The following is a 57,671-nucleotide window of genomic DNA, read 5'->3' on the forward strand; positions in this document are numbered from 1 at the left end:
GCACCTTTTTTCACTCACCGGGCGCCAATCGGCTACTCGATCAACCTGCGTTTGAGCTGCTGGATACCTCGATGAAAATCTTCCATCTGGGGTATCTGCTGTTGCTCGATAGTCTGGACATGCCGGACGATGAGTTCGGTACGCGAAGCGCACGACTATTGGCACAAATGCGTGAAAATGGCTTTGAAACGTCGCTGGATCTGGTTTCACGTAAAGGCGATCCGCGCTACCAGCCGCTGGTGATGCCAGCGCTGCGCCATCTCGACTATCTGGTGATCAATGAACTGGAGGCCGGGGAATTCAGCGGACTGGAAATCCGCCAGCCCAACGGCGAGTTGCATATTGCACACATCGCCACCGCCGCCCGTGAACTGCTGGACGCGGGTGTACGCCAGCGGGTGGTGATCCACTGTCCGGAAGGCGCATGGGGTGAAAGTCCGGATCAGGCTGGCGCCTGGATACCCTCACATTACCTGGCGCAGGAGGAGATCGTCGGCAGCGTCGGGGCTGGGGATGCGTTTTGCGCCGGATTTTTGTATGGCTGCCACGAGCGCTGGTCGCTGGCAGACAGTATCAGGCTGGCACACGCCTGCGCGCGGGCAAGCCTGCTGTGTGCCAATGCAATCGACGGCGCAAAAACGCTGGAGGAATTAAAAGCCGGAATGGCTGATGCCTGATGAACCACGCTTATCAGGCCTCGGGGTCGTTATCGCTTTTGTAGGCCGGATAAGGCGCTGACGCCGCATCCGGCAACTGCGCAGATCACGCCGCCTTATCGTGATGCTGCACGTCGGCGGCAAAAACATAACCCAGCCCGCGCAGGGTTTTAATTAACATCGGCTGATGCGGGTTAACCTCTATCTTTCGCCGCAGCCGCATGATTAACACATCAATGGTGCGGTCAAATACCTCAACGCTGTCGCTGCGCGTCAACTCCAGCAATTGTTCGCGGCTAAGCACCCGGCGGGCGTTCTGTGCCAGCGCCAGCAGCAAACTGTATTCACCCTGCGTCAGGTCCACTTTCAATTGCTGAGGATTACGTAACTGACAACCAGCGGTGTCGAGATGCCAGCCATTAAAGGATAACCCCGTAGTTTGTGGGCCGCTGCTTTCGGGTGTTAAAACACCGACACGCCTGAGCACGGCTTTTACCCGCGCCACCAGTACCCGCGCATTGAACGGTTTGCCGATATAATCGTCAGCCCCCATTTCCAGCCCCACAACCACATCCGATTCGCTACCTAACCCTGTCAGCATCACCACCGGTAATCCCGGCCTTATTTTTTGCACCTGCTGAAGCACCATCAGGCCATTAATATCGGGCAACATCATGTCCAACAATACCAGCGCGATATCCGGCTGAGTCTCAATGCAGCGCAGCGCATCCTGCCCGGTATGACAGGCGGTTACCGCAAAGGCGTGTTCACTCAGCACATCCTGAAGCAGTGTGCAGATTGCCTCGTCATCATCCACAACCAGTATGGCTGGCTTCATCGTTCCTCCCCATTTCTGGCCAACTTAAATGAGTGTGATTGATTCTGCACAGAGTGACAGCGATAAGGCACAAGGACGTGTGGGAAACATAACCTCGGTCACACTGCCGGGGCGTCACGTATTGAAGATTCGTCACGTCAAATATGACGACAGCCTGTTTTTCGTCAGGGTTTTGCGCAAAATTCGCCCGTAATATCGACTAATGCCCCTGATAAAAACATGGCATAAAAGATGCATAAGCAAAGCGACAAGCGCGTATGCGCGATTTGATTAACTGGAGCGAGACCGATGAAAAAAGTCGTCACGGTTTGCCCATATTGCGCATCAGGTTGCAAAATCAACCTGGTGGTCGATAACGGCAAAATCGTCCGGGCTGAAGCGGCGCAGGGGAAAACCAACCAGGGTACCCTGTGTCTGAAGGGCTACTATGGCTGGGATTTTATCAATGATACCCAGATCCTGACCCCTCGTCTGAAAACCCCCATGATCCGTCGCCAGCGTGGCGGCAAACTGGAATCCGTTTCCTGGGATGAAGCGCTTAATTACGTCGCCGATCGCCTGAGCGCCATCAAAGCGAAGTATGGCCCGGACGCCATTCAGACGACCGGTTCATCTCGCGGTACAGGTAACGAAACCAACTATGTAATGCAAAAATTCGCGCGCGCCGTTATTGGTACCAATAACGTTGACTGCTGCGCTCGCGTCTGACACGGCCCATCGGTTGCAGGTCTGCACCAATCGGTCGGTAACGGCGCAATGAGTAATGCCATCAATGAAATTGATGACACCGATTTAGTGTTCATCTTCGGGTATAACCCGGCGGATTCCCACCCTATCGTGGCGAATCACGTGATCAACGCTAAACGTAAAGGGGCGAAAATTATCGTCTGCGATCCGCGCAAAATTGAAACTGCGCGTATTGCTGACATGCACATCGCGTTGAGAAACGGCTCGAATATCGCGCTGCTTAACGCTATGGGTCATGTCATCATCGAAGAAAAACTGTACGACCAGGCGTTCGTCGCCTCGCGTACGGAAGGATTCGAAGAGTACAGCAAGATCGTCGAAGGCTACACGCCGGAGTCCGTCGAAGATATCACTGGCGTTAGCGCGCAGGATATCCGTCAGGCTGCGCGTATGTATGCCTCAGCGAAAAGCGCGGCAATCCTGTGGGGCATGGGTGTTACCCAGTTCTATCAGGGCGTGGAAACCGTGCGTTCACTGACCAGCCTCGCAATGCTGACCGGCAACCTCGGTAAGCCGAGCGTGGGCGTTAACCCGGTTCGTGGCCAGAACAACGTTCAGGGCGCATGTGACATGGGCGCGCTGCCGGATACTTATCCGGGCTATCAGTATGTGAAAGATCCGGCTAACCGCGAGAAGTTCGCTAAAGCCTGGGGCGTGGAAAGTCTGCCTGCTCATACCGGCTATCGCATCAGCGAACTGCCGCATCGTGCAGCGCATGGCGAAGTACGCGCGGCGTACATTATGGGTGAAGATCCATTACAGACCGATGCTGAGCTTTCCGCAGTGCGCAAAGGCTTCGAAGATCTGGAACTGGTTATCGTGCAGGATATCTTCATGACCAAAACCGCTGCTGCCGCAGACGTTATTTTACCGTCTACGTCATGGGGCGAACATGAAGGCGTATTCTCCGCGGCTGACCGTGGCTTCCAGCGCTTCTTTAAAGCCGTTGAGCCGAAGTGGGATCTGAAAACGGACTGGCAGATTATCAGTGAAATCGCCACCCGTATGGGTTACCCGATGCACTACAACAACACCCAGGAAATCTGGGACGAGTTGCGTCATCTGTGCCCGGATTTCTACGGTGCCACTTACGAGAAGATGGGCGAACTGGGTTATATCCAGTGGCCTTGCCGCGACACCTCAGATGCCGACCAGGGTACGTCTTACCTCTTCAAAGAGAAGTTTGACACCCCGAACGGCCTGGCGCAGTTCTTCACCTGCGACTGGGTAGCGCCAATCGACAAACTCACCCCAGAGTACCCAATGGTACTGTCAACGGTGCGTGAAGTCGGCCACTACTCTTGCCGTTCGATGACCGGTAACTGTGCGGCGCTGGCCGCGCTGGCGGATGAACCGGGCTATGCCCAGATCAACACCGCCGACGCAGAACGCCTGGGCATCCAGGATGAAGAGCTGGTGTGGGTGAACTCGCGTAAAGGCCGGGTCATTACCCGTGCGGCAGTCAGCGATCGTCCAAACAAAGGCGCGATTTACATGACCTACCAGTGGTGGATTGGCGCATGTAATGAACTTGTAACCGAGAACTTAAGCCCGATTACCAAAACGCCGGAGTACAAGTACTGTGCTGTGAACGTTGAACGCATTGCCGATCAGCGCGCTGCCGAGCAGTATGTCATTGATGAGTACACCAAGCTGAAAGCCAGCCTGCGCGAAAGCGCGATGGGTTAAGCTTCCCCTGACGGCCTCCATTCGGAGGCCGTTTTTTTATGCACATAATCTCTCTATACTGTTCATTCCCTACACTAAATCTAAATATAAGATGAAACGACTTTTCGCCTTGATGGTGTTAATGATATGCTTTGTCCATGCCGAAGAGCCCGGTAGTCAGTTTTTGAAAGCCGCCGAGTCCGGAGACCGACGCGCACAATATTTCCTCGCTGATACCTGGTTTAGCTCAGGCGATTTGGGTAAAGCGGAATATTGGGCGCAAAAAGCCGCCGACAATGGTGATGCCGATGCTTACGCATTGCTGGCACAGATTAAGATTACCAATCCGGTCAGTCTGGATTACCCCGAGGCCAAAACGCTGGCAGAAAAAGCGACCCAGGCAGGCAGTAAGACCGGGGAAATTACGCTGGCGCGTATTCTGGTCAACACTCAGGCTGGACACACCGATTACCCCAAAGCCATTACCTTGCTGCAAAACGCCTCCGAGGACCTGGAAAACGACTCCGCCGTCGACGCGCAAATGCTGCTTGGGCTGATTTACGCCAACGGCGTGGGTATTCCCGCAGACGATGAGAAAGCGACGTGGTATTTCAAACGTAGCTCAGCCATTTCCCGCACCGGTTATTCCGAATACTGGGCCGGGATGATGTTCTTAAACGGTGAGCAGGGTTTTATCGTGAAGAATAAACAGAAAGCACTGCACTGGCTGAATCTGAGTTGTACGGAAGGATTCGATACCGGCTGCGAAGAGTTTGATAAGTTAACCAACGGGTAATGGTTTGCATTGCCGGATGAACGTAGCGCCATCCGGCAATCGGTCATTGATTACTGCGCGGTCTTATCAAATTTACCCAATACTTCGCGCTCATAGGCCAGCGCTTTCTTACGGTCAAACTTGTGTTCCCACTTGGCGATTACCAGTACCGCCAGCGCGTTACCCACCACGTTTAGCGCGGTACGCGCCATATCGAGAATACGGTCAACACCGGCGATAAATGCCAGACCTTCCAGCGGGATCCCCACGCTGCCCAGCGTTGCCAGCAGCACCACGAATGATACGCCCGGCACGCCCGCAATCCCTTTTGAGGTCACCATCAGCGTCAGCACCAGCACGATTTCCTGCCACAATGACAGGTCGATACCGTACAGCTGCGCGATAAAGATAGCGGCGATACTCTGGTACAACGTCGAACCATCCAGGTTGAATGAATAGCCGGTCGGCACCACGAAACTGGTGATTGAAGCCGGTGCGCCATAGGCTTCCATCTTCTCGATAATACGCGGCAGTACGCTCTCGGAGCTGGCGGTCGAGTAAGCCAGAATCAGCTCGTCTTTCAAAATGCGGATCAGGATCCAGATGCTCAAACCACAGATACGCGCGACAATCCCCAGCACCACCAGCGCGAAGAACAGGATGGCAAAGTGCACCAACAGCACCAGCTTCGCCAGCGGCCACAGGGAGGCAAAACCGAAGTTCGCAACGGTAACGGCAATCAGCGCGAAAACACCGACTGGCGCATAGCGCATAACCATGTGGGTCACTTTAAACATGGTTTCGGAAATAGAGCGGAACACGGTAACCAGCGGCTCGCGGTGAGTGGCCGGCAAAGAAGACAAACCTAAACCGAACAACACCGAGAAGAAGATAATCGGCAGCATATCGCCTTTTGCCATCGAGGCGACGATATTGGTCGGCACCAGTGACAAAATCGTGCCCATCAGACCATGCGCGTGGCTCTGTACTTCTGCAGTCGTGCTTTGATATTTCGAAATATCCACTGTCGCCAGTTGCGACATATCAATCCCGGAACCCGGCTGGAACACATTCGCCAGTGTGATCCCAAGGATAATCGCCACGGTGGTGATCACTTCGAAATAGAGAATAGTTTTGGCGCCAATGCGGCCCAGCTGTTTTGCATCACCGACTCCGGCGATACCGACAACCAGCGTAGAGATGACAATGGGCACAACGATCATTTTGATCAGATGGATAAAGATATCGCCCGCCGGTGACAGCAGGTTTACAACCAGCCATTCACGGCTGTCACTATGGTAATGCAGGTAACTCCCTAGCAGAATACCCAGCACCATGGCGATTAGAATCTGCCATGCCAGGCTGACTTTCAAATTTTTCATAACAACGGACTTCCTCGATGGAGCGCTATTCCACATGCGGTGTGTGGGAATAGTACATACTGAAAGGGTATGATTTGTGTTGCGTTCGTTTATGGAGTTTTTTAACGCTTATTATCATTATCATCTGCATGGCATTCCGCGCAACCCTCTAAGAACAGGGCTTTTGGCTGAATTTATGCATAAAAATGCAATTTTGTCGCGCTAATGATGAATAACTTTTTGTTATAAAAGAATTTTAATATGTTCAAAAATGAAGAAGTCATGACGTGAGTTTTTTTGCCCACTTGTTCGTTTGCCTGTTTTTTAAACAGGCAAAATGATACAAATCACAAAAAAAACAAATTTATTTTTGCCGATTCTGCAACAACTTCGCCATATTAATAGAGTCAATGAGCTGTGCCCGGTTCACTCTCGGCGAGTTTAAATCCATAACCTTTTGCCACACTGAAATCGCCTGCGCGTAATCAGCCTGCATAAACGCATCTGAGGCTAACAGCATCAGCGCGGTGACTTCTGCCGGGTCCAGCGCCAGAGCCTTATCAATCATCTCGCGAGTGGGCGGCGTCATATGTTGCCCGGCCTGGTAATACAATACCGTTGCCATCGCTGAATAGATCTCAGCATTTTCACCGCCGACACGCAGCGCCTGCTCGTAGGCCAGCAGCGCATTATGATACGCGTTTTGCCAAAGATAGTACTCCCCGAGTTGCGCCCATTTCACGCTGTCCTGTGGATTGGCGCGAATCTGCGATTGCAGCAAAAGCAACTGTTTTTCCTGAATATTTTCATCGGAGAAAGCATGTAAAGGGTCCGCCAGTCGCGTCTGCTCCTGACGAACCGCCTGCCATTTTGGCGTCAACAGGTAGCCTCCAATGCAGGCCACAACCATCAGCACCGCCGCAGCGGTCAGTCGCCTCACAGGCATTGGGCGTAACGGCGGTTCGCACTGGCTCATTGTTCACCTTCCTCCGTATGCTGACGTCTTCTCACTCGCCAGACCACCACACCTACCAGCAATAACAACAGGCACGGCAACGCCCACAGCAGCAGCGTTTGCTCATTCAACGGCGGGTTGTAGCGCACGAAATCACCATAACGCTCGGTCATCCAGGCGGTGATTTCCGCTTCGCTTTTGCCTTCAGCCACCATGCTATAAACCTGATGGCGCATACTGACCGCTACCGGCGCATTGGATTCCAGCAAGTTTTGGTTTTGACACTGTGGACAGCGCAGTTGGCTGGCAATAGACAGCGCTTGTTCCTGCTGTTGCGGGTTGGCAAACGTCCATGTGTCCACAACCTGGGCATGTGTAGCGAAAGTGATGAAAAACAGGACGAGCGTTAAGAGTAAAAACTTTTTGCCGGATGGCGCTGCGCTTATCCGGCCTACGGTTCGCGCTACCTGTAGGCCGGATAAGGCGTTTACGCCGCCATCCGGCAACGTTGTAATTAATTTACGCATCGCGCTTTCTCCCTCGCCATCCGCTCAGCAGCGCGCCAAAGACCATTAACAGTCCCCCACCCCAAATCCAGCGCACACCGGTCTGCACGTACAAGCGCATGGCATAACGGTCTGGTCCGGTTTTTTCGCCTATTACCGCGTACCAGTCATGCAGCAGGTTCCAGCGGATACCCGGTTCCATCATCTGTTGACGACGCGCGGCATAGAAGCGCCTTTCAGGTTGCAGGCTGCCAATACGTTTCTCATTGTGCCACAGCGTGATCTGCGCTTTTTCACTGGTGTAATTACCTTTGGCTTCCAGGTCGAGACGCTCAAAACGGAAAATGTAACCCGCCAGTTCAACCTGCTGCCCAGGGCTCAGGTTCAGGCTTATCTCCTGACGGCTACCGCTGGAAAAGACGATCCCCGCCGCAAACACCAGCACCCCGGCATGCGCCAACAGTGCCGGAAGCTGGATGCGGAAAGACACTTTACGGCTTCTGACCGTTGCCAGCACGATAACCAGCAGCATCAGCAGGCCAAAAGGCAGCGTAGCGCGGTTAAAGTACGGTGCGCCCACGGAGAGCCGTCCCCAGCCGAACAGCCCGTAAATCATTGGGTAGAGCGTGCCAATCAACACAATCAGCAGCACCGCACTAAAGAGCAGCAGCGCAACCAGAATCAGCATCTCGCGTGACCAACCGCCAAAACGCGCATTCTGCCGGACTTGCTGGCCCCGCCAGGCGTATAGCCCGAGCGACGCCAGACTCAACACGGTAAACAGCGCAAACAGCGGCGCGGCGCGGACATTATCCAGCGCGAAAGCGTGCACCGAAACGAGAATGCCGGAACGCACAATCAGCGTCCCCAGCAGCGATAAAATCAGCGTGACGATCGCCAGCAGCAGCGACCAGTGGCGGAAGATTCCGCGCTGGCGCGTGATATACAGGCTATGCAGCAACGCGCTGGCGGAAAGCCAGGGTAATAAGGAGGCATTTTCAACCGGGTCCCAGAACCACCAGCCGCCCCAGCCCAGCTCGCAATAGGCCCACCAGGAGCCGAGGATAATCCCCAGCGTCAGCGCGCACCAGCCGGGCAACGCCCAGCGCCAGCACACCCAGGCACCTTGCGCATTAAAGTCACCGCGCAGCAGCGAGGCCAGCGCCACGCCTGCCGCCACCATCAAACCACCGTAACCCAGATACAGTAGCGGTGGATGGAGGATTAACCCGAGATGTTGCAGCATCGGGTTAAGGTCGCGCCCTTCAATGGCTGGCGGGAAGATACGCACGAATGGATCGGACCATACCACCACAAACAGCAGCAGCAGGGCCGTTATCATTGAAAGGACGCTGAGCGTCAGCGGAAACAGCGCGTCGGTATCACGCCGATAGCGAAGAGCAAACAGCGCGCTCCAGCCAGAAAGAAACAGCACCCACAGCAGCAATGAACCTTCATGACCGCCCCATACCGCCGCCAGTTTTAATCCCCACGGCAGCAGGCTGTAGCTGTGCTGAGCAACGTAGACCACCGAAAAATCGCTGGTCAAAAAGCAGAATACCAGAATGGCAAAAGCCAGCAGCAGCAGGGTAAATTGCGCCCACGTACCCACGCAGGCCAGCTGCATCACACCCTGCCAGCGCCGGCGGAGCCCCACCAGCGCGGCAAGCGGGGTCAACACGTTGACCCCGAAACTTAACACCAGAGCCAGAAAACCGGCTTCAGGAAGGAAGACGTCCAGATATCACCTTACGCAACGGTTAGCTGTCCTGCATAGAGTATAAAAAAGCGCAGCAGCAGTACGCCGGTCAGGCTGGCGCCGCAGACTGCCAGCACGCCATGAAACGTCGAACTGCGGTTGGCCCAGGGTTTTAGCAGCATCGGTAGTATCAGCCCAAGCCCTGCCACACCCAGCCAGAACCACCAGGTCCAGAACCCACCGCCCAGCGCCGCCGCCAGCGCGCGCATTTTGCCGTCATCACCCAGCGCCAGCCCGACAAAGAAAGCCGCCAGCAGGAAGATTTCCAGCCACACCACCGGCGTTTCCATACGGTGGACAAAGTGCGCTTCGGTGCTGTGTGGGTTACTACGATGGCGTAATGCCATGGCGATTAACGCCACTGCAGCGCCGGAGGAGATCCCCGAGAACAGGAACAGCACCGGCAGGATCGGGTTATTCAGGAACGGGTAGGATTTCAACGCCGACAGCAAGAACCCGGTGTACGCCCCGAGCAGTACAGCCAGCACCAGCATCACCGTTTCAAGCATCCGGTGGAACGGTGCGATCAACGCCAGCAGTTTCGGCACGATGCTCAGGCGTGGAATGAAGCGCTGTTGTAAGGCAATCACCTCTTTTTCAAAGATTTTTGCCAGCCACAGCACCAGCACCACCATGTACAATTGAAACAGCATGACCCCCATCGACATCACTGACGTGAAGCTGTAGTGGAACATCAGCTTCCAGAAAGTCCATGGACGCGTCAGGTGGAATACCAGGATCAGCAGACCAAGAATAATGGCTCCCGGACCCAGTACCAGCGTGGTACGCAGTAACGTGCTGTCGGCACCGCCCGCTTCCGGGTGCAGCCGTCGTAACAATACCGACAGTGTCACCAGCCCGGCAGATATGCCTATCAGAAACAGATAGATGGCAATGGGCCAGTCCCACACCAGTGATTCAAAATGAAATGCAGAAGCGGGTGTCATTGGCTCACCTCCCCATATTTAAAGGGAACGCGGTAGACCTTCGGTTTCGTGCCCAGCGCCAGCTTGTAACGGTAGGTATTTTTCTGCTGCAACAACCGCGAGATTTCGCTGTTGGGGTCGTCCAGATTACCAAACGTCAGCGCTTTCGTCGGACATGACTCCACGCAGGCGGGCTGCTTGCCCGCTTTCAGGTTGGTTTTGCGGCAAAAATCGCATTTATCCGCCGTCTTGCTGACCGGATGAATAAAGCGCACGCGATAAGGACAGGCGGCGATGCAATACTGGCAACCGACGCACAGATCCGGGTTCACATCCACAATGCCGCTGGCGGCATCGCGGTACGATGCCCCCGTCGGGCAGACGTCAACGCAGGGCGCGTGATCGCAGTGCTGGCACGAGTGACGGAAGAATCGATACTTCACATCAGGAAACGTTCCTTGCGGCTCACTGCGAATAATGGTCAGACGCGATACGCCTTCCGGCACGTTGTTGACTTCGCGACAAGCATCCATGCAGGCCGTGCAGCCGATGCATAATGACTCATCATGTACCATACCGTAACGCACGCCGTTGATGTTCAGCGTCTTCGCCACAACGCGCCCCGCCGTCCCGCTCACTGCCACCAGCGCGCCGACGCCGGTGATAAACTGGCGACGAGAGCAACTCATGGATGCTCCTTAAGCAACGGTACCGACGCCGGGTTAAAGTTCGGATTGTTACGCTGATCGCTGTGGCAATCGACGCAAATCTTGATCCGTCCTTTATCGCTCAGCGTCTGCATCGTGTCTTGCTTCGGATGCAGTGAGTGACAGCTGGCACACGCCACTTTGGTTACGTGGACATCGTGCGGCCAGAACGCCTTTTGCAGCTGCTCAGGCAGGTGACAGGACATACAGACGCTGTTCTGCTGCTCCACGTTGTACATCGGCTCATTAAAGCGCATCACATCTTTCACCCCTTCACGGTGGTTCGGTGACGGCTGGCCGTGACAGTTGGTGCAGGTGACCGGCAGTTTGTTATTCGGGTTGATGACTTCCGCATGCTTACCATGCATGCCTTCGGTATCTGGCTTGTGACAGTCCAGACAGGCGGCATCCGGATTACGCTGTTGGGTAACCGTCCAGCGTTGATCCGACTCCTGCGGCGTTGGCGTGGCAGTGATTCCGCTCAGGCTCCATAACAAGCCTGACGCCAGCACCCCAGCAGTTAATAACGAACGTAATACGCTCATATTCACTCCGTTGAGTTATCCGCCCCTTGCGGGGCGAAATGGGGTTATTGGCTTAACAGACCGTTTTTACGCGCCTGATCTTCCCACTGTGGAATCACCGTTTTGATGAAGTCCTGCTTCTCAGCGTTGATTTGCTGCATGTTCAGACCAATCGCCTGCTGGGCTTTCTCTTTGGTAGAGATATCCGGCAGCGGGATTTCATGCGTGATGCCTTTGGTCGCCAGCAGACGGACCAGTTTGGTACGCGCATCAGCGGCTTTATCCATCGCGCTACCCAGCATCCGCAGGCCTTCTTCCGGCGCGTGCATATGGATACCGTGAGAAGCAATCGACAGATCCCAGCGCCATTGTGCGTGGCGAATGTCTTCCAGAATCGGCTTCATTTCCGCTTCCGTCGCACCCGCATCCCACGCAGCCTTCGCTTCGAAGTGCGCATGTACCAGCTGATCTTCAACTTTGATTCTCAGGTCATGAATCGCTTGTTTACGCTCAGCAACCACTTTTTGCAGAGACGCTTTGTCCTGGGTGTGGCAGTTGGCGCAAGTCTGTGGGAAGTTGTCGAACGGGTTACCAATCTTATGGTCGGTGTAGATCTTGCCTTCTGCGTTCTGCACTTTCGGCATGTGGCAGTCGATACAGGTCACGTTGTTTTTGCCGTGAATACCTGCGCTCCAGGTTTCATACTCCGGGTGCTGCGCTTTCAGCATTGGGGTTTTAGACAGAGAGTTGGTCCAGTCAGAGAACGCTATGTTGTCGTAGTATTTCTCCATGTTCTCGACTTTCATACCGTCATCCCATGGGAACTTAACGGCTTTGTTCTTACCGTCGAAGTAGTACTCCACGTGGCACTGACCGCAGACCATGGATTGCTGATCAAAGCGGCTGGCTTTTTCAAACGGTTTGCCGATGGTTTCCATCGCACGCTCGGCATAAGGACGCGACAGCGTCAGTTCCGGTTTCCCTTTCGCGAAATCTGCTGATGCCGTGTTATGGCAGTCAGCACAGCCGAGGTTGTTCACAATTTCCGGGCCGCCACGCGCCCATTTACCGTGGAAGTATCCATCTTCACCGTCTTTCTGGATCAGACGCGCCACATCCGGGCTTTTACAGCTCCAGCAGGCCATCGGCAACGGACCATCTTCAGCCGTTTTTGGCGCACCGGTACGTAACGTTTCACGCACATCGGTAACCGCATACGCGTGTCCACGCGGTTTGTTGTAATCGCGCGAGAATGGGTATCCCGCCCACAGGATCACCAGACGAGGGTCTTCTGCCAGCGCATCTTCACGGGCTGACTGCTCAGACGTGGCTTTCCAGGAGAGGTATTGATCGGGATGCTGAGGGGCGAAGGTTTCATTCTTCGCTTCAACGGTGACGGTCTTTGCGGGTACAGAGGTTTGCTCAGCGTGAACGGCAGTAATAAATAAAAACGGTAATATCAGGCTGAAGAAACGGCGTACGCGTGATTTTGTCCTTGCCATAGGGGTCTCATCCAGATGACGCCATTATCTGCAATGGCGGTTCTTTTATTGTTTTCCATAACAGCAACCACACAATACTGTCATGACATTGCTCCACCCTATTTGTAACAAGAAACCCCACAAGAAATGTTGTTTTTAATCAATTGTAAGTGTATGTAAAATACCACTTTAGAGTTATAACGCCCGTCTAATCTCTCACTCTTTGGTCTAATTCAGAGACAGATCACCTTTTCAACAATCCTTTAGATAACTGCATGTTATCGCGAGATTTAATCAATTTTTGCTAGTTCCCTTCAAAATTCAGTTTGTCGCTAATTTGCACAATTCGTTTATTGCGTGATCTGCCGCGCAAATACTAAACAAAACTCGCAAAGCCCCTACATTTAACGTTTATGAGACATATTATTAACATCCTACAAGGAGAACAAAAGCCATGAGCCAAATACATAAACACGCTATTCCCGCAAACATTGCGGATCGTTGCCTGATAAATCCGGAGCAGTACGCAGAGAAATACCAGCAATCCGTTAACGAACCCGACACATTTTGGGGCGAGCAGGGAAAGATTCTTGATTGGATCACGCCGTACAGCCAGGTGAAGAACACCTCCTTCGCACCAGGCAACGTGTCTATTAAATGGTACGAAGACGGCACCCTGAACCTGGCCGCAAACTGCCTCGACCGTCACCTGCAGGCAAATGGCGATCGTACCGCCATCATCTGGGAAGGCGATGACGCTACCCAAAGCAAAAACATTACCTATCGCGAGTTGCATCGCGATGTCTGCCGTTTCGCCAATACGCTACTGGATTTAGGCATTAAAAAAGGTGACGTAGTGGCCATTTATATGCCGATGGTGCCAGAGGCTGCGGTTGCCATGCTGGCCTGTGCCCGCATTGGGGCAGTGCATTCTGTCATCTTCGGTGGTTTCTCACCGGAAGCCGTCGCCGGACGTATTATCGACTCCAATTCACGTCTGGTGATCACCGCCGACGAAGGCGTACGCGCCGGGCGCGCTATCCCACTGAAAAAGAACGTGGATGATGCGCTGAAAAATCCAAACGTGAAAACCGTTGAACATGTGGTCGTCCTCAAACGTACCGGAGGTAAAACGGAGTGGCAGGAAGGCCGTGACCTGTGGTGGTCCGATCTTATCGAGAAGGCCAGCCCGGAACATCAGCCGGCAGAAATGAATGCGGAAGATCCGCTGTTTATCCTGTATACCTCTGGTTCAACCGGTAAGCCAAAAGGCGTGCTGCATACTACCGGCGGGTATCTGGTCTACGCGGCAACGACCTTTAAGTATGTGTTTGATTACCATCAGGGCGATATCTATTGGTGTACCGCTGACGTGGGTTGGGTAACCGGACACAGCTACCTGCTGTACGGTCCGCTGGCCTGCGGCGCAACCACGCTGATGTTCGAAGGCGTGCCAAACTGGCCTACCCCGGCGCGTATGTCGCAGGTTGTGGACAAGCACCAGGTCAATATTCTGTATACCGCACCGACCGCCATTCGCGCACTGATGGCAGAAGGCGACAAAGCGATTGAAGGTACTGACCGTTCGTCGCTGCGTATCCTGGGTTCCGTTGGCGAGCCGATCAACCCGGAAGCGTGGGAGTGGTACTGGAAGAAGATCGGCAACGAAAAATGCCCGGTCGTCGATACCTGGTGGCAGACCGAAACCGGGGGATTCATGATCACCCCACTGCCGGGCGCTACCGAGCTGAAAGCCGGTTCTGCAACCCGTCCGTTCTTTGGCGTACAACCTGCGATTGTCGATAACGAAGGTAATCCGCTGGAAGGCGCGACCGAAGGCAACCTGGTGATCACCGACTCCTGGCCGGGTCAGGCGAGAACACTGTTTGGCGATCACGAACGCTTTGAGCAAACCTACTTCTCTACCTTCAAGAATATGTACTTCAGCGGCGATGGCGCACGCCGTGACGAAGATGGCTACTACTGGATCACCGGTCGTGTGGACGATGTGCTGAACGTCTCCGGCCACCGTCTGGGAACGGCTGAAATCGAATCAGCGCTGGTATCGCATCCGAAGATTGCTGAAGCCGCAGTGGTCGGTATCCCGCATAACATTAAAGGTCAGGCGATCTACGCCTACGTCACGCTGAATCACGGCGAAGAACCGTCACCTGAGCTGTACGCCGAGGTTCGCAACTGGGTGCGTAAAGAAATTGGCCCGCTGGCAACGCCAGACGTGCTGCACTGGACCGACTCACTGCCGAAAACCCGCTCCGGCAAAATCATGCGCCGCATTCTGCGTAAAATCGCGGCGGGCGATACCAGCAATCTGGGCGATACCTCGACCCTCGCCGATCCTGGCGTCGTAGAGAAACTGCTCGAAGAGAAGCAGGCCATCGCGATGCCATCATAACAAAGTCCTGAAAATGCCGGATGGCGACGCGAAAGCGTCTTATCCGGCCTACAAATCTGACCCTACCCTCTCTTCACAGGGAGGGAAATATAAAAAAACCTCCCCCAAAGGATTTCGCGTTGCAGGACTGCGACAGCAGCCAGGTCATGCCTGCTGCGCGAAAGACGAAGGGGACCTCTGGAGAGCTCTGTGATGAATGACAATATTTATCAGCGGATAGAAGACAGTGCGCGTTTCAGGGAGTTAGTTGAAAAACGGCAACGGTTTGCCACCATTCTTTCCATCATCATGCTGGCAGTTTATATCAGCTTTATTTTATTGATTGCCTTTGCGCCGGGCTGGCTGGGTACTCCGCTACACGCGGGAACCAGCGTCACCCGCGGTATTCCGATTGGGGTCGGTGTGATCCTCATCTCCTTCATCCTGACCGGGATCTACATCTGGCGGGCAAACGGTGAATTCGATCGCCTGAACAATGCGGTTCTGCACGAGGTTAAAGCATCATGAAGAGAGTCCTGACGGCGCTTGCCGCCACGCTGCCCTTCGCCGCAAATGCGGCGGATGCTATTAGCGGTGCAGTCCAGCGCCAGCCAACCAACTGGCAGGCGATTATCATGTTCCTGATTTTCGTCATCTTTACGCTCGGTATTACCTACTGGGCGTCTAAACGTGTGCGTTCGCGTAATGACTATTACACCGCAGGCGGCAACATTACCGGCTTCCAGAACGGGTTAGCGATTGCGGGCGACTATATGTCAGCGGCCTCGTTCCTCGGGATTTCCGCGCTGGTGTTTACCTCGGGTTATGACGGGCTGATCTATTCACTCGGCTTCCTGGTTGGCTGGCCAATTATCCTGTTCCTGATTGCTGAGCGTCTGCGTAACCTGGGTCGTTACACCTTTGCAGACGTTGCGTCTTATCGTCTGAAGCAAGGGCCAATCCGTATTCTGTCGGCCTGTGGTTCACTGGTGGTGGTCGCACTGTATCTGATCGCCCAGATGGTCGGCGCAGGCAAGCTGATTGAACTGCTGTTTGGTCTGAACTATCACATTGCCGTGGTGCTGGTTGGCGTACTGATGATGATGTACGTGCTGTTCGGCGGCATGTTGGCGACCACCTGGGTGCAAATCATCAAAGCGGTTCTGCTGCTGTTCGGCGCCAGCTTTATGGCCTTTATGGTGATGAAGCACGTCGGCTTCAGCTTCAACAATCTGTTCACTGAAGCAATGGCGGTACACCCGAAAGGCTCCGCCATTATGAGCCCGGGCGGGCTGGTTAAAGATCCGATCTCCGCGCTGTCGTTAGGCCTCGGTCTGATGTTCGGTACGGCAGGCTTGCCGCACATCCTGATGCGCTTCTTCACGGTCAGCGATGCCCGCGAAGCGCGTAAGAGCGTGTTCTATGCGACCGGTTTTATGGGTTATTTCTATATCCTGACCTTTATCATCGGCTTTGGTGCCATCATGCTGGTAGGGGCTAATCCGGCGTACAAAGACGCTGCAGGTGCGTTGATCGGTGGTAACAACATGGCGGCGGTGCACCTGGCAAATGCAGTGGGCGGTAACCTGTTCCTCGGCTTTATCTCCGCCGTGGCATTTGCCACCATTCTGGCGGTGGTTGCCGGCCTGACGCTGGCGGGTGCATCGGCGGTTTCTCACGACCTGTATGCCAACGTGTTCCGTAAAGGCGCAACTGAACGTGAAGAGCTGCGAGTCTCGAAGATCACCGTACTGGTGTTAGGTGTGATCGCTATTCTGCTCGGCGTGCTGTTTGAGAACCAGAACATCGCCTTCATGGTGGGTCTGGCGTTTGCTATCGCGGCCAGCTGTAACTTCCCCATCATTCTGCTCTCCATGTACTGGTCACGGCTGACCACGCGCGGCGCGATGCTGGGTGGTTGGTTAGGCCTGCTGACGGCAGTGGTGCTGATGGTTCTTGGCCCAACGATTTGGGTCCAGATCCTCGGTCACGAAAAAGCCATTTTCCCGTATGAGTATCCGGCGCTGTTCTCGATAAGCGTAGCATTCCTCGGGATCTGGTTCTTCTCTGCAACCGACAACTCAGAAGAAGGCAACCGCGAGCGTGAGCAGTTCCGTGCGCAGTTCATCCGTTCCCAGACCGGGTACGGCGTAGAACAAGGTCGCGCGCACTAATCTCACTTATCCTCCGGCTTTCGGGCCGGAGGATATCGCCGAACCTCAGAACATCACTCTCGCCACCAGCGGTGCAACCAGCACCATCACCACACCGGACAGCATCATCACCAGGCTAGCCACTACGCCTTCCTGCTGACCAAGCTCATACGAGCGAGCCGTACCTGCACCGTGCGATGCTGCGCCAAACCCTGCCCCTTTGGCCATACCTTCACGGATGGAAAGCCGTAAAAACAACACATCGCCGACCGCCATACCGAATACACCGGTCACCACCACAAACAACGCCACCAGATCTGGCTGCCCACCCAAGGGTTCTGCCGCTGCCAGCGCAAACGGCGTGGTGACGGAACGTACCGCCAGGCTACGTTGGATCTCATCAGGCAGCATAAACAGACGCGCCAGCCACACGGAACTGGTGACAGCCACCAGCGTCGCCGTGATCACCCCCGCCGTCAACGACATCCAGTGACGCTTAATCACCGCGAGGTTATCGTAAACCGGAACAGCGAAGGCAATGGTCGCGGGACCTAATAGCCACAGCAGCCAGTGCGATTCACCGATATAGTTTTGCCAGGAGATATGGCCGAAGACCAGCATCAGCACCAGCAGAGCCGGGGTGAGCACTAACGGCATCAGGGGTAATTTACGAAAACGGCGATACAGACGCTTGTTGGCAAAATAGATGCCCAGCGTAATCACCAGACACAGCACGCTTAGCTGGAAATTACTCACGGTTTAGCCTGCTCATTTCATAGCGATACACTTTATCCACCACCCACGCGGTTGCGCCGAGAACCATCAGCGTGCTTATCGCAATGACGGCAAAAATACGCCAGCCATCGACCAACAGCAGTTGCGTATAGTTGACGACGGCCACCACCGCTGGAACAAAAAACAGCAGCATTTCAGCCAGTAACCAGCGGGCACCGGCGCGTATCCAGCTCAGCGGGATAATCCGACAGACAATCAGCGCCAACATCAGCACCATCCCAACCAGATTGGCGGGAAGCGGTAAATGCAGCCAGGAGACAAGATATTGAGCAAATACAAATAAACCTGCGTACAACAGTACCTGGACAGGTATCTGGAGTCGGTGAATGACAGCAGGCGTCACGCGGCTTATCGCCACAGCCATGAGGGTATGTCCTTAAAAAATAGAGAGCGCCAGTATAGAGAGCCCCCGTCGAGGACTGAAATGAATTAAACTCATTGCAGGCATAGTCTTAAGGAATAATCATGGATATCAGAACGCTGCGATATTTTGTTGAGGTGGTGCGTCAGCAGAGCTTTACCCGCGCAGCGGAGAAGCTTTTCGTCACCCAGCCCACCATCAGCAAAATGTTGAAGAACCTTGAAGACGAGCTGAACTGCACGCTGTTAATCCGCGACGGACGACGGCTGTTGCTGACCGATACCGGACAGGTTGTTTTTGAGCGCGGTCTGGCGATTTTGGCCGAGTTTCGCCAGCTTGAAGCCGAACTTAGCGACATTAACCATCTGAACAAAGGGTTATTGCGCCTTGGTATCCCGCCAATGGTCGGTATGTTGATGGCAGGTCCCATCAGCCTGTTTCGCCAGCGTTATCCCGGCGTTGAGCTTAAAATATCGGAGTTTGGTGGCTTAACCGTCCAGCAGGCAGTCATGAGCGGTGATTTGGATGTCGCCATGACGGCCCTTCCGGTCGAGGAAGAGAGTGGACTGGCAACTTTGCCGCTTTTCAGCCATCCGCTCTGCGTGCTGGTCCCGCGCTCGGGCCAGTGGACAACCTGCGAATCCATTTCCCCCGAGGCGCTGGCGGAACACCCATTACTTATCTACAACGAAGATTTCGCCTTGAGCCGTCAGTTACTGGAACTGTTTAACCAGCACGATGTAAAACCCCGCATCGCGGTACGTAGCGGGCAGTGGGATTTTCTGGCGGCCATGGTGCAAGCCGGGGTCGGTATCGCCATTTTACCGGAGCCAATTTGCCAACGGCTGGACAAACAGACGCTGCGCTGGATCCCGCTGGAGAGCGATTTACGCTGGCAACTGGGCATGATTTGGCGCGAAGGTGTGTATCTGTCGCACAGTGCTCAGGCGTGGCTGACATGCTGCGAAGGGTTTTGGCTAACGCAAGAATCGTAAGTGCCGGATGCGGCTTAACGCCTTATCCGGCGTACATCGGTAGGCCGGTCTTGTAGGCCTGATAAGCGTAGCGCATCAGGCACAACCGTTTATTGATTTTCGATCAGCAACGCTTCCAGCAAGTCCAGATCGTGCAGCAGTTTTTGCAGCGTTTCATTACTGATTTCGCGCGTGGCGCGCAGGTGATAAAGCTCTGCTCGTTCTGAACGCAATGCCGCAAGGCGGAAACGTCGCTCGAGGTTCTCTTCCTGTAATGAGCTTTCCACATCGTTACGTCCATCAACGCGACGACGCAGGTTACCGATTACACGAGAGCTCACTTCGGTCAGCAGTTGATTATCAATATTCTCTTCGCTGTCCGCCGCCAGACGCTCTTCCATTTTCTGGATAGCGACAATCGCAACTTCCGCCGTCGCAGCGCGGGCTATCCGCTCTTCTTTCAGTTGCTGCGAGTGATCCGCCACTTCCAGGTGTTGCAGCAGAATCGGTAGCATCACCACACCGACAAACAGCGAGAACAGGATCACGCCCGCGGCAAGGAATACTAACTCGTAGCGCGCCGGGAAGCCGCTACCATCCGGCAACAGCAGCGGGATGGAGAGCACACCGGCAAGCGTAATCGCCCCGCGAACCCCCGCAAAGGAGGCGATCAGGATTTCACGCGTTGTCCAGGAGCCAAACTCCATCGGCTTTTTCTTCAGGAAGCGCAGACTGAATTTTTTCATCGTCCACAGCCAGCCAAAACGCACCAGCATCAGCGCCACATAAATCAGCACGATATCGGTAAACAGCATCCAGGTTTCAACGTTCGGATCGGCTTCTGCCGCCACCAGAGAAGACTCCAGAATCCCCGGTAATTGCAGCCCTAACAGCAGGAAGACCATGCCGTTAAAGACGAACTCCAGCATTGCCCAGGTGCTGTTAGCACGTAAGCGCATTGCCAATGGCGCACGACGCATTACGCCTGAACGGGTGATCGTCATCCCGGCGGCGACCGCCGCGAGTATCCCGGAAACACCGATGTGTTCGGCAATCAGATAAGAAGCAAACGGCAGCAGGAACAGCAGAACGATTTGCGTTGCCGGCTCATCACCGCCCCAGCGGCTAAGAAAGCGCAGGGAGCGTCCATACAACCAGCTGACGACAAAACCCGCCAGGATGCCGCCAATCGCGACCTTGAAGAACTCAACCGTCGCACCGCCGACGGTAAACACCATCGTCCCCATTGCCACGGCCACAGCAAATTTCAGCGAGACCAGGCCAGACGCATCGTTCATCAACGCTTCGCCCTGCAGGATACCCATGATTTTCTTCGGTATACGCCCCTCACCGACAATGCCAGAAAGGGCAACGGCATCGGTAGGCGACAGCACTGCCGCCAGCGCAAAAGCGGGGATCAGCGGAATCCCCGGGACCAGCCAATAAATCATAAAACCAATGCCGACCACCGTAACCAGTACGAGCGCCAGTGCCAGACCGAAGATCTCTCGTCCATGCTCCAGAAACTCCCGCGTTGGCGTCTTCCAGCCATCGGCAAACAGCAACGGCGGGATGAACAGAACCAAAAACAGTTCAGGGTCAAATTCCACATGCAAACCAAACGTCGGCCACGCCAGCAACGCGCCGATGGCGATCTGCATAAGGGGTAAAGGGAGTTGGAAGGGCAATACGCGAGTAAATACCCCCGACAACGAGACCACAAGGGTCATGATGAGTATGGTAAAAAAGATTTCCATGCGTTCCCTGTTTGCGATGTTTCTTATGATTAGTGATGAGAGGCGTCGTGCCTCAATTCTATCTACTCGAGAGTAACGCAAAAGACAACGAGTGTGTTCTGAAAATAAAAACGGGCGGCAAAAGCCACCCGTTTTCAGGATCAAGAGCATATCGGGATTAAATAGCCCAACCGCCTGCATAGAATGCAACCAGCGCCACGGCAATCACCACCGTTCCGATATTCAGTTTGCGCCATTCGCCGGACACAATACGGCCAATAACCAGAGTGGCAAAACCGATCATAATACCGGTAACGATATTACAGGTCAGCACGATAAAGACGGCGGTAATCAGGCCCGCCATCGCGTCGACGAAGTCGGTAAAATCGATTTTCGCCACATTGCTCAGCATCAGCAGACCAACATACATCAGCGCCGGCGCCGTTGCGTAAGCAGGAACAAGGTAAGAGAGCGGAGAAAGGAACAGGATCAGCAGGAACAGGACACCTACGGTGATCGCCGTCAGACCGGTTTTCCCCCCTGCCGCGGTACCCGCTGCAGATTCAATGTAAACCGCCGCCGGAGCTGCCCCTACCAGACCAGAGAACACGCTGCTCAGGGAGTCCGTCGTTAACGCTTTGCCGCCATCGATAATCTGACCGTCTTTATCCAGCAGATTCGCCTGACCCGCAACTGCGCGGATGGTTCCGGTCGCATCAAAGACCGCAGTCATAACCAGCGCCAGCACGCTCGGCAGAACGACTGGGTTCAGCGCCCCCATAATGTCCAGGCTGCCAATCAGAGAGTTACCTTCAGCATCACTCAGAGAAGGCATGGCGAAGATACCGGAAAAATGCACTGCGGGATCGAAAATCAGGCCAACGACGGAAATACCAATAATGGTCAGCAGGATGCCGCCCGGTACTTTCAGTTTTTCGAGGCCAATAATCACCGCCAGACCAATCAGCGACATAATGACCGGGAAGGTATCGAAATCACCCAGCGCAACCGGCAGGCCGTCCAGCGGGTTCTTAATGACCAGACCAACACCGTTTGCCGCAATCAGCAGCAGGAACAGGCCGATACCAATACCGGTACCATGCGCAACGCCCTGTGGCAGATTGCGCAGGATCCAGCTACGAATACCTGTCGCGGAAATGATGGTAAACAGAACACCCATCAGGAACACCGCGCCCAGCGCAACAGGCACGCTAATATGCTGCCCCAGCACCAGGCTGAATGCGGTAAACGCCGTCAACGAAATGGCGCAACCAATCGCCAGCGGCAGGTTTGCCCACAGGCCCATCACAATAGAGCCGACACCGGCTACCAGGCAGGTTGCCACAAATACAGCGGCTGGCGGGAAACCGGCTTTACCCAGCATGCCAGGAACCACGATAACAGAGTAGACCATCGCCAGAAACGTCGTTAATCCGGCAACGACTTCCTGTCGAACGGTACTGCCACGGTGCGAAATTTTAAACCAGGCGTCGAGTGAACCGCCGGTACGCGCTGAAGGCGTAGACATAGAAAACATCCCCTGAGAGTTTATTTTTCGTCATTATGCGTGCTGGACAATCCACTGCCTGCTTAACGTTTTCTCCCTGTGCCAGGTTTGCGTCAGTAGGGGTGTCGCAAAAAAGCAAACGTTTAGCTCCGCGCATAAAAAACGGGTGGTAAAAAAAAGCAAACGATTATCTAGCGATCATGTACCGGTTTTCAACTGAACTTTGCCGCTTTTTACTCATTTCTTCTTATAACGCACAAGAAATAGCCAGTCGATGCGCAAACGTTATCGTCAATGCGCAATCTGGCAACAAATTTCGCGCAGTTATTACAACCCCGGCGGTAATCTTTCACGTTCACTCGCGCAAAAAAATGGATGAAGATGCGGAAAATTTTTCGGCTAAAAAACCGTCAATTGACTGGCAAATAGACCGGGGTGGCATACACTTACCTTATCAACACAAGCCGGAACCTCCCCTAATGTGCTCGACTGAGGGGTGTTGATGTCGGGGGAAACCCTCCCGTGAACCAGCGGGATAGAGTGAAAGACAAAGACCGGAACCAAACTAAAGCGCCCTCTGTGGCGCTTTAGTTTTATACCCGTCACATATTTCAAACCCATCAATCATCTTCCAGCAGGCGCGCCCCGGTCCCCTGCTCGCCAAGCTGGTCGCCTGGGTTACGCAACGGGCAATCACTACGCGACAAACAGCCGCAGCCAATGCATCCATCCAGTTCATCACGCAACGCCACCAGGGTATGAATACGCCGGTCCAGTTCTTCACGCCATTGCGACGAGAGCTGTTTCCACTCTTTGGCGCTGAGCGAATGTCCTTCGGGTAATACCCCTAGCGCGTCGCCAATCGTCGCCAACGGTATACCGATACGCTGGGCAATCTTGATAATCGCGACATAACGCAACACATCACGTTTATATCGACGCTGATTGCCGCTGTTGCGCATGCTGCTGATTAACCCTTTGCTTTCATAGAAGTGCAGAGTTGATACCGCGACACCGCTACGTTTTGCGACTTCACCTGGCGTGAGCAGCGCTTTTATCCGGGGTAATTTCTTTTCCATAAATCGCTTTACCTCAAGTTAACTTGAGGAATTATACTCGCCCACAGACAAAACGACGAATCGAATACTGAGAAAGAGGCAGCCCTATGTCCCATCAGCAGATAATTCAGACCCTTATTGAATGGATTGATGAACATATCGATCAACCGCTGAACATTGAGGCGGTGGCGAAAAAATCAGGTTACTCGAAGTGGTATTTGCAGAGGATGTTCCGCACGGTGATGCGTCAGACGTTGGGTGACTATATCCGCCAGCGCCGACTTTTGTTAGCCGCCGTGGAACTACGGACGACCGAACGACCTATTTTCGATATCGCAATGGATCTCGGCTATGTGTCGCAACAAACGTTCTCACGCGTGTTCCGCCGCGAGTTTGATCGTACTCCCAGCGACTACCGTCATCGCCTGTAAGATTATTGCCCGCTCTGCGTCAGTATGGCGGGCGAGCGCTGTAGCCAGTGCATAAACTCCTGCGGCGGTAACGCTTTCGCAAAATACCATCCCTGACAATACTGAACGCCACGTTCGAGCAGCCATTCAATTTGATCTGCCGTTTCCACCCCTTCAGCAATTGTCTTCAGATGTAAGCTTTGCGCCATCTCGATGATATGTTCGGCAATCAGGTGGCTGGTACTGTTGGTCGCCAGCGTACTAATAAAAGATTTATCAATCTTCAGGATATCCACGTTCAGCGCCGCCAGATTGTGCAGATTGGAATATCCCGTCCCAAAATCATCAAATGCCACTTCATAACCTGCCTGACGGAATGCCTGGATTACCGGAGTCATTTTATGCACATCAATAAATCCACGCTCCGTCACTTCGACTTTAATTTGCTGGGCAGCCACTGAGTAATCACGCGCTTTCTCGGCGAGCAGGGCAATCAGTCGGGATGAATGGAAATCAGAAGCTGAGAGGTTAATTGAGATATAAATCTGGGGATGCGCAGAAAGAAAATACCCTAAATCATTGAACACTTCTTCGACCACATAATCCGTGATCCTTTCAATCATGCCTTCTTTTTCAGCCAGCGGAATAAATTCCGTCGGGCTCATGACCTCACCTTTGCAACCAGGCCAACGCATCAGCGCCTCGGCCCCCACACATTGACCATTCTTGATATCGATGATCGGCTGGTAATGCAGGCGTAGCTGGCGTTTTTCCAGAGCACGTCTTAACAAGCGACGAGGGGAATGGTACTGCTGGCGCGTGCGCCACCACATCAACAGCATCAGAATGCTGCAGATCACCCCAAAGGGGATCGTGAGTGCGGCTTCGTGATAAAAATTTTGATGGACGCGATCGTGGGTAGTCGAAACAATAATCGCGATTGGCCGCTTCTCAGAACGAACGATGGTATAGAACCGATCGTCCAGTTGGAAGGTAGAGGTTTTACCGCGCACCAGCGGCAGAAATTGCTTAACATGCGCCTGATTGCTGGCAGAGAAGAAAGTATCCGTTATCGTGTCATAGACGCCCCACAATAGGCCAGGATCATCTGACATGACTTCGCTGTAAGATAATGGGTTAATGACAGCGACGTAGTTTCCTCTTTGCATATACGTCATGTTGTAGCCAGAGAAGAAAGGCGTATCGCGATAGTAATAGATCGAAACGTCCGGCGTACGTTTATAGTCAGCGGTTGGCATAATATAGGGAACTGACGGCGCCATCGACGTGGAGCACAAAAAATGATCAGCTTGTGCATAAATTAGCTCGCTGATATATAAACGCCCGCGAATAATATTCAGCATGCTTTTCTGATGGGCAGGGGTACACATCTTGCCCTGATACAGTTGAGCCATATCACGCGCTAAATCGGCTTGCTGGATCACCAGTTCCGTTTTATTTAACACCAGTTGAGCAAAAGAGCGGAGTTGAGTGCGGGTTTCGGACATCGCCCGGATATGAGCAAACCATAGCGCCAGCACCACGGGGAGCAATACCACCGTGAGCGTGCCGAGGAGCTTCAGCATCTTGCTATGCGCACTGAGATTCATGTCAGCCCTATTTCCCTGTTTCGTATATGCCAGTACCCATCAAGGCAGGATGCTATAAACACCAGCTGGTTAAGTTGCATGAATCTATCAACATTATCAACAGACGTCTCTATGTAAAAGTCTGATAATAGTGGATGATGATATTATTTTCCCGTAAGGCAAACTTAAAGTTACGCTTATTTTGCAACATCATTATCAAGAAGGAGTAATGTTTTACACGCGTTATACTGACGGCACGTATAAAATACATTAACTTTTTTAACGATTAATTTCGGATAAAGAAAACAAGCAACATGAATGCATCTTACATAACGCATAATTAATTATTCGTTTATGAATCAAGATAACCATACAATTGCCATGGATAAAGGCCGGCAAAAATAACGTCAGATACTGGTGAACAAACGAGCAATTGTGATATAGTTCACAGAAACAATGTAACAGAAACATTGTTTCATTCATGTTATTGCCCGTCGATAGCCAGAGTACCACACCCTCTGTGAACCACCCCGCGCTGTCCTGGGCATCAAGACTTTCTGAGGACGTTTTTCATGGCAACAATAACAACTGGCGTGGTTCTTCTGCGGTGGCAATTGCTCAGCGCAGTACTGATGTTTTTAGCCAGTACGCTCAATATTCGTTTTCGTAAATCGGATTATGTTGGACTGGCCGTTATCAGTAGTGGTTTAGGGCTTGTTTTTGCCTGTTGGTTTGCAACCGGATTACTCGGTATCACCCTGGTAGATGTATCCACTATCTGGAATAACATCGAATCCGTGATGCTCGACGTGATGAGCCATACTCCGCCAGACTGGCCGATGGTGTTGAACTGATAGCAGAAAGGAATGGGGTTACCCCGACACTGGGGCAACCCTGGTTAACGAAATAAAGCAGAGGGATTAGAACGGAATATCGTCGTCGAAGTCCATCGGCGGTTCGTTAGACGGTGCTGCCGGAGCGGATTGCTGCGGGCGAGACTGTGCGCCACCGCTAAACTGGTTGCCGCCCTGTGGCTGCTGAGGCTGACCCCAACCACCCTGCTGCTGACCACCACCTGCCGGCGCGCCGCCGCCCTGACGACCACCCAGCATTTGCATGGTGCCGCCAACGTTAACCACGACTTCAGTGGTGTATTTTTCTACGCCGGATTGATCGGTCCATTTGCGAGTACGCAGCTGGCCTTCAATATAGACCTGAGAACCTTTACGCAGATATTCGCTGGCCACTTCCGCCAGTTTGCCGAACAGCACAACACGGTGCCACTCAGTCTGCTCTTTCATTTCGCCGGTCGCTTTATCACGCCAGGATTCGGAAGTAGCCAGCGTAATGTTGGCAACTGCGCCACCATTCGGCATATAGCGTACTTCCGGGTCCTGGCCCAGATTACCGACGAGAATCACCTTGTTTACGCCTCTGCTGGCCATGATCGTGTCTCCTGAAAAACGTTACTGAATAAGTGTAAGCGCGGGATTGTAGCATTTCCAATAGCGCTTTTACTACGTTGCGAAGTTGATTCCAGTAAACAACCTCAGCCAGACATTGTTGCACAGGCGCCTGTGTTTTGCATTCCAATACTGTATATCCATTCAGGTTAGGTTGTGTCATAATTAACCGTTTGTGATCGCCGGTAGCACCATGCAGCCAGGCAAAAAAGCGTTTAATCCGGGAAAGATGAATGGATAAGATCGAAGTTCGGGGCGCCCGCACCCATAATCTCAAAAACATCAACCTCGTCATCCCGCGCGACAAGCTGATTGTCGTCACCGGGCTTTCGGGCTCAGGCAAATCTTCGCTCGCTTTCGACACCTTGTATGCCGAAGGGCAGCGTCGTTACGTTGAATCCCTTTCCGCGTACGCACGTCAGTTTCTGTCGCTGATGGAAAAACCGGACGTCGACCACATTGAGGGGCTTTCTCCCGCCATCTCAATCGAGCAAAAATCGACGTCGCATAACCCGCGATCCACGGTTGGGACCATTACCGAAATTCACGATTATCTGCGCCTGCTGTATGCCCGCGTTGGCGAGCCACGCTGCCCGGATCACGACGTGCCACTGGCGGCGCAAACGGTCAGCCAGATGGTAGATAACGTCCTGTCACAACCGGAAGGCAAGCGCCTGATGCTGTTGGCGCCGGTCATTAAAGAACGTAAAGGTGAGCACACCAAAACGCTGGAAAACCTGGCAGGCCAGGGCTATATCCGCGCGCGTATTGATGGTGAAGTGTGCGACCTTTCCGATCCGCCTAAGCTTGAGCTGCAAAAGAAACACACTATCGAAGTGGTGATTGACCGCTTCAAGGTACGTGACGATCTCACCCAGCGACTGGCCGAATCGTTTGAGACCGCGCTGGAGCTTTCCGGTGGCACGGCGGTGGTCGCTGATATGGATGACCCGAAAGCGGAAGAGCTGCTGTTCTCCGCCAACTTCGCCTGCCCTATTTGTGGCTATAGCATGCGTGAGCTGGAGCCACGGTTGTTCTCGTTCAACAACCCGGCTGGCGCGTGTCCAACCTGCGATGGTCTTGGCGTGCAGCAATATTTCGACCCTGACCGCGTGATCCAAAACCCGGAACTGTCGCTGGCAGGCGGTGCGATTCGCGGCTGGGATCGCCGTAACTTCTATTACTTCCAGATGCTTAAGTCTCTGGCTGAGCACTATCAATTCGATGTAGAAGCCCCGTGGGCCAGCCTGAATCCTGCGGTTCACAAAGTGGTGCTATACGGTTCCGGCAAAGAGAATATCGAATTCAAATACATGAACGATCGCGGCGATACGTCCGTACGTCGCCACCCGTTTGAAGGTGTATTGCACAATATGGAACGTCGCTATAAAGAGACGGAATCCAGTGCAGTCCGCGAAGAGTTAGCCAAGTTTATCAGCAACAGACCGTGCGCCAGCTGTGATGGAACCCGTCTACGCCGGGAAGCGCGTCACGTGTTTGTCGAGAATACGCCATTGCCTGCGATTTCCGACATGAGCATCGGCCATGCAATGGACTTCTTCAACAACCTGAAACTTGCCGGTCAACGGGCGAAGATTGCTGAGAAAATCCTCAAAGAGATCGGCGACCGCCTTAAGTTCCTGGTCAACGTCGGCCTGAACTACCTGACGCTGTCCCGTTCAGCAGAAACGCTCTCCGGTGGCGAAGCACAACGTATTCGTCTGGCAAGCCAGATTGGCGCCGGTCTGGTCGGCGTGATGTACGTGCTGGATGAACCGTCAATCGGTTTGCATCAACGCGATAACGAACGTCTGCTCGGGACGCTTATCCATCTGCGCAATCTGGGTAACACCGTGATTGTGGTTGAGCACGATGAGGATGCCATTCGCGCCGCCGACCACGTTATCGACATTGGCCCAGGTGCAGGTGTTCACGGTGGCCAGGTTGTGGCCGAAGGGACGCTGGAAGACATCATGGCCGTACCGGAATCGTTAACCGGCCAGTACATGAGCGGTAAGCGTAAGATTGAAGTGCCAAAACAACGTGTTGCGGCTGACCCGGAAAAAGTGCTGAAGCTGACCGGCGCACGCGGCAACAACCTGAAAGATGTCACTCTGACGCTGCCGGTAGGTCTGTTTACCTGTATTACCGGCGTGTCCGGTTCGGGTAAATCGACGCTGATTAACGACACCTTGTTCCCGATTGCCCAAACCCAGCTTAACGGCGCCACGCTGGCAGAGCCCGCGCCATACCGGGATATCCAGGGGCTGGAACATTTCGACAAAGTGATCGACATTGACCAAAGCCCGATTGGCCGTACACCGCGCTCTAACCCGGCAACCTACACCGGCGTGTTTACGCCAGTGCGCGAACTGTTTGCCGGCGTACCGGAGTCACGTGCACGCGGTTACACGCCGGGGCGTTTCAGCTTTAACGTCCGCGGCGGACGCTGTGAAGCCTGTCAGGGCGACGGCGTGATCAAAGTCGAAATGCACTTCCTGCCGGATATCTACGTGCCGTGCGATCAGTGCAAAGGCAAGCGCTATAACCGCGAAACGCTGGAAATTAAGTACAAAGGCAAGACCATCCACGAAGTGCTGGATATGACGATTGAAGAAGCACGCGAGTTCTTCGATGCCGTTCCGGCGCTGGCGCGTAAGCTGCAAACGCTGATGGACGTTGGCTTGACGTACATTCGACTGGGCCAGTCTGCGACCACGCTTTCTGGCGGTGAAGCCCAGCGCGTGAAGCTGGCGCGTGAGCTGTCAAAACGCGGCACCGGACAAACGCTGTATATTCTTGATGAGCCCACAACCGGGCTACATTTTGCCGATATTCAGCAACTGCTTGACGTGCTGCATCAGCTCCGGGATCAGGGCAACACCATCGTGGTGATTGAGCACAATCTGGACGTGATTAAAACAGCCGACTGGATTGTCGACCTCGGTCCGGAAGGCGGCAGCGGCGGCGGGGAAATTCTCGTCTCCGGCACACCAGAAACGGTTGCTGAGTGTGAAGCCTCACACACGGCCCGCTTCCTCAAACCGCTGCTGTAATAGCGCCGCACTTATCAGGCCTACAGTATAGGAATCAAGCTTGTAGGCCGGATAAGGCGCTTGCGCCGCATCCGGCGAAGCGGATCAGGGCTGCGCCAGTATCCGGCGTTTATCTTCCGGCAGCGTGTTCACCGCCTGCTGATAAGAGGCATCGACCAGATAATAAATTTGCGAATCCGGCAACGAGCCGTCCAGATACACCGTACTCCAGTGGGCTTTGTTCAGATGCCGGCTTGGCCGGACATCACTATGCTGCTGACGTAACAACTCCGCCAGTTCGGGGCTGGTTTTCAGAGAGACCGCCGGGCGCTCTTCCACCTCTTTTACCATGGCAAAGAGCACATCTTCGACTTTGATTTGTGTGGCTTTCCAGTCACTGTGCACGCTCTGCTCCGCGCCTGTTTTCGCCATGCAGTATTGCAGCAACTCCGAATTCGTCATTTTTATTCCCCTTACCAGCAAATCGCCTAATGAGAACATCATTTATTCAGTGTGCAGCAAGTCCGCAAAAGGTAAAAGCCGGCAACGTAAATTTGTTTAAAAAATCATCAATCCGCATTCAGTGACCTCAGTACTCTGAGTTTACGATCACCTCTTCGCCAAACCCTCCGGCCTGTGGCAGCGGCTTATAGGTAGAGTTAGAGGCGCGCAGAATACGAATCCCGCGGATACCGACATCGCGGGCGGCGGTGATGTCATTATCGGAGTCGCCGTAGAACATGCGGATATTTTTTTCCTGCAACCACTGCGTTTTAGTGTTCTGCCCTGGCTTGTCACCAGCAAAAATAACCGGGTTCATATTTGCAGACGGGATGTGGAAGTTATCAGCCAGCGTTTTAGAGACCGTTTCGGTCTTCGTCGGGCTGCGTCCGGTCACGAAAAAGATACTGTCTCCACGACGCACGTGCATATCAATCAGCTGGCGCGCCACTTCTTTCGGAATGCTGAATTCATCCCAACCGTTGTTCATTTTCTCCCAAAAGGCTGGATTTTTCAGGTAATCCTCGCTGTCCGGGGAGTACGTTTTTTTACCGCGCCAGAAGCCTGGGCTGGAAAAGAGAACGGTATCATCGATATCAAAGCCAACGGCCATCGGCGGACGTCCGGTCAGGCTATTTTCAATTTGTGCCACGGAGACCCAGTGAATGGGAGCCTGCTCAGCAAGTTTTGCAACGTTAGTCCCTGGGTTGAGCTGAGAAGGAGAAGAAACTAAAGCCTGGGCTGGCTGATTCAACGTGAACAATAAACAAACGGCACTCAGTGCCAACGTAAACTTGCGCATATTTTTCCCTAAGTAGTCAGTTAGTTATGATTTTTTATTTAACAACTGGTCAAAAAACTATCTGACCTTACCCCCTGGGGGAAGGGAAAGGAAGGATTTTCTCTGGTTTTGTTACAGAAAAAGAGGACGATCACACAGGAAAACGTGCCTGATGGCGTTGCGCTTATCAGGCCTACAAATGAAAAATCCATATGCCTTTGTAGGCCGGATAAGGCATTTACGCCGCCATCCGGCACCTAATTACATGACTGCGGCAAATGCCTTCGCCACACGCTGAACGTTAGCGTGGTTCAACCCGGCGACGCACATACGTCCGCTGGCAATCAGGTATACACCGAACTCATCACGCAGACGATCAACCTGGGCTGCGCTAAGCCCGGTATAGCTGAACATTCCACGCTGTTGCAGCAGGTAGTCGAAATTACGGCCCGGAATCTCAGCGTTCAGCACGTTGACCAGTTCCTGACGCATCGCCAGAATGCGGGTACGCATTACCTCAACTTCCGCCAGCCAGCTGGCTTTCAGCTCTTCATCACCCAGTACCGCGGCAACGACCTGTGCACCAAAGTTTGGCGGGCTGGAGTAGTTACGACGAACCGTCGCTTTTAGCTGCCCCAGAACACGACTGGCGGCATCTGCGTCTTCACACACCACAGAAAGCCCGCCAACACGTTCGCCATACAACGAGAAAATCTTCGAGAATGAGTTGCTGACCAGAGCAGGCAATCCGGCGCTGGCAATGGCGCGGATGGCGTACGCATCATCTTCCATTCCGCCACCAAAACCCTGGTAGGCAATGTCGAGGAACGGGATCAGGTCGCGCGCTTTCAGGATCTCAATAACCGCATCCCACTGCGCGGGAGTTAAATCCGCACCCGTCGGGTTATGGCAGCACGGATGCAGCAGCACAATGCTACGCGCCGGTAAGGTACTCAATGTTGCCAGCAGATCGTTGAAACGGACGCCATTAGTCGCGTCGTCATACCATGGGTAAGTACTTACTTCGAAACCCGCCCCTTCAAAAATCGCGATATGGTTTTCCCACGTCGGATCGCTGACCCATACGCCAGAATCAGGGAAGTAACGTTTCAGGAAGTCCGCTCCCACTTTTAACGCACCAGACCCCCCCAGCGTCTGAATCGTTGCCACGCGCTGTTGCTGGAGTACCGGATGCTGCGCCCCAAACAGGAGCGGCGCAATGGTATGGCGATACGTGTTCAGGCCTTCCATCGGCAGATACAGCGAAGCGCCATGCGGCTTCGCATTGAGACGAGCTTCCGCTTCTGCAACGGCTTTAAGCTGAGGAATAATCCCATCTTCGTTGTAATACAGACCAATGCTGAGGTTCACTTTGTCGCTACGTGAATCCTCTTTAAAGCGCTCCATGAGCGATAAAATCGGGTCGCCAGCGTAGGCGTCAACTTTTTGAAACACGTGTGGTTCTCCAGGTTTACAGGCAGTGGGATAAGAACACAATAAACCGGAAGCGGAAGAAGATCGAGAGGATGTTGCAGTCGGTGAGAATATTGCCGGATGGCGGCGGTCACGCCTGATCCGGCATATCAGGTAATTAATCGATATATTTCATCGCCACCCTTGAGGTCAGGCGCGTAATAAGTTCGTAAGCACTTACTTTCGTCATTTCAGCAATGCGTTCAACGGGCAGGCCCTCGCCCCACAGAATCACCGAATCGCCGGCTTTATCCCGCGCTTCGGGGCCTAAATCGACGCAGATCATATCCATCGCAACGCGACCGACGATCGGCACTTCACGACCATTGACCAGTACCGGCGTCCCCGAAGGCGCTGCGCGCGGATAACCATCGCCATAGCCCATCGCTACCACGCCAAGACGCGTGTCGCGCTCGCTCAGCCAGGTTCCACCATAGCCAACCGGCTCGCCCGCCTTGTGCTCACGCACCGCAATCAGGCTTGAGGTCAGCGACATCACCGGCTGGCAGCCAAAATCAGCGCCGATGGAGTGATTTTCCAGCGGCGATACGCCGTACAGAATCAGCCCCGGCCGCGCCCAGTCGAAGTGAGACTGCGGCCACAGCAGAATACCACCCGATGCGGCAATCGAACGCTGCCCCGGTTTGCCTTCACAAAAACTGTTGAAGATATCGAGTTGTTTTTCGGTCGCGCCACACTCAGGCTCGTCCGCGCGAGCAAAGTGGCTGACGATATTGACCGGCTGGCGCACGTTTTCACACTGCGTTAAGCGCTGATAAAACGCCTCAGCCTGTTCCGGACGTACACCCAGGCGGTGCATGCCCGTGTCGAGCTTCATCCAGACAGTGACAGGTTCAGCCAGCTCGGCCGCTTCCAGAGCATCGAGCTGCTCCTGGTTATGTACGGCAGTATGCAGACGCTGCGCGGAGATGGTCGGCAAATCGGAAGCATCAAAAAAACCTTCCAGCAGCAGGATAGGTTGCGTGATCCCACCCGCGCGTAGCCGCAGAGCTTCTTCAAGACGAGCGACACCAAAAGCATCCGCATCCGGGAGCGTTCGCGCGGTCTCTAACAGACCATGGCCGTAAGCGTTCGCTTTCACGACCGCAACCAGTTTACTGGCAGGTGCCAGTTCACGCAGACGTTGCAGGTTGTGTCGCAGAGCGCGGCGGTTAATGACAACAGTTGCCGCTTGCATTTTAATTCCTTAATAAAAGAATCGCCTAAATCATTCGTGTTGCAGAAAGGCGACAAGCCCGAGAATCCCCGGCAGCTTAGTAAACTAAGTGACCGGAGTGAACAGGCGTAGTCAACGCATCTGCAGCATGAAGGATGACGGAGATTTATTCGTCGTCGTATTGTGGGCCCGCATAATTGTCGAATCGCGACCACTGTCCGTTAAACGTCAGACGTACCGTACCGATTGGGCCGTTACGTTGCTTACCAATAATGATTTCCGCGATCCCTTTCAGATCGCTGTTTTCGTGATAAACCTCATCACGATAGATAAACATGATTAAGTCGGCATCCTGCTCGATGGAGCCTGATTCACGTAAATCTGAGTTGACCGGACGCTTGTCAGCACGTTGTTCCAGAGAGCGGTTAAGCTGTGACAGCGCCACCACCGGCACATGCAGTTCTTTCGCTAACGCTTTCAGCGAGCGGGAAATTTCGGCAATTTCCAGCGTACGGTTATCGGAGAGCGACGGTACACGCATCAGCTGCAGGTAGTCGATCATGATAAGTCCGATACCGCCGTGTTCACGGGCGATACGGCGCGCGCGCGAACGCACTTCCGTTGGCGTCAGACCGGAGGAGTCATCAATATAGATGTTTCGTTTCTCCAGCAAAATACCCATTGTTCCGGAAATCCGCGCCCAGTCTTCATCATCCAGTTGACCGGTACGGATTTTGGTCTGGTCTACGCGTGAGAGCGAGGCCAAAGAACGCATCATGATCTGTTCTGAGGGCATTTCAAGACTGAAGATAAGAACCGGTTTATCCTGCAACATCGCCGCATTTTCGACGAGGTTCATTGCAAATGTCGTTTTACCCATTGACGGACGTGCCGCGACAATAATCAAGTCCGACGGCTGTAGACCCGCGGTCTTTTTGTTGAGGTCGTCATAACCGGTATTCACCCCGGTGACGCCGTCGTGCGGCTGCTGGAACAGCTGTTCAATACGCGCGACGGTGGCGTCGAGCACATCGGTAATATTTTTCGGGCCTTCGTCTTTATTGGCACGGCTTTCGGCGATTTTAAAGACGCGGGATTCCGCAAGATCCAGCAGGTCTTCACTGGAGCGCCCTTGCGGATCGAAACCCGCTTCCGCAATTTCATGGGCCACCGAAATCATGTCACGAACAACGGCGCGTTCACGGACGATATCAGCATAGGCGCTAATGTTCGCCGCACTTGGCGTATTTTTGGATAGCTCAGCCAGGTAAGCAAAACCGCCAACGCTGTCCAGTTGTCCCTGAACTTCCAGCGACTCTGCCAGGGTAATCAGGTCGATAGGTTTACCCATCTCCTGCAGGCGATGCATTTCGGTGAAAATATGCCGATGCGGGCGGGTGTAAAAATCCTCCGCCACCACGCGCTCGGCGACATCGTCCCAGCGTTCGTTATCCAGCATTAAACCGCCCAACACCGACTGTTCCGCTTCAATCGAGTGCGGCGGTACTTTCAGCCCGGCGACCTGCAGATCGCGCTCACGAGCATCAGTCTGTTGTTTGTTGAAGGGTTTATTTCCTGCCATAGTGAATGGAGTTACCGAGATAATGATTGGGTCGAAAGATTACCACATTTCTGGAGGAAGCATGGCAACACGTATTGAATTTCACAAGCACGGCGGCCCTGATGTACTGAAGGCTGTGGAGTTTACGCCCGTTGACCCGGCGGAACATGAAATCCAGGTCGAGAACAAAGCGATTGGCATCAACTACATCGACACCTACATCCGCAGTGGACTTTATCCGCCTCCCTCGTTACCCAGTGGTCTGGGCACAGAGGCCGCAGGCGTGGTCAGCAAAGTCGGCAGCAAAGTGACGCACATTAAAGCCGGCGATCGTGTGGTGTATGCCCAGTCAACACTTGGCGCGTACAGCTCAGTGCACAACGTGCCAGCCGATAAAGCCGCCATTCTGCCTAATGCCATCTCTTTTGAGCAGGCAGCGGCCTCATTTCTGAAAGGCTTAACGGTTTTTTATCTGTTACGTAAAACCTATGAAATCCAGCCCGACGAGCCCTTCTTGTTCCATGCAGCAGCGGGTGGCGTTGGGCTGATTGCCTGCCAGTGGGCAAAAGCGCTGGGAGCGAAGCTGATTGGTACTGTCGGCAATGCGCAGAAGGCGCAAATAGCGCAGCAGGCCGGTGCATGGCAAGTGATTAACTACCGTGAAGAAAGTATCGTCGAACGGGTTAAGGAAATCACCGGTGGTAAAAAAGTACGGGTGGTATACGACTCGGTGGGGAAAGATACCTGGGAAGCCTCACTGGATTGCCTGCAACGCCGGGGATTGATGGTCAGCTTTGGCAACGCCTCCGGGCCGGTAACCGGCGTTAACTTAGGGATTCTGAATCAGAAAGGCTCGCTGTATGTCACGCGCCCTTCTCTGCAGGGTTACATCACCAACCGCCACGAATTAACCGAAGCCAGCAATGAGCTTTTCTCATTGATTGCCAGTGGGGTGATTAAAGTGGATGTCGCGCCTGGTCAGACATTCGCGCTGCACGACGCGCAGCGTGCTCATGAAGTGCTGGAAAGCCGGGCCACGCAAGGATCGAGTTTGCTGATCCCGTGAGACTTCCCTCTTAAATAATTCAAGCAGCCAACACACCTGCGGTTTGAATTATGACGGGGAAAGAAAGAATTAGGGCTTCCCGCAGGAAGCCCTTTCTTTTTTAGTTCGGCTGTATGTAGGGTACAGCTCGATGAATTCGTTAACCACGCAATAGTGACAGATTTGATAATCAATTCCTATTTGGTTCTAAAGGCAATGTTGCAGGTTGTGACGTACCGCTCAATACCTTAGTAAAAGCGGCGGTTATTGCGCTGATACTGTGGGACTTTTGGCGCTTTTATCGCCTTAATCACCCACACCACGGCGACGGCCAGTAGCAGCCAGGGAAGCAGTTTAATCATCAACGCAAACATCCCACCGAGGAACATCACTGCCGTCGCCACCATCAGCGCGGCGAGGATGCCCAACAGTGATATGCCAGTGACCATCAGCATGATAAAAAAGCCAATCACAAAAAGTAGTTCCAGCATGACGCTCTCCCGAAATGAAATTCTCTCCATTGCATTACAAGAAACATGCCAAAATTAATGCCTTGATTTATAACGAAAACGCCCCGCGATAAAACGCAGGGCGTGGTGAAATTGACTAACTTTTGGTGAGAACTTAACGCTTATCTGCGACCAGTTTCAGCGCATGTTCCAGAACGTTAATATCGGCCCCGGCTTTATGCGCATTTTCACTCAGATAACGACGCCACTGGCGTGCGCCTGGAATTCCCTGGAACAACCCGAGCATATGGCGGGTCACATGCCCCAGATACGTCCCCTGACTCAGCTCCCGCTCAATATAGGGATACATGGCGCGCACCACGGCAACCGGATCGGCATCGTCGGTGGTCGCAGCAAAAATTTCACGGTCGACCGATGCCAGAATACCCGGGTTTTGATAGGCTTCCCGACCTACCATTACGCCGTCCATATATTGCAGATGCATTTTTGCTTCTTCCAGTGATTTAATTCCACCGTTTATCGACATCGTCAGGTGCGGGAAATCACGCTTCAACTGATAAACACGGTCATAATCCAGCGGCGGGATCTCACGGTTTTCTTTCGGGCTTAGCCCGGACAGCCAGGCCTTACGGGCGTGGATGATAAACATCTCACACTCACCTTTACCGGAAACCGTATTGATGAAGTCACACAGGAATGCGTAGCTGTCCTGATCATCGATACCGATACGCGTTTTGACCGTCACCGGAATCGACACCACATCGCGCATCGCCTTCACGCAATCGGCGACCAGTTGCGCATTCCCCATCAGGCAAGCGCCAAACATCCCGTTTTGTACGCGATCGGAAGGGCAGCCGACGTTGAGGTTAATCTCGTCATAGCCTCGTGCTTCAGCGAGCTTTGCGCACTGCGCCAGCGCGGCCGGATCGCTCCCACCTAGCTGAAGTGCAACCGGATGTTCTTCTTCGCTATATGCCAGGTAATCGCCTTTGCCATGAATAATTGCCCCGGTGGTCACCATCTCCGTATAGAGCAAGGTCTGGCGGGACAACAGGCGCAAAAAGTAGCGGCAGTGTCTGTCCGTCCAGTCGAGCATCGGCGCGATAGAAAAACGATGAGCGGGAAAAGCGGTAGACTGAGATTCAGGCAGCATGGCGAATATTCAAGCATCCGGTTAAAAAAGGGGCGCTACTATAGCATAGACCGTTGCGATAGTGAGCCACATCATCGTGGATAGCGCCCTTCGTCCGCGTGGATCGTCATTTCCGCCCAGGTTTTCCGTCGTGTGGACCAAAAAACTGTGGAGGATGGTCAACCCAGCGATCCTCACGCGTGACCGCATAGACCGGATTGAGCGGATAGTAGATGCGGTTATGCTTCTTGTTCGCCTCACCGACGACCAGCAGCCGCACCTCGTCACTGGTGTTGTTGATAAAAGTGTGGCACACGCCGGTTCCTGCCGGAAAACCGACGCTATCGCCGGGTTCCAGCTTCCATAAGTAACCATTTATCCAGGCTTCCGGGTAGCCTTCCAGCACGTAGATGAACTCTTCTTCATCGCTTTCTGCGTGTGGATAAGAAGTACGACGCCCCGGCGGCAGGCGTTCGTGATGAATACCTAGTCGCCCTAACCCCAACCTGCGGGCCAGCGGCGCGCCAATAGAAAAAAGCTCATCGCTGCCTGGATAGGTGGCGTCATCAGGCCCCTCAACTTCACGCCAGTGGCGAATACAATCGGGTCTTTTCATGTTAATTTTCCAGTGTTGCGATGCGTCAGGTATAGCACACAGCGGTGGATCTCGGCGTTTTAAGCAGAACATGATAAAGTAAGGGATTAACCTTCCACACAAATCGAGGCGCCAAATGGACAAAACCACCACGCAGGAGTTATTGGCTCAAGCTGAAAAACTCTGTGTGCAACGTAACGTGCGACTAACGCCACAACGCCTCGAAGTGCTGCGCCTGATGAGCCTGCAGGAAGGTGCGATCAGCGCCTATGATCTGCTTGATCTGCTGCGGGAAACCGAGCCGCAGGCCAAACCTCCTACCGTGTATCGTGCGCTCGATTTTCTGCTTGAACAAGGTTTTGTGCACAAAGTGGAGTCCACCAACAGCTATGTGCTCTGTCATCTGTTCGATCAGCCAACCCATAGCTCGGCAATGTTTATTTGTGACCGCTGTGGCGTGGTAAAAGAGGAGTGTGCGGAAGGTGTGGAAGATATTATGCATACGCTGGCAGCTAAAATGGGATTTGCTCTGCGCCATAACGTAATTGAAGCCCACGGCCTGTGTCCGGCGTGTGTGGAAGTGGAATCATGCCGCCATCCAGGCGATTGTCAGCATGACCATACCATTCAGGTGAAGAAGAAAGTCGGGCGGTAAATAAAAGAGCGTACGTCCTTGTACTCTCAGGAGGGAGGGGTTAATTACCAGCGGTAATCGTTGCGTTTTTCCCAATCTTTAACTTCTTTCTCCGCCTGATCTTTCGCGTACCCGTATCGTTCCTGGACTTTACCTACCAGCTGGTCGCGTTTACCTTCAATGACCGTCATATCATCATCGGTCAGTTTGCCCCATTGCTCTTTCACTTTACCTTTGAACTGTTTCCAGTTACCGCTGACTTCGTCTTTATTCATCATCAAGTCCTCATCGTTAGGTTGTGAATAGCGAGAGTGCTGCGCCCGGATACATGCTGTTTTTGCTGGGCGTGATAATAAGTGTAGTCAGGGATTCTGGGTTTTATTTACTATTCAGAATTTTTAACCATAGGCATCAGGCAAACCAGGTGCCATTACGCCAGTGACGTCGCCAGATGAAGGCCAGTGAAAGCCCGCGCAGCGCGAGAAAAACGGTTAACGCCAGCCACAAGCCGTGGTTTCCAAGCCACGGTAAAGCCAGTAGCGTTAACGCAAAACCAGCAGCCGCAACGGCCATGCTGTTACGCATTTCCGCGGCACGCGTTGCGCCAATAAACATCCCGTCGAGCAGATAACACCAGACGCCCACCAGCGGTAAAATCACCTGCCAGATGAGATAGCGATCGGCCAGCAGTTGGATTTGCGGCAGCGAGGTCAGCAGCGCCACAATCTGCTCGCCGAACAGGGCATAGACCAGGGAAAACAGGATCGCCACGATACCCGACTGTCGGCAAGCTGCCCGCCAGACATCCAGCAACTGGCTACCATCGCGTGCCCCATAGGCCTGGCCAGAGTGCGCTTCTACAGCATAGGCAAATCCGTCCAGCGCGTAGGCGGTGAACGTCAGCAAGGTCATCAGAACGGCATTAACCGCAATGATATCGCCCCCCAGACGCGCGCCCAGCACCGTGATAGCGCCAAAACAGAGTTGCAGCAGCAGCGAGCGCAGCATGATGTCGCGGTTAAGCGCCAGTAAACGGCGGAAGTTGCCACGCCACGCCTGCTTCAGCATTGCCAGCGAAATTCCGCGCATATGCAGGACTTTACGTACCATCATCAGGCCGATCAGCAAAGTGGCATATTCGGCAATCACCGTCGCCAGTGCCGCGCCCTGCACGTTCATATGCAGGCCCATCACCAGCCACAAATCGAGCACGATGTTAAGCACATTGCCGACAATCAGCAGGATCACCGGCGCACGTGCATACTGGACGCCAAGCAGCCAGCCAAGCAGCACCAGATTGGCCAGTGAGGCGGGTGCGCTAAGCCAGCGGATTTCCAGGAACCTTCGGGCCTGCTCCAGCACCGCTTCGCTACCTCCCACGATATGCAACGCCAGGCTGATAATCGGTGCGCGAAACAGTGCAATAAGCAATCCGGCACCCAACGCCAGCATCAGCGGCTGAACCAGCGCGCGCGCCAGTGCCTGCGGATTTTTCGCGCCGAACGCCTGGGCCGTCAGACCGGTGGTACTCATGCGTAAAAACAGCAACAGCATAAAGAGAAAACTGGTCGCTGTTGCGCCAACAGCAACGCCACCAAGGTAGACCGGGCTATCCAGATGACCAATCACCGCCGTATCCACCAGTCCAAGCAGCGGAACAGTGATGTTGGAGAAAATCATCGGTAAGGCAAGGTGCCAAAGTGCTTTATCAGAAGAGGTAAAGAAAGGCATGGAAAGGAGCCTGAAAAGAAATTAACGCGTTTTTGTAGGCCCGATAGACGTAGCGTCATCGGGTAATTTGCCGGAGAGCGGCGTAAACGCCCTTTCCGGCCTACAGGAAATCAGCAGATCATTACAGCCATTCACCGTTACGAATCACGCCGACAGCCAACCCTTCAATAGTGAAGCTTTGCTCACGCAGATCAACAATAATTGGCTTAAACTCGCTGTTTTCTGGCAGAAGTTCAACCTTGTTGCCCTGCTTTTTCAGGCGCTTAACCGTAACTTCATCATCAATGCGGGCAACAACGACCTGGCCGTTACGTACGTCCTGCGTTTTATGCACAGCCAGTAAATCGCCATCCATAATCCCGATATCTTTCATCGACATACCACTGACGCGCAGCAGAAAATCGGCGTTCGGTTTGAACAGTGATGGGTCAACCTGGTAGTGGCCTTCGATGTGCTGCTGTGCCAGAAGTGGCTCACCGGCCGCGACACGACCAACAAGTGGTAAACCTTCCTCTTCTTCCTGCAGCAGGCGAATACCACGTGATGCGCCAGAAACGATTTCCAGCACACCTTTCCGCGCCAGCGCTTTCAGGTGTTCTTCAGCCGCGTTTGGGGAACGGAACCCCAAACGCTGCGCGATCTCCGCACGCGTCGGTGGCATACCTGTCTGGCTGATGTGATCCCTAATGAGATCAAACACCTCTTGCTGCCTGGCCGTTAACGCTTTCATTCCGCCCCCTGGGTGTATATACAGTTATGCTGTGAGTATATACAGCTAAAGGCGAATTTGGAACCGCAAACTGCACAAAAAACAGGAGATTTATGAAGTTGTGGAATCTTTATCGCAAATGCGACCACAACAGGATGCCCCAGGTGATCAGAGCGACAAAAATAGACAGCAATACTGCAGCCGATCCCATATCTTTCGCCCGGCCAGAAAGCTCGTGGTACTCAGAACCAATTCGGTCGACGACCGCCTCAATGGCGCTATTCAGAATTTCAACGATCATCACCAGCATCACCGAACCAATCAGCAGTACGCGGGTAATCGCGTCCACGTCCAGCCAGCAGGCAATTGCCACCCCCAACAGTACGGCAACGCTTTCCTGACGGAATGCCGCCTCATTGATCCATGCGGCGCGGAAACCTTGCCAGGAATAGCCTGCTGCTTTGATAATCCGAGTGAATCCAGTGGTATTATTGGCCATCAAAAGAACCTTTTTACATTATTAGCGTGAGTATTATTGTCTCATTACCCTGTTTGTTTCAGGGCATAAGCAAAGCTGCGCGAAGTATGACGGGATACCACAGAAATTCACTAAACTTTCTGATATCCTTGCAGCGCATTTGCATTATTAACCAGAGGCTTTACATCGTTTATGTCCGGCTGGCCACGAATTTACTACAAATTACTGAATTTACCATTAAGCATCCTGGTAAAAAGCAAGTCTATCCCGGCGGAACCCGCCCCGGAATTGGGACTCGATACCTCTCGTCCCATTATGTACGTCTTACCGTACAACTCAAAAGCTGACTTGCTGACACTGCGTGCCCAATGTCTGGTGCACGACCTCCCCGATCCCCTGGAACCGCTGGAGATAGACGGGACTTTGCTGCCGCGCTACGTGTTTATACACGGCGGCCCGCGTGTATTCACCTATTACACGCCAAAAGAAGAGTCTATCAAGCTGTTCCATAACTATCTCGATCTGCATCGCAGCAACCCCGATTTGGATGTGCAGATGGTGCCGGTATCGGTGATGTTTGGCCGTGCTCCAGGGCGCGAGAAAGGCGAAGTCAATCCGCCACTGCGCATGCTGAATGGCGTACAGAAATTCTTTGCCGTCTCCTGGCTGGGACGCGACAGTTTTGTCCGCTTCTCACCTTCCGTCTCCCTGCGCCGCATGGCAGACGAACACGGCACAGATAAAACCATCGCACAGAAACTGGCACGCGTGGCGCGTATGCACTTTGCCCGCCAGCGCTTAGCCGCGGTTGGCCCTCGCCTCCCTGCCCGCCAGGATCTGTTTAATAAACTACTGGCCTCAAAAGCCATCGCACGCGCGGTGGAAGATGAAGCACGCAGCAAAAAAATCTCCCATGAAAAAGCGCAGCAAAACGCTATCGCATTGATGGAAGAGATTGCCGCGAATTTCTCCTATGAGATGATCCGCCTGACGGACCGTATTCTGGGCTTTACCTGGAACCGACTGTACCAGGGGATTAACGTTCACAATGCCGAGCGCGTACGCCAACTGGCGCACGACGGGCATGAAATCGTCTATGTGCCGTGCCACCGCAGCCATATGGACTACATGCTGCTGTCGTATGTTCTGTACCATCAGGGGCTGGTTCCACCGCATATCGCGGCAGGGATCAACCTGAACTTCTGGCCGGCAGGTCCGATTTTCCGCCGTCTGGGCGCGTTCTTTATTCGTCGTACGTTTAAAGGCAATAAGCTCTATTCCACCGTATTCCGCGAATATCTGGGCGAGTTGTTCAGCCGTGGTTACTCGGTTGAATACTTTGTTGAAGGTGGTCGCTCACGTACCGGTCGTCTGCTCGACCCGAAAACCGGCACGCTGTCGATGACCATTCAGGCGATGCTGCGCGGCGGTACGCGTCCGATTACCCTCGTTCCGATTTACATCGGCTACGAGCACGTGATGGAAGTGGGGACTTACGCCAAAGAGCTGCGTGGGGCGACCAAAGAGAAAGAAAGCCTGCCGCAAATGCTACGCGGTTTGAGCAAGCTGCGTAACCTGGGCCAGGGCTACGTTAACTTTGGCGAACCTATGCCATTGATGACCTACCTGAATCAGCATGTACCGGAGTGGCGCGAATCTATCGATCCTATCGAGTCTATTCGCCCGGCCTGGCTGACGCCGACGGTGAATAACATTGCTGCCGATCTGATGGTACGCATTAACAACGCGGGCGCGGCCAACGCGATGAACCTGTGTTGTACCGCGTTACTGGCTTCCCGTCAGCGTTCTCTGACGCGCGAGCAGCTAACCGAACAGCTCGATTGCTACCTGAGCCTGTTACGCAATGTGCCGTATGCTTCGGATACGACAGTGCCGACACAAAGCGCCAGTGAACTGATCGACCACGCCTTGCAAATGAACAAGTTTGAGGTTGAGAAAGACACCATCGGTGACATCATCATTCTGCCGCGCGAGCAGGCGGTACTGATGACCTACTACCGCAACAACATTGCGCACATGCTGGTTCTGCCTTCGTTGATGGCCGCGATTGTGACTCAGCACCGCCGGATTTCACGCGCCGCATTGCAGCAGCATATTGAAGCGCTGTACCCGATGCTGAAAGCAGAGCTGTTCCTGCGTTGGGAGCGCAATGAGCTTGCCGGCGTGATTGATGAGCTGGCCAGCGAAATGCAGCGTCAGGGTCTGATAACCCTGCAGAACGATGAGCTGCATATCAACCCGGTTCACTCTCGCACGCTTCAGCTGTTGGCTGCGGGCGCGCGTGAAACGCTACAGCGCTATGCCATTACCTTCTGGCTGCTGAGTGCGAACCCGTCCATCAACCGCAGCACACTGGAGAAAGAGAGCCGCACCGTGGCGCAACGTCTTTCCGTGCTGCACGGTATCAACGCGCCTGAGTTCTTCGATAAAGCCGTGTTCAGCTCCCTGGTGCTGACGCTGCGTGACGAGGGCTACATCAGCGATACCGGTGATGCCGAACCGGAAGAAACGATGAAGATTTATCAGATGCTGGCCGAGCTGGTCACATCCGATGTGCGTCTGACCATCGAAAGCGCAACGCAGGGCGAGTAAGCATAAAAAAACCGGTCGAAATGACCGGTTTTTATTTTGCGGGCTAAGCCAAACTCAAAGGTGCCAGTAGCTCATCGCCAGCCCTAAGAACAGCACCAACCCCACATAGTTATTGTTCATAAACGCTTTAAAGCAGGCATCCCGTTCACGATCGACAATCAGTTTCTGCTGATACACAAACAGCGCGCCCGCCACCAGCAGTGACCAGTAATAGCCCAGCCCCAACCCGTTTAACCAGCCCACCGTCGCCATCAGCGCCAAAACACCGACCTGCAGAATGCCAATAATCAGCTTATCGTTCTGACCGAACAGAATGGCGGTCGATTTAATGCCAATCTTCAGATCGTCATCACGGTCAACCATCGCATACTGAGTGTCATACGCCACCGCCCAGAGAATGTTGGCGAGGAACATCAGCCAGCAGCTCAGCGGTACAGATTCACTGACGGCGGCGAACGCCATGGGAATAGACCAGCCAAACGCCGCCCCCAGCACCACCTGCGGCAGGTGCGTATAGCGTTTCATGAAGGGATAAACCCACGCCAGTGCTAACGCCGCAACGGACAACAAAATCGTCATCGTGTTAAGAGTCAGAACCAGCAGGAAGGCGAGCAACACCAGCACAACAAACAGCGTTCGGGCCTCTTTCTCCGTGACTGCACCGCTCGGCAGCGGTCGGTTTGCGGTGCGTTTGACGTGTCCGTCAAATTTCCTGTCGGCATAATCATTCACCACGCATCCGGCAGCGCGCATCAGCCACACACCGGCGACAAACACCGCCAGTATCCACAATTGCGGTACGCCAGGGGTCGCTACCCACAGCGCCCACAGCGTCGGCCAGAGCAGCAGTAAGGCGCCAATTGGCTTATCCGTACGCATCAAGCGGTGAAAAGCCAGCAGCTTATTCTGCGTCAGACTCCACTCCATCTTTATCTTCCTCTCAGTACAACGGCGATGCAGGCAAAAAAAGCTCGGTAAGCATCAGCGGCTTACCGCTCAGCCGCAGGCGGGAACGGCGTCCCCACAGCGCTGCATCGCGGCCAATCTCAATAAAATCGCGGGTCAATGTCGATGATGTAAACAGATAGCGCCCGAGCGGGGTTTTCCCCAGATTTTGTAAAGCCAGTTCGGGGCCGCACAAGGTGGATTCCGGCACGACAGTCCGACCGGCAAGCCACGGCTCACCATCCGCGCATAACAGGATTTCCCGCAACCAATAGCGGGATTCTGCCGGCAACAGCGTCAACTCTTCAGTGACCTCATTTTGCCCAACGAATCCTTCTCGGATCAATGTTACGGTGACCTGTTTTCCCTGCTGCTCAAAACGTTTGGTCATGGAATCTTCCAGTAACAACCAGTCGAGCAATTGAGGGTCAAGCGACGGGATCGCATCAAAATAACGCAGAGCACGCAGTTGCGTTAACGCGGGGTGTGGCATGCCTTACTCTCCGATTCATAACCTGAGGGCATTGTATCGCAGAAAAGGCTTTGCGGGGTGAGCAAACACGATTAAGTGATCGGTAGGGCAACATAAGTGTAACAAGTAGCATCGAAGGATAAAAAAAGGTGCGCCAGGAGACGCACCAGTTGTTGCAAAATCAACAATGTGGGGAGATGGTTACCCCTTGCCTTTTACACTGCTGATAAAGGTGGAACGGGCAGATTTGGATCCCAGACGTTCAGCTTCATCAAGCAGCTTCAGCGCTTTATCAACATCACCTTTCGCCACGGCATCCTTAATCGCCTGGTTAAAATAGTTCTCAGTGTCATTCAGCACCGGTTCACTTTTCTTCACGGGTTGTGGTGCCGGCGCGGCTACCGCGGCTGCCGGAGCCGCATAAGCCACCGCAGGCGCTGCGGTATTACCCACCGTCACCGGCCCCGGGCCAGAGGAACCAAATAACGGCCCAACCAGCACGCTGGAGGTGCTGTTGGTTTTCACCTGCAGTTTCACCAGACCATCGGTAGTATGGCGGGCAATCGGGTCCGGAATATCCGGAACAGCGTTGCCCACGCCCTTGGCATACGCTTTCGCCGGGTCAAGCAGCGTGGTGGTCTGTTGGAGATCTTTATCAGTAGTAAAGACCAGAACATAAAGCTTCTGCTGTCCCAGTGCAGGCGTCAGACGCATCACCCCTTCCAGGCGATCCGCACTCATTACACCCGGTGCCTGGTAGGTAAAGTAACTGCTGGGGAAGAACGCAGATGGCGTCATGTTCTGATCAAGAATTAAAACGTTTGGCGCAAATACGCTGGTTTGTTTGTTAACTTCACTGCTCAGCGTCAGGGTCAGTTCCCCAATGTTGGCCGGTACGCTATAGGCGGCAACCGGGCCGCTAATACCGGCAATGTCCAGACGCTGTCCCGCTGTCGCCAACGGGGTTGACTGGGTTTTCGATTGGTCGACTGGCGTCCAGGCCAGCTGTTGCAATGCAGCCGTCGGAATCGACGGTGCAGCGGCGGTGTCCTGCGGAACGATATTCACATCGGCCAGGCTGATTCCAGGAACGCTGGCAAATAACCCTGCCGATAAACAAAGGGCAACGAGACTTTTCTTCATTTTCATTGTTATCACCTCAGATAGCATGGGTTCAGCGGTGGCCAGGCAATAGCGCGCTAAACCGTAAGTAAGAGGGGCTTACGCCCCTCTTTAGGTCATTACGTCAGGTTAATGCTGGATTACCACCAGATTTCCATCTGGGCACCGAAGGACCACTCGTCGCTATCGCCACGGCTGGTTGTGCTGATACCTGAGTTGGTTGCAGCAGCATATTTAGAGACCGAATCTCCGTTTTTCACGTAGCCCCATTCTTCATCCCATTTGGCATAGGTTGCAAAGACGCGGATTGCCGGACGAGACCAGATGCTATCGCCTGCCTGCCACTGTTGCGCCAGGGTGATTTTGTATTGGCTGTTGCGATCGCCAGTCTGTTGAGATTTGACGTTGTCGTAGCCGACTTCCATCAGGGTGCTCATGATTGGCGTCCATTTGTACATCGGACGAATACCCACGGTGTACCATTCAGTACCCAGGTCGTTATCCATGTCGATATTCTGATACATACCGACGTACATCAGGTCCCACTTGTCGCCCAGAGAGATAGCACCGTGGTCAAGTACGCGCACCAGGCTACCGTTGTTATTGATGTTGTTGTTTATATGATGGATAACGGGATCATTTGGTGTTGCCTGGGTATCGAAGGTTGAACCGTAAGTACCCTGCGAGCCACCTTTACCCTGCGTGGTCATCGCGTCAGTTGCATACTGAACCACGAACTTGTTATAGCCCTTCAGCATGCTCTGAGTATGTTCTGCAGTGAACATCCAGCCATCTTTAGACGCGCTATCCGCGTAGCTATAACCGTCAGTTTTATTCGCACGACCGTAGTCAACACCCAGTTCCAGCATGCCGTCCGGGTTAATGGCCATCTGCGCTAAACGCATGTCGAATACGTCGTTCGCGGTATCTTTGGATGTGTCGTAGATATTCTGGCTACTGAAGGTGTAAGAACCGCCCGCTTCCTGAGAACGGGTTGCGGCCAGAGACAGTTTACCGAAGCCCAGATCGATGTTTTCAATACCGGCGCCAGGACCTGAAATATCCCAGTAGTAGAAGTCGATCATATGGACGTCATGACGCTGATAGAAACGTTTACCGGCCCAGATGGTGGAACCTGGCAGCCATTCAATCAGGTTTTTACCCTGCACGTTGGCTTCACGGAAAGCAGGATCGGTCGCTTCCCAGTCATTCTGCTGTGCAACAGAGTAGGCAACGTTAGTGTCGAAATAGAAGCTCTTATCGCCTTCTTTCCACACTTCCTGGCCCAGCTTAATTTCAGCATAGGTTTCGCATTCGTTACCGAGACGGTATTTACTTTGGGCACCGGTTGCCTGGAAACACTGTTGTTCGCCGCCACTGCCCGTCCAGCCGATACCGGAACGAGCATAACCATGGAAATCGACAGCCATTGCCTGAACAGACATAATGCCTGCCGCCACAGCAACCGCCAGAGGGAGTTTGCGCAGAGTAATCATCGTTCTATCTCCTGAGATCATTGCTTTTCTTTAAACGCTGCCACCTTCTGCAACTACGAATGGTTTTGCGTTTCGTTTTTTTATGGGGACCTTAAACGCCCGGCTCCTGATGCAACCGACGACATGCGGTGCCATCCTCACGGAACAGATGGCAACGCTCTGGCGGCAGGCCGATAGCGAATGTGGCACCCTCTTCTACCAACACCACGTCGTTCTGGCGGTAAACCAGGTTCTGACGGATGGCGGGGATCTGGATATGGATTTGTGTTTCGTGACCCAACTGCTCGACTACCTGTACTTCACCTTCGAGGGTGACATCAGCAATATCACTGGGCAGCAGATGTTCCGGGCGGATACCTAAAGACATATTGGCGCCGACCTGCACCGCGCGGCTTTCCACTGGTAGCCATATTTGCTGGCGGTTAGGCAGCTCAACCTGAACCTGATCGATCGCCGTTGCCGTCACTTTCACCGGCAGGAAGTTCATCTTTGGCGAACCAATAAACCCGGCAACAAAGCGGTCAGCCGGGTAGTGGTACAGCTCGAGGGGTTTACCGACCTGCGCAACGCGGCCGGCATCCAGCACCACAATTTTGTCGGCCAGGGTCATCGCTTCGACCTGATCGTGGGTGACGTAAATCATCGTGCGACCAAGACGCTTATGCAGGCGGGAGATTTCAATGCGCATCTGGACGCGCAGTGCGGCATCGAGGTTTGACAGCGGTTCGTCCAACAGAAAGACACGCGGCTCTGCAACCAACGTACGGCCAATCGCCACACGCTGACGTTGTCCACCGGAGAGCGCTTTGGGTTTGCGCTCCAGCAGATGGGCCAGTTGCAGCACTTCCGCGACCTGATTAACACGCTGGTTCATCACCTCTTTTTTCGCACCAGCGAGTTTGAGGCCGAATGACATGTTTTCAGCGACGGACAAATGGGGATACAGCGCATAGGACTGGAAGACCATCCCCACACCACGTTCAGCGGGTGGAATGTCGTTCATCCGAGTCTCCCCGATAAACAAATCTCCACTGGTAATGGTTTCAAGTCCGGCGATCATACGCAGCAAGGTTGACTTACCACAGCCTGACGGTCCGACAAACACCACGAATTCCCCTTCGTGAATGTCGAGATTGATATCTTTCGATACCACCACGTCACCCCAGGCTTTCGTTACATTTCGCAGCTGTACGCTCGCCATGCCCTTCTCCCTTCGTTACAACCTGTCATCGACAGCAACATTCATTGATGGATTGACTATGCGTTATCCCTTAACGGCGTGAATCCTCCACCCCCCAGCTTTTTTATGGGGGAGGAGGCGGGAGGATGAGAGAGCAGCGTCTGAGACCCTGGCTACCTGCCTAAGAGGAATTTCGTGATGCAGCCTGCAAAAATCAGTGGGTTTTTATGTGCGCCAGTACGCATTACTCACATTTATGTAACACAGATCACATAAAGAGCGGGTGGGGCGTAGGGGTAAGGAGGATGGAAAGAGGTTGTCGTATAAAGAAACTAGTAACCGTTAAGCCACCTCTGCAAAATCACCAAACAGGATGGGAACTATGAAAATCAAAACTGGCGCACGCATCCTCGCATTGTCCGCATTGACGACGATGATGTTCTCCGCCTCGGCTCTCGCCAAGATTGAAGAAGGTAAGCTGGTTATCTGGATTAACGGCGATAAAGGCTACAACGGCCTCGCTGAAGTGGGCAAAAAATTCGAGAAAGACACGGGTATCAAAGTCACCATTGAGCACCCTGACAAGCTGGAAGAAAAATTCCCGCAGGTTGCTGCGACCGGTGATGGCCCGGACATTATCTTCTGGGCGCATGACCGTTTTGGTGGTTACGCACAGTCTGGCCTGCTGGCTGAAATCACGCCGGACAAAGCGTTCCAGGACAAACTCTATCCGTTCACCTGGGATGCCGTACGCTATAACGGCAAGCTGATTGCCTACCCAATCGCGGTTGAAGCGCTGTCGCTGATTTATAACAAAGACCTCGTGCCGAACCCGCCAAAAACCTGGGAAGAGATCCCGGCGCTGGATAAAGAGCTGAAGGCGAAAGGTAAATCTGCACTGATGTTCAACCTGCAAGAACCGTACTTCACCTGGCCGCTGATTGCTGCCGACGGTGGTTACGCATTCAAGTTTGAAAACGGTAAGTACGATGTGAAAGACGTCGGCGTGGATAACGCTGGCGCGAAAGCCGGTTTGACCTTCCTGGTTGATCTCATCAAGAACAAACACATGAACGCGGATACCGACTACTCCATCGCTGAAGCGGCCTTTAACAAAGGCGATACCGCGATGACCATTAACGGTCCGTGGGCATGGTCGAACATCGACAAGAGCAAAATCAACTACGGCGTCACGCTGCTGCCAACCTTCAAAGGCAAAGCGTCTAAACCGTTTGTTGGGGTACTGAGCGCCGGTATTAACGCCGCCAGCCCGAACAAAGAACTGGCAAAAGAGTTCCTCGAAAACTACCTGCTGACCGATCAGGGTCTGGATGAAGTGAACAAGGACAAACCGCTGGGTGCCGTTGCGCTGAAATCCTTCCAGGATCAATTAGCAAAAGATCCACGCATCGCGGCCACCATGGATAACGCCCAGAAAGGCGAAATCATGCCGAACATCCCGCAGATGTCAGCATTCTGGTACGCCGTTCGTACCGCAGTGATCAACGCAGCCAGCGGCCGTCAGACCGTCGATGCCGCGCTGAAAGACGCACAGGGTCGTATCACCAAGTAATACGGTTTCCCTTATTTTTTAGGGAATCAGGTTTATTGAATACGTTGTTACGCGAAATCATTCGCGCTACATCGAGGCGGCAAGGGGGCAAATCCCCAGGAGCTTACATAAGTAAGTGACTGGGGTGAGCTTCCGCAGCCAACAAAGAGGTAGTGCGAAGGATAAAGCGTAAAGAGGAAGATCCCCATGGATGTCATTAAAAAGAAACACTGGTGGCAAAGCGACACGCTGAAATGGTCAGTGATGGGTCTGCTTGGGCTACTGGTCGGTTACCTTGTTGTTTTGATGTACGCTCAGGGGGAGTACCTGTTTGCCATCATGACGCTGATTTTAAGCTCTGCTGGCCTGTATATTTTCGCTAACCGTAAAGCCTATGCCTGGCGCTATGTTTACCCTGGCGTTGCCGGTATGGGGCTGTTTGTCCTTTTTCCGCTGATTTGTACTATCGCGATTGCCTTTACCAACTACAGCAGTACCAACCAGCTGACCTTTGAACGTGCTCAGGAAGTCCTGATGGATCGTTCTTATCAGGCAGGTAAAACCTACAACTTTGGCCTGTATCCGGCGGGTGATGAGTGGCAACTAGCCCTCACCGACGGTGAAACTGGCAAGAATTATCTCTCCGACGCCTTTAAATTTGGCGGCGAGCAGAAACTGCACCTGAAGGACGCTGATGCTCTGCCAACTGGCGAACGTGCGACACTGCGCATCATCACCCAGAATCGTCAGGCACTGACGCAGTTAACGGCCATTCTGCCGGATGACAGCAAAGTTATCATGAGTTCACTGCGTCAGTTCTCCGGCACGCAGCCGCTCTATACGCTCGCTGATGACGGCACGCTCACCAATAACCAGAGCGGCGTAAAATACCGCGCCAACAACGATGTTGGTTACTATCAGGCGATTAACGCTGACGGGAGCTGGGGTACAGAAAAACTCAGTCCAGGCTATACCGTCGCCATTGGATGGGACAACTTCACCCGCGTCTTTACCGACGAGGGCATCCAGAAGCCGTTCTTCGCCATCTTTGTCTGGACGGTAGTCTTCTCGGTACTGACCGTTATTTTGACCGTTGCCGTAGGGATGGTGCTGGCCTGTCTGGTGCAGTGGGAATCCCTGAAAGGCAAAGCGATTTACCGCGTCCTGCTGATCCTGCCCTATGCCGTGCCGTCGTTTATCTCGATTCTGATTTTCAAAGGATTGTTCAACCAAAGCTTTGGTGAAATCAACATGATGCTGAGCACACTGTTTGGCATCAAACCGGCCTGGTTCAGCGACCCGACCACCGCGCGTTCGATGATTATCATCGTCAACACCTGGCTCGGCTATCCGTACATGATGATCCTGTGCATGGGGCTGCTGAAGGCGATTCCTGATGACTTGTATGAAGCATCAGCAATGGATGGCGCCGGTCCGTTCCAGAACTTCTTTAAGATTACGCTTCCGCTGCTGATTAAGCCGCTAACGCCGCTGATGATTGCCAGCTTTGCCTTTAACTTTAACAACTTCGTGCTGATTCAACTGTTGACCAACGGTGGCCCGGACCGACTTGGCACCACCACACCAGCCGGTTATACCGACCTGCTCGTGAGCTACACCTACCGTATCGCCTTTGAAGGCGGCGGCGGCCAGGACTTCGGTCTGGCGGCGGCGATTGCCACGCTGATCTTCCTGCTGGTAGGCGCACTGGCGATCGTGAACCTGAAAGCCACACGTATGAAATTCGACTAAGGAGGGCACGGAATATGGCTATGGTACAACCTAAATCTCAGAAGCTCCGCCTTCTAATCACGCACTTAGGGTTGCTGATTTTTATCGCGGCGATCATGTTCCCGCTGCTGATGGTTATCGCTATCTCGCTGCGCGAAGGTAACTTTGCCACCGGTAGTCTGATCCCGGAAAACATCTCCTGGGAGCACTGGAAACTGGCGCTGGGCTTTAGCGTAGAGCACGCGGATGGTCGTGTGACGCCGCCGCCATTCCCGGTGCTGTTATGGCTGTGGAACTCAGTGAAAGTAGCCACCATTACCGCGATCGGTATCGTGACGCTCTCCACCACTTGTGCTTATGCCTTTGCCCGCATGCGTTTCCCGGGTAAAGCAACGCTGCTGAAAGGGATGCTGATTTTCCAGATGTTCCCGGCAGTGCTGTCTCTGGTGGCGTTATACGCGTTGTTTGACCGTCTGGGCCAATATATTCCGTTTATCGGTCTCAACACCCATGGCGGCGTGATTTTCGCCTACCTCGGCGGTATCGCACTGCATGTGTGGACGATTAAAGGCTATTTCGAAACTATCGACGGTTCGCTGGAAGAAGCGGCCGCGCTGGATGGCGCAACGCCGTGGCAGGCTTTCCGCCTGGTGCTGTTGCCGCTCTCGGTACCGATTCTGGCGGTCGTGTTTATTCTGTCGTTCATTGCCGCCATTACTGAAGTCCCGGTCGCATCACTGCTGCTGCGTGATGTGAACAGCTACACCCTTGCGGTAGGTATGCAGCAGTACCTCAATCCACAGAACTACTTGTGGGGCGACTTTGCCGCCGCAGCTGTACTTTCCGCCATTCCGATCACGCTGGTATTCCTGTTGGCGCAGCGCTGGCTGGTCAACGGCCTGACCGCGGGTGGTGTGAAAGGCTAAGTTTCATCAAAGTAGTTGTGTTACCCCGCCCGGCAACGGGCAATGCCACTGCAACCCTCAACTTATGTTATCCCAACCTGTGACTGTTATTCGGCGCTCTACGGAGCGCCCTTTTTTTATGTTATTTTGCATTGCCGTTATGATTATTTCCTTTCGTGCTCTCCATCACTGCAATTAAATTCTCCACCTGACTGGTAACATATTAAACAGAGCTAAGATCACAGAAAAGACAAAACGTAATTGCAATGTAAAAAATGATAATTGTCTTCCCTGCCTGTTAAATCCACCATCTCCAATACTGATAAAAAGAGCTGTATCGTCTAAGGCAGGTCTGAATGAATACCCAATATAATTCCAGCTATATATTTTCGATTACGCTAGTTGCTACATTAGGAGGTCTATTATTTGGTTATGACACTGCGGTCATATCCGGTACGGTAGAGTCCTTAAATACCGTGTTTGTTGCCCCACAACACTTAAGTGAATCCGCCGCTAACTCGCTGCTGGGTTTCTGCGTTGCCAGTGCGCTGATTGGCTGCATCATCGGCGGTGCGCTGGGCGGGTATTGCAGTAACCGCTTTGGTCGCCGGGATTCGCTGAAAATCGCTGCGCTGTTATTTTTTATTTCCGGCATCGGTTCCGCATGGCCAGAATTAGGTTTTACCACCATTAACCCCGATAATGCTGTGCCTGTATATTTAGCAGGATACGTTCCCGAATTCGTTATTTATCGCATCATCGGTGGTATTGGCGTAGGTTTAGCTTCCATGCTTTCACCTATGTATATTGCTGAGCTGGCTCCGGCACATATTCGTGGAAAACTGGTTTCTTTTAACCAATTCGCGATTATTTTTGGCCAATTACTGGTGTACTGCGTTAACTATTTTATTGCCCGTTCTGGTGATGCCAACTGGCTGAATACCGATGGCTGGCGATATATGTTTGCCTCCGAAAGTATCCCCGCCCTGCTGTTTTTACTGCTGCTGTATACCGTACCAGAAAGCCCACGTTGGCTGATGGCGCGCGGCAGACATGAACAGGCAGAAGGTATTCTGCGCAAGATTATGGGTAGCACACTCGCCACTCAGGCAATGCAAGAGATCAATCAGTCACTTGAGCATGGCCGCAAAACCGGTGGTCGTCTGTTGATGTTTGGTGCAGGCGTGATCGTCATCGGCGTGATGTTATCCATCTTCCAGCAGTTTGTCGGTATTAACGTCGTGCTGTACTACGCGCCAGAAGTCTTCAAAACGCTTGGAGCCAGCACCGATGTGGCGCTATTGCAGACCATTATTGTCGGTGTAATCAACCTGAGTTTCACCGTGCTGGCGATCATGACGGTGGACAAGTTTGGTCGCAAACCGCTGCAGATCATTGGCGCATTCGGCATGGCAATTGGGATGTTCAGTCTCGGTACCGCGTTTTATACCCAGGCTTCCGGCCTGGTGGCGCTGCTGTCGATGCTGTTTTATGTTGCGGCATTCGCCATGTCCTGGGGACCGGTGTGTTGGGTGTTGCTGGCAGAAATCTTCCCCAATGCGATTCGCGGTAAAGCACTCGCCATTGCGGTCGCAGCCCAGTGGCTGGCGAACTACTTCGTCTCCTGGACCTTCCCGATGATGGACAAAAACTCCTGGCTGGTTTCCCATTTCCACAACGGTTTCTCCTACTGGATTTACGGTTGTATGGGCATTCTGGCGGCGCTGTTCATGTGGAAGTTCGTACCGGAAACCAAAGGCAAAACACTGGAAGAACTTGAAGAACTGTGGGAACCCGCCGCAGAGAAAGCCAAGCCCGTCTCTGCACAATAAGCCTGACCTGCAACACGCCGCCCCAACGGCGTGTTGTTTTGTTACTCTCGCTTCAACCGCTTCGAGTTGCACAGCCACAGGGTGATCACCAGCAGCAGGATCGCCGCAGAATAGATCAGCACATCCATGGGGGCTTTATGATCGACAATGATCAACCGCACAATCGCCGTGATCCCGATATAGACAAAGTAGCGCAGCGGAAAGTGAAACCCTGACTGAAAATACTTCACAATCAGCGCGATAAATTCAAAGTACAGAAAGTAAACCACCAGTCCTTCCACCAGCTCATATTTGCTGGTTTGTTCCGGCGCGAACAGCACATCGGCCAGATGCAGCGTTTCTTTCCCGAGGAATACGACCAGGATCAGGCCCAGACTCAGCAGCCCCAGATTCAACACGGTCTGCAAGATGGTGGAGATAAACTCCACGCGCGGACGAGATAGCGACGTCATAACAGCACCTCTTACTCAGTGGCGAAGTTCCTGTATAACGCAAAAATGTGACAGAGATCTACATTTTTTGTTTAGATTTTGTTCGCACAATGGTTCTTGCCGGATGGCGGCTTTGCCTTATCCGGCCTACCGTAGGCCCGGTAAGCGTAGCGCCACCGGGCGATCAACATGCACATCAACGGAAGTTCTCGCTCCTGTCACTGGTCATATCGTACAAACCAAACTTACGTCCAAGCTGCTGACCACCATCACGCGTTAACGGTGTCCAGCCTATCGCCGCACGACTGCGGGTCGGGCCAGACGAGAACAGATCCAGTGGCACGGAAACGTATACCCCTTTGGTAAAATCACCCTCTCCGTACTCATCCGGCGAGGCGTTGGTGATGGTCGCATAGCCGCCCACTACTACGCCGCTGTCAAAGCGTTTCGCCACTTCCAGCGTTCCGCCCTTATCCCCCGCCAGATACTGACCCACGCTGGCTTTCACCAGTACATCCTGGGCAAACGACGGATTCCAGTAAGCCGTCAAATGCCCGGTCTTCACGCTGTAGTCGGTGAATTTCATCATGTCCTGCGCGCTACGCCAGTCACGCTGTTTCACGTAGTTGGCATCAACACCAAACGCCCAGTTGCTGTCCAGTGGACGATACAGCACTTCCGCCCCCGCTCCGCCGTACATGGTTTCCAGATAGCCACCGTAAACCTGCC

50 protein-coding genes and 2 pseudogenes (2 of these 52 cut by a window edge) are annotated in these 57,671 nt (G+C 53.5%); 18 read left to right on the forward strand and 34 right to left on the reverse strand.

Annotated features, from left to right (window positions below):
* Positions 1–677 carry the 3' portion of a carbohydrate kinase family protein gene (locus RYZ59_RS17195; protein WP_318049801.1) on the forward strand. Its footprint begins 328 nt before the window's first position, so only the last 677 of its 1,005 coding nucleotides appear in the window; the start codon falls outside the window, past its left edge; its stop codon occupies positions 675–677.
* An 85-nt stretch (positions 678–762) separates the two neighbouring features.
* Here RYZ59_RS17195 and RYZ59_RS17200 read toward each other — a convergent pair whose 3' ends face one another.
* The gene (locus RYZ59_RS17200; RefSeq protein ID WP_318049710.1) at positions 763–1,494 is read right to left on the reverse strand and encodes a response regulator transcription factor; all 732 of its coding nucleotides are present in this window, start codon (positions 1,492–1,494) and stop codon (positions 763–765) included.
* Positions 1,495–1,782: 288 nt separating this feature from the next.
* Between RYZ59_RS17200 and fdhF the strand changes: the two genes are divergently transcribed.
* A complete protein-coding gene (gene fdhF / locus RYZ59_RS17205; protein WP_137381156.1) occupies positions 1,783–3,930 on the forward strand; it encodes a formate dehydrogenase subunit alpha in 2,148 nt (715 codons plus the stop codon).
* Between the two features lie 91 nt (positions 3,931–4,021).
* Entirely contained in the window at positions 4,022–4,705 is a 684-nt protein-coding gene (gene yjcO / locus RYZ59_RS17210) for a Sel1 family TPR-like repeat protein YjcO (RefSeq protein ID WP_318049712.1), read from the forward strand.
* 50 nt (positions 4,706–4,755) lie between these two features.
* Here yjcO and gltP read toward each other — a convergent pair whose 3' ends face one another.
* The 7 genes and pseudogenes from gltP to nrfA all read right to left on the reverse strand — a co-directional run bounded on the left by gltP (position 4,756) and on the right by nrfA (position 12,924).
* On the reverse strand, positions 4,756–6,066 hold the full coding sequence (gene gltP / locus RYZ59_RS17215) for a glutamate/aspartate:proton symporter GltP (RefSeq protein WP_079938978.1): 1,311 nt from the start codon (positions 6,064–6,066) through the stop codon (positions 4,756–4,758).
* A 343-nt stretch (positions 6,067–6,409) separates the two neighbouring features.
* Positions 6,410–7,021, reverse strand: a complete 612-nt coding sequence (gene nrfG / locus RYZ59_RS17220) for a heme lyase NrfEFG subunit NrfG (RefSeq protein WP_318049715.1) — start codon at positions 7,019–7,021, stop codon at positions 6,410–6,412.
* Positions 7,018–9,247: pseudogene (gene nrfF / locus RYZ59_RS17225) on the reverse strand (heme lyase NrfEFG subunit NrfF). The gene nrfG and the pseudogene nrfF overlap by 4 nt, the downstream one beginning before the upstream one ends.
* Before the next feature lie 8 nt (positions 9,248–9,255).
* Positions 9,256–10,212 (reverse strand): cytochrome c nitrite reductase subunit NrfD, encoded by a 957-nt coding sequence (gene nrfD, locus RYZ59_RS17230; RefSeq protein ID WP_202037162.1) that lies wholly within the window; start codon positions 10,210–10,212, stop codon positions 9,256–9,258.
* Positions 10,209–10,880, reverse strand: coding sequence for a cytochrome c nitrite reductase Fe-S protein (gene nrfC, locus RYZ59_RS17235; protein WP_318049717.1), 672 nt, complete (start codon positions 10,878–10,880; stop codon positions 10,209–10,211). The genes nrfD and nrfC overlap by 4 nt, the downstream gene beginning before the upstream one ends.
* Positions 10,877–11,443 (reverse strand): cytochrome c nitrite reductase pentaheme subunit, encoded by a 567-nt coding sequence (gene nrfB / locus RYZ59_RS17240; protein ID WP_043018095.1) that lies wholly within the window; start codon positions 11,441–11,443, stop codon positions 10,877–10,879. The genes nrfC and nrfB overlap by 4 nt, the downstream gene beginning before the upstream one ends.
* A gap of 44 nt (positions 11,444–11,487) precedes the next feature.
* Positions 11,488–12,924 (reverse strand): ammonia-forming nitrite reductase cytochrome c552 subunit, encoded by a 1,437-nt coding sequence (nrfA, locus tag RYZ59_RS17245; RefSeq protein ID WP_318049719.1) that lies wholly within the window; start codon positions 12,922–12,924, stop codon positions 11,488–11,490.
* A 433-nt stretch (positions 12,925–13,357) separates the two neighbouring features.
* On the opposite strand from nrfA, the gene acs reads away from it, so the two are divergent.
* The 3 genes from acs to actP all read left to right on the forward strand — a co-directional run bounded on the left by acs (position 13,358) and on the right by actP (position 17,469).
* Positions 13,358–15,316 (forward strand): acetate--CoA ligase, encoded by a 1,959-nt coding sequence (acs, locus tag RYZ59_RS17250; RefSeq protein WP_318049721.1) that lies wholly within the window; start codon positions 13,358–13,360, stop codon positions 15,314–15,316.
* A gap of 192 nt (positions 15,317–15,508) precedes the next feature.
* A complete protein-coding gene (locus tag RYZ59_RS17255; protein WP_006688274.1) occupies positions 15,509–15,823 on the forward strand; it encodes a DUF485 domain-containing protein in 315 nt (104 codons plus the stop codon).
* Positions 15,820–17,469, forward strand: coding sequence for a cation/acetate symporter ActP (gene actP, locus RYZ59_RS17260; protein ID WP_191227905.1), 1,650 nt, complete (start codon positions 15,820–15,822; stop codon positions 17,467–17,469). The genes RYZ59_RS17255 and actP overlap by 4 nt, the downstream gene beginning before the upstream one ends.
* 45 nt (positions 17,470–17,514) lie before the next feature.
* Here actP and RYZ59_RS17265 read toward each other — a convergent pair whose 3' ends face one another.
* Both RYZ59_RS17265 and RYZ59_RS17270 read right to left on the reverse strand, forming a co-directional pair.
* The gene (locus tag RYZ59_RS17265) at positions 17,515–18,204 is read right to left on the reverse strand and encodes an LrgB family protein (RefSeq protein WP_137381170.1); all 690 of its coding nucleotides are present in this window, start codon (positions 18,202–18,204) and stop codon (positions 17,515–17,517) included.
* On the reverse strand, positions 18,197–18,607 hold the full coding sequence (locus RYZ59_RS17270) for a CidA/LrgA family protein (RefSeq protein WP_271440966.1): 411 nt from the start codon (positions 18,605–18,607) through the stop codon (positions 18,197–18,199). The genes RYZ59_RS17265 and RYZ59_RS17270 overlap by 8 nt, the downstream gene beginning before the upstream one ends.
* A 101-nt stretch (positions 18,608–18,708) precedes the next feature.
* Here RYZ59_RS17270 and RYZ59_RS17275 point away from each other — a divergent pair, with 101 nt between their 5' ends.
* Entirely contained in the window at positions 18,709–19,599 is an 891-nt protein-coding gene (locus tag RYZ59_RS17275) for a LysR family transcriptional regulator (protein ID WP_005132605.1), read from the forward strand.
* An 89-nt stretch (positions 19,600–19,688) separates the two neighbouring features.
* On the opposite strand, the gene RYZ59_RS17280 is transcribed toward RYZ59_RS17275, so the two are convergent.
* The 3 genes from RYZ59_RS17280 to soxR form a co-directional block, all read right to left on the reverse strand.
* Complete coding sequence (locus RYZ59_RS17280) at positions 19,689–21,335, reverse strand: Na+/H+ antiporter (RefSeq protein ID WP_040229801.1); 1,647 nt, start codon at positions 21,333–21,335, stop codon at positions 19,689–19,691.
* A gap of 157 nt (positions 21,336–21,492) precedes the next feature.
* The gene (ghxP, locus tag RYZ59_RS17285; protein ID WP_137381172.1) at positions 21,493–22,842 is read right to left on the reverse strand and encodes a guanine/hypoxanthine transporter GhxP; all 1,350 of its coding nucleotides are present in this window, start codon (positions 22,840–22,842) and stop codon (positions 21,493–21,495) included.
* A gap of 599 nt (positions 22,843–23,441) precedes the next feature.
* The gene (gene soxR / locus RYZ59_RS17290) at positions 23,442–23,900 is read right to left on the reverse strand and encodes a redox-sensitive transcriptional activator SoxR (RefSeq protein WP_003826630.1); all 459 of its coding nucleotides are present in this window, start codon (positions 23,898–23,900) and stop codon (positions 23,442–23,444) included.
* Positions 23,901–23,986: 86 nt separating this feature from the next.
* Here soxR and soxS point away from each other — a divergent pair, with 86 nt between their 5' ends.
* Positions 23,987–24,310, forward strand: a complete 324-nt coding sequence (gene soxS, locus RYZ59_RS17295) for a superoxide response transcriptional regulator SoxS (RefSeq protein ID WP_005132611.1) — start codon at positions 23,987–23,989, stop codon at positions 24,308–24,310.
* Between the two features lie 2 nt (positions 24,311–24,312).
* Here soxS and RYZ59_RS17300 read toward each other — a convergent pair whose 3' ends face one another.
* On the reverse strand, positions 24,313–25,899 hold the full coding sequence (locus tag RYZ59_RS17300) for an EAL domain-containing protein (RefSeq protein ID WP_137381173.1): 1,587 nt from the start codon (positions 25,897–25,899) through the stop codon (positions 24,313–24,315).
* A gap of 551 nt (positions 25,900–26,450) precedes the next feature.
* Between RYZ59_RS17300 and RYZ59_RS17305 the strand changes: the two genes are divergently transcribed.
* Entirely contained in the window at positions 26,451–26,732 is a 282-nt protein-coding gene (locus RYZ59_RS17305; protein ID WP_048213921.1) for a YjcB family protein, read from the forward strand.
* 66 nt (positions 26,733–26,798) lie between these two features.
* Here RYZ59_RS17305 and ssb1 read toward each other — a convergent pair whose 3' ends face one another.
* Positions 26,799–27,323, reverse strand: a complete 525-nt coding sequence (gene ssb1, locus RYZ59_RS17310) for a single-stranded DNA-binding protein SSB1 (protein ID WP_003826621.1) — start codon at positions 27,321–27,323, stop codon at positions 26,799–26,801.
* Between the two features lie 251 nt (positions 27,324–27,574).
* On the opposite strand from ssb1, the gene uvrA reads away from it, so the two are divergent.
* Positions 27,575–30,397: an excinuclease ABC subunit UvrA gene (uvrA, locus tag RYZ59_RS17315; RefSeq protein WP_137381174.1), complete on the forward strand. Its 2,823-nt coding sequence runs from the start codon at positions 27,575–27,577 to the stop codon at positions 30,395–30,397.
* Between the two features lie 84 nt (positions 30,398–30,481).
* On the opposite strand, the gene RYZ59_RS17320 is transcribed toward uvrA, so the two are convergent.
* Both RYZ59_RS17320 and aphA read right to left on the reverse strand, forming a co-directional pair.
* Positions 30,482–30,838 (reverse strand): MmcQ/YjbR family DNA-binding protein, encoded by a 357-nt coding sequence (locus RYZ59_RS17320; RefSeq protein WP_006688292.1) that lies wholly within the window; start codon positions 30,836–30,838, stop codon positions 30,482–30,484.
* Between the two features lie 127 nt (positions 30,839–30,965).
* Positions 30,966–31,679: an acid phosphatase AphA gene (aphA, locus tag RYZ59_RS17325; RefSeq protein ID WP_202037168.1), complete on the reverse strand. Its 714-nt coding sequence runs from the start codon at positions 31,677–31,679 to the stop codon at positions 30,966–30,968.
* A gap of 121 nt (positions 31,680–31,800) precedes the next feature.
* Here aphA and RYZ59_RS24805 point away from each other — a divergent pair.
* Positions 31,801–31,919, forward strand: a pseudogene (locus RYZ59_RS24805) (hypothetical protein); the annotation flags it as partial.
* On the opposite strand, the gene tyrB reads toward RYZ59_RS24805, so the two are convergent.
* From tyrB to dnaB, 3 genes are all read right to left on the reverse strand, one after another.
* Positions 31,920–33,113 carry an aromatic amino acid transaminase gene (gene tyrB, locus RYZ59_RS17330; RefSeq protein ID WP_137381177.1) on the reverse strand — a complete coding sequence of 398 codons (1,194 nt, stop codon included), beginning with the start codon at positions 33,111–33,113 and terminating at the stop codon, positions 31,920–31,922. It abuts the pseudogene before it with no gap.
* Between the two features lie 136 nt (positions 33,114–33,249).
* Positions 33,250–34,329 (reverse strand): alanine racemase, encoded by a 1,080-nt coding sequence (gene alr / locus RYZ59_RS17335; protein WP_318049738.1) that lies wholly within the window; start codon positions 34,327–34,329, stop codon positions 33,250–33,252.
* Between the two features lie 145 nt (positions 34,330–34,474).
* Positions 34,475–35,890: a replicative DNA helicase gene (gene dnaB / locus RYZ59_RS17340; RefSeq protein WP_137381179.1), complete on the reverse strand. Its 1,416-nt coding sequence runs from the start codon at positions 35,888–35,890 to the stop codon at positions 34,475–34,477.
* A gap of 61 nt (positions 35,891–35,951) precedes the next feature.
* Here dnaB and RYZ59_RS17345 point away from each other — a divergent pair, with 61 nt between their 5' ends.
* A complete protein-coding gene (locus tag RYZ59_RS17345) occupies positions 35,952–36,935 on the forward strand; it encodes a quinone oxidoreductase (protein WP_318049741.1) in 984 nt (327 codons plus the stop codon).
* 227 nt (positions 36,936–37,162) lie between these two features.
* Here RYZ59_RS17345 and pspG read toward each other — a convergent pair whose 3' ends face one another.
* From pspG to RYZ59_RS17360, 3 genes are all read right to left on the reverse strand, one after another.
* A complete protein-coding gene (gene pspG / locus RYZ59_RS17350) occupies positions 37,163–37,405 on the reverse strand; it encodes an envelope stress response protein PspG (RefSeq protein WP_048213926.1) in 243 nt (80 codons plus the stop codon).
* Between the two features lie 133 nt (positions 37,406–37,538).
* The gene (gene dusA / locus RYZ59_RS17355; protein WP_318049744.1) at positions 37,539–38,537 is read right to left on the reverse strand and encodes a tRNA dihydrouridine(20/20a) synthase DusA; all 999 of its coding nucleotides are present in this window, start codon (positions 38,535–38,537) and stop codon (positions 37,539–37,541) included.
* Positions 38,538–38,643: 106 nt separating this feature from the next.
* Complete coding sequence (locus RYZ59_RS17360; RefSeq protein ID WP_202037173.1) at positions 38,644–39,132, reverse strand: cupin domain-containing protein; 489 nt, start codon at positions 39,130–39,132, stop codon at positions 38,644–38,646.
* A 115-nt stretch (positions 39,133–39,247) separates the two neighbouring features.
* Between RYZ59_RS17360 and zur the strand changes: the two genes are divergently transcribed.
* A complete protein-coding gene (gene zur / locus RYZ59_RS17365) occupies positions 39,248–39,766 on the forward strand; it encodes a zinc uptake transcriptional repressor Zur (protein ID WP_137381183.1) in 519 nt (172 codons plus the stop codon).
* Positions 39,767–39,810: 44 nt separating this feature from the next.
* Here zur and RYZ59_RS17370 read toward each other — a convergent pair whose 3' ends face one another.
* From RYZ59_RS17370 to RYZ59_RS17385, 4 genes are all read right to left on the reverse strand, one after another.
* Positions 39,811–40,020, reverse strand: coding sequence for a CsbD family protein (locus tag RYZ59_RS17370; RefSeq protein ID WP_005132658.1), 210 nt, complete (start codon positions 40,018–40,020; stop codon positions 39,811–39,813).
* A 136-nt stretch (positions 40,021–40,156) separates the two neighbouring features.
* Positions 40,157–41,476, reverse strand: coding sequence for an MATE family efflux transporter DinF (gene dinF, locus RYZ59_RS17375; RefSeq protein WP_202037174.1), 1,320 nt, complete (start codon positions 41,474–41,476; stop codon positions 40,157–40,159).
* Positions 41,477–41,597: 121 nt separating this feature from the next.
* Positions 41,598–42,206: a transcriptional repressor LexA gene (lexA, locus tag RYZ59_RS17380; RefSeq protein ID WP_103777801.1), complete on the reverse strand. Its 609-nt coding sequence runs from the start codon at positions 42,204–42,206 to the stop codon at positions 41,598–41,600.
* A 109-nt stretch (positions 42,207–42,315) separates the two neighbouring features.
* Positions 42,316–42,684: a diacylglycerol kinase gene (locus tag RYZ59_RS17385; protein ID WP_005132664.1), complete on the reverse strand. Its 369-nt coding sequence runs from the start codon at positions 42,682–42,684 to the stop codon at positions 42,316–42,318.
* Between the two features lie 171 nt (positions 42,685–42,855).
* On the opposite strand from RYZ59_RS17385, the gene plsB reads away from it, so the two are divergent.
* Complete coding sequence (gene plsB, locus RYZ59_RS17390; protein WP_318049749.1) at positions 42,856–45,276, forward strand: glycerol-3-phosphate 1-O-acyltransferase PlsB; 2,421 nt, start codon at positions 42,856–42,858, stop codon at positions 45,274–45,276.
* 54 nt (positions 45,277–45,330) lie between these two features.
* On the opposite strand, the gene ubiA is transcribed toward plsB, so the two are convergent.
* From ubiA to malK, 5 genes are all read right to left on the reverse strand, one after another.
* The gene (gene ubiA / locus RYZ59_RS17395) at positions 45,331–46,203 is read right to left on the reverse strand and encodes a 4-hydroxybenzoate octaprenyltransferase (RefSeq protein ID WP_137381186.1); all 873 of its coding nucleotides are present in this window, start codon (positions 46,201–46,203) and stop codon (positions 45,331–45,333) included.
* 13 nt (positions 46,204–46,216) lie between these two features.
* On the reverse strand, positions 46,217–46,714 hold the full coding sequence (gene ubiC, locus RYZ59_RS17400) for a chorismate lyase (protein WP_005132668.1): 498 nt from the start codon (positions 46,712–46,714) through the stop codon (positions 46,217–46,219).
* Between the two features lie 180 nt (positions 46,715–46,894).
* On the reverse strand, positions 46,895–47,842 hold the full coding sequence (gene malM, locus RYZ59_RS17405; protein WP_202037176.1) for a maltose operon protein MalM: 948 nt from the start codon (positions 47,840–47,842) through the stop codon (positions 46,895–46,897).
* Between the two features lie 113 nt (positions 47,843–47,955).
* Positions 47,956–49,311 (reverse strand): maltoporin, encoded by a 1,356-nt coding sequence (locus RYZ59_RS17410; RefSeq protein WP_137381188.1) that lies wholly within the window; start codon positions 49,309–49,311, stop codon positions 47,956–47,958.
* 91 nt (positions 49,312–49,402) lie between these two features.
* Entirely contained in the window at positions 49,403–50,512 is a 1,110-nt protein-coding gene (malK, locus tag RYZ59_RS17415; RefSeq protein ID WP_005132674.1) for a maltose/maltodextrin ABC transporter ATP-binding protein MalK, read from the reverse strand.
* Positions 50,513–50,873: 361 nt separating this feature from the next.
* On the opposite strand from malK, the gene malE reads away from it, so the two are divergent.
* The 4 genes from malE to xylE all read left to right on the forward strand — a co-directional run bounded on the left by malE (position 50,874) and on the right by xylE (position 56,511).
* Complete coding sequence (gene malE, locus RYZ59_RS17420) at positions 50,874–52,064, forward strand: maltose/maltodextrin ABC transporter substrate-binding protein MalE (protein WP_003031680.1); 1,191 nt, start codon at positions 50,874–50,876, stop codon at positions 52,062–52,064.
* Positions 52,065–52,250: 186 nt separating this feature from the next.
* Positions 52,251–53,795, forward strand: a complete 1,545-nt coding sequence (malF, locus tag RYZ59_RS17425; protein WP_318049751.1) for a maltose ABC transporter permease MalF — start codon at positions 52,251–52,253, stop codon at positions 53,793–53,795.
* Positions 53,796–53,809: 14 nt separating this feature from the next.
* Positions 53,810–54,700 carry a maltose ABC transporter permease MalG gene (gene malG / locus RYZ59_RS17430; RefSeq protein ID WP_137381190.1) on the forward strand — a complete coding sequence of 297 codons (891 nt, stop codon included), beginning with the start codon at positions 53,810–53,812 and terminating at the stop codon, positions 54,698–54,700.
* Between the two features lie 335 nt (positions 54,701–55,035).
* Positions 55,036–56,511, forward strand: coding sequence for a D-xylose transporter XylE (xylE, locus tag RYZ59_RS17435; RefSeq protein WP_318049754.1), 1,476 nt, complete (start codon positions 55,036–55,038; stop codon positions 56,509–56,511).
* Positions 56,512–56,552: 41 nt separating this feature from the next.
* Here xylE and psiE read toward each other — a convergent pair whose 3' ends face one another.
* Positions 56,553–56,963, reverse strand: coding sequence for a phosphate-starvation-inducible protein PsiE (gene psiE, locus RYZ59_RS17440; protein WP_003031674.1), 411 nt, complete (start codon positions 56,961–56,963; stop codon positions 56,553–56,555).
* 175 nt (positions 56,964–57,138) lie between these two features.
* Positions 57,139–57,671 carry the end of a YjbH domain-containing protein gene (locus RYZ59_RS17445; RefSeq protein ID WP_318049755.1) on the reverse strand. 1,564 nt of this gene lie beyond the right edge of the window, so the window shows 533 of its 2,097 coding nt (coding positions 1,565–2,097); its start codon lies beyond the right edge, outside the window — the gene reads right to left on this strand; it ends in the stop codon at positions 57,139–57,141.

The sequence above is a fragment of the Citrobacter sp. HN-141 genome (genome assembly GCF_033341895.1).
GTDB lineage: Bacteria > Pseudomonadota > Gammaproteobacteria > Enterobacterales > Enterobacteriaceae > Citrobacter.

Bases quoted from the DNA above. Each gene is read 5' to 3' on its own strand.
- RYZ59_RS17200 (WP_318049710.1), bottom strand. From the start codon at position 1,494: ATGAAGCCAGCCATACTGGTTGTGGATGATGACGAGGCAATCTGCACA.
- yjcO (WP_318049712.1), top strand. From the start codon at position 4,022: ATGAAACGACTTTTCGCCTTGATGGTGTTAATGATATGCTTTGTCCAT.
- gltP (WP_079938978.1), bottom strand. From the start codon at position 6,066: ATGAAAAATTTGAAAGTCAGCCTGGCATGGCAGATTCTAATCGCCATG.
- nrfG (WP_318049715.1), bottom strand. From the start codon at position 7,021: ATGAGCCAGTGCGAACCGCCGTTACGCCCAATGCCTGTGAGGCGACTG.
- nrfD (WP_202037162.1), bottom strand. From the start codon at position 10,212: ATGACACCCGCTTCTGCATTTCATTTTGAATCACTGGTGTGGGACTGG.
- nrfC (WP_318049717.1), bottom strand. From the start codon at position 10,880: ATGAGTTGCTCTCGTCGCCAGTTTATCACCGGCGTCGGCGCGCTGGTG.
- nrfB (WP_043018095.1), bottom strand. From the start codon at position 11,443: ATGAGCGTATTACGTTCGTTATTAACTGCTGGGGTGCTGGCGTCAGGC.
- nrfA (WP_318049719.1), bottom strand. From the start codon at position 12,924: ATGGCAAGGACAAAATCACGCGTACGCCGTTTCTTCAGCCTGATATTA.
- acs (WP_318049721.1), top strand. From the start codon at position 13,358: ATGAGCCAAATACATAAACACGCTATTCCCGCAAACATTGCGGATCGT.
- RYZ59_RS17255 (WP_006688274.1), top strand. From the start codon at position 15,509: ATGAATGACAATATTTATCAGCGGATAGAAGACAGTGCGCGTTTCAGG.
- actP (WP_191227905.1), top strand. From the start codon at position 15,820: ATGAAGAGAGTCCTGACGGCGCTTGCCGCCACGCTGCCCTTCGCCGCA.
- RYZ59_RS17270 (WP_271440966.1), bottom strand. From the start codon at position 18,607: ATGGCTGTGGCGATAAGCCGCGTGACGCCTGCTGTCATTCACCGACTC.
- RYZ59_RS17275 (WP_005132605.1), top strand. From the start codon at position 18,709: ATGGATATCAGAACGCTGCGATATTTTGTTGAGGTGGTGCGTCAGCAG.
- RYZ59_RS17280 (WP_040229801.1), bottom strand. From the start codon at position 21,335: ATGGAAATCTTTTTTACCATACTCATCATGACCCTTGTGGTCTCGTTG.
- ghxP (WP_137381172.1), bottom strand. From the start codon at position 22,842: ATGTCTACGCCTTCAGCGCGTACCGGCGGTTCACTCGACGCCTGGTTT.
- soxR (WP_003826630.1), bottom strand. From the start codon at position 23,900: ATGGAAAAGAAATTACCCCGGATAAAAGCGCTGCTCACGCCAGGTGAA.
- soxS (WP_005132611.1), top strand. From the start codon at position 23,987: ATGTCCCATCAGCAGATAATTCAGACCCTTATTGAATGGATTGATGAA.
- RYZ59_RS17300 (WP_137381173.1), bottom strand. From the start codon at position 25,899: ATGAATCTCAGTGCGCATAGCAAGATGCTGAAGCTCCTCGGCACGCTC.
- RYZ59_RS17305 (WP_048213921.1), top strand. From the start codon at position 26,451: ATGGCAACAATAACAACTGGCGTGGTTCTTCTGCGGTGGCAATTGCTC.
- ssb1 (WP_003826621.1), bottom strand. From the start codon at position 27,323: ATGGCCAGCAGAGGCGTAAACAAGGTGATTCTCGTCGGTAATCTGGGC.
- uvrA (WP_137381174.1), top strand. From the start codon at position 27,575: ATGGATAAGATCGAAGTTCGGGGCGCCCGCACCCATAATCTCAAAAAC.
- RYZ59_RS17320 (WP_006688292.1), bottom strand. From the start codon at position 30,838: ATGACGAATTCGGAGTTGCTGCAATACTGCATGGCGAAAACAGGCGCG.
- aphA (WP_202037168.1), bottom strand. From the start codon at position 31,679: ATGCGCAAGTTTACGTTGGCACTGAGTGCCGTTTGTTTATTGTTCACG.
- alr (WP_318049738.1), bottom strand. From the start codon at position 34,329: ATGCAAGCGGCAACTGTTGTCATTAACCGCCGCGCTCTGCGACACAAC.
- dnaB (WP_137381179.1), bottom strand. From the start codon at position 35,890: ATGGCAGGAAATAAACCCTTCAACAAACAACAGACTGATGCTCGTGAG.
- RYZ59_RS17345 (WP_318049741.1), top strand. From the start codon at position 35,952: ATGGCAACACGTATTGAATTTCACAAGCACGGCGGCCCTGATGTACTG.
- pspG (WP_048213926.1), bottom strand. From the start codon at position 37,405: ATGCTGGAACTACTTTTTGTGATTGGCTTTTTTATCATGCTGATGGTC.
- dusA (WP_318049744.1), bottom strand. From the start codon at position 38,537: ATGCTGCCTGAATCTCAGTCTACCGCTTTTCCCGCTCATCGTTTTTCT.
- RYZ59_RS17360 (WP_202037173.1), bottom strand. From the start codon at position 39,132: ATGAAAAGACCCGATTGTATTCGCCACTGGCGTGAAGTTGAGGGGCCT.
- zur (WP_137381183.1), top strand. From the start codon at position 39,248: ATGGACAAAACCACCACGCAGGAGTTATTGGCTCAAGCTGAAAAACTC.
- RYZ59_RS17370 (WP_005132658.1), bottom strand. From the start codon at position 40,020: ATGAATAAAGACGAAGTCAGCGGTAACTGGAAACAGTTCAAAGGTAAA.
- dinF (WP_202037174.1), bottom strand. From the start codon at position 41,476: ATGCCTTTCTTTACCTCTTCTGATAAAGCACTTTGGCACCTTGCCTTA.
- lexA (WP_103777801.1), bottom strand. From the start codon at position 42,206: ATGAAAGCGTTAACGGCCAGGCAGCAAGAGGTGTTTGATCTCATTAGG.
- RYZ59_RS17385 (WP_005132664.1), bottom strand. From the start codon at position 42,684: ATGGCCAATAATACCACTGGATTCACTCGGATTATCAAAGCAGCAGGC.
- plsB (WP_318049749.1), top strand. From the start codon at position 42,856: ATGTCCGGCTGGCCACGAATTTACTACAAATTACTGAATTTACCATTA.
- ubiA (WP_137381186.1), bottom strand. From the start codon at position 46,203: ATGGAGTGGAGTCTGACGCAGAATAAGCTGCTGGCTTTTCACCGCTTG.
- ubiC (WP_005132668.1), bottom strand. From the start codon at position 46,714: ATGCCACACCCCGCGTTAACGCAACTGCGTGCTCTGCGTTATTTTGAT.
- malM (WP_202037176.1), bottom strand. From the start codon at position 47,842: ATGAAAATGAAGAAAAGTCTCGTTGCCCTTTGTTTATCGGCAGGGTTA.
- RYZ59_RS17410 (WP_137381188.1), bottom strand. From the start codon at position 49,311: ATGATTACTCTGCGCAAACTCCCTCTGGCGGTTGCTGTGGCGGCAGGC.
- malK (WP_005132674.1), bottom strand. From the start codon at position 50,512: ATGGCGAGCGTACAGCTGCGAAATGTAACGAAAGCCTGGGGTGACGTG.
- malE (WP_003031680.1), top strand. From the start codon at position 50,874: ATGAAAATCAAAACTGGCGCACGCATCCTCGCATTGTCCGCATTGACG.
- malF (WP_318049751.1), top strand. From the start codon at position 52,251: ATGGATGTCATTAAAAAGAAACACTGGTGGCAAAGCGACACGCTGAAA.
- malG (WP_137381190.1), top strand. From the start codon at position 53,810: ATGGCTATGGTACAACCTAAATCTCAGAAGCTCCGCCTTCTAATCACG.
- xylE (WP_318049754.1), top strand. From the start codon at position 55,036: ATGAATACCCAATATAATTCCAGCTATATATTTTCGATTACGCTAGTT.
- psiE (WP_003031674.1), bottom strand. From the start codon at position 56,963: ATGACGTCGCTATCTCGTCCGCGCGTGGAGTTTATCTCCACCATCTTG.